We start from the raw sequence: 57671 nt of genomic DNA, 5'->3' as shown, positions 1-57671 counted from the left end.
CGTCGAGACCCTCTTCCGGCGGGTGGTCTACGTGGCCACCGGCAGCGGCATCGGCCCGGTGCTGCCGCACCTGCTGGCCGAGCAGGTGCCGGCCCGCCTCGTCTGGGTGGCCCGTCGGCACCGGGAGACCTTCGGCGACGCGCTGGTCGACGAGATCCTCGCCCACCAGCCCGACGCGCTGCTGTGGGACACCGCCCGCGACGGCAAGCCCGACATGCTGCGGCTGGCCTGGCAGGCGTACCGCCAGTTCGATGCCGAGGCGGTCATCTGCATCTCGAACCGCCCGCTGACCTGGCAGGTGGTGCGGGGCATGGAGGAACGCGGCGTCCCCGCGTACGGCGCGATCTGGGACTCCTGACCGCCCGGCCGCCCGGGGCATCGGGTCCCCGGGCGGTCGGCTGCGGGTCTTCCGTCGTTCGGCCTCCCCGGCCCACGGTTTCCCCTACCGTCAGGCTTGTGCCCCGGAGAGGAGATGCCATGGCCGGCGTGCCGGAACCCGCAACGGGCGACACCTTCGATCCCGTCGCCGCCCTCAGCCAACTGGTGGCGATCCGGTCGGTCAGCGACGGCAAGAACGAGGCCGCGGTCACGGCGATGCGGCAACAGGTCGTGCAGCTCTTCCGGGCGGCCGGGGTCGAGGCCGCCGAGCTGCCGATCGGCGACGGCACCAGCCCGATCGTGTACGCGGCCACCCCGACACGCCCGGAGCTGAAGACGGTCCTGCTCTACGCCCACTACGACGTGGTCCCGGCCGACGGGCCGTGGACGGTCGACGGGACCACGATGGACCCGTTCACCCCGACGATGATCGACGGTCGGTTGTACGGTCGCGGCGCCGCCGACGACAAGTCCGGCATCGTGCTGCACCTCGGCACCGTCTGCGAGTTCGCCGGACGGCTCCCGGTCAACCTGATCCTGCTCGTCGAGGGCGCGGAGGAGATCGGCGGCGGCACGCTCGACGAGTACGTGCGGAACAACCCGGACCGGTTCCGGGCCGACGTGGTGGTCGTGGCCGACACCGGCAACCTCGCCGTGGACGAGCCGGCCATCACGACCACCCTGCGCGGCATGGTGATCGTGGACGTGCAGGTGTCCACCCTGGCCGAGCAGTGTCACAGCGGCATGTACGGCGGAGCCGCACCTGATCCGTTCCTGGCGTTGGTCAAGCTGCTCGGCAGCATCGTCGACGACGCCGGCGACGTCACGGTGCCCGGGCTGACCGCCTACCGGGGCGGCTGGCAGGAGCCCGACGAGGCGCGGTTCCGGGCCGACGCGAAGGTGCTCGACGGGGTGCGGCTGACGGGCACCGGCGCGCTGGCCGACCGGCTCTTCGGCCGCCCTTCGGTGACCGTGACCGGGCTGACCGGGCTGCCCCCGGCCGAGCAGGGGGTGAACCAGCTCCAGCCGTCGGTCACGGCCCGGCTCAGCGTACGGATCGCGCCCGACCAAAGCCCGGCCGACGCGGTCGCCGCGTTGCGCGCGCACCTGGACCGAGCGCGGCCCTGGGGCGCGCACGTCACGGTGACCGAGCACACCGTGGGGCCGGGGTTCGCGGCGCACCCGGAAACGCCGGAGTTCCAGGCGGCCGAACAGGCGCTCGCCGGGGCCTACGGCCGCACGACCGCGCGCACCGGCCAGGGCGGGAGCATTCCGCTGGTGGCGACGCTCCAGCAGATCAACAAGGGCGCCACGGTCATCCTCTGGGGCTGCGAGGAGCCGGTGTGTCGGATCCACGGCGAGGGCGAGAGCGTCGCCGTGAGCGAAGTGACCAGGATGACCCGGGCCCAGACGCAGTTGCTCCGCGCCCTCGCGGGAGCGTGAGCCGCCACGGAGCCCGGGCGGGACGAAACGGGGACCTGATGACCGAGAACCGAACGAGCCGGCCCGTGGGGCGCACGACCGAGCCGGAGCCGTGTGCGGGGTTGTTCACCCTGACCCCGGACGGAGTGCCGGAGGACCGTCGGCGCGAGGCGTTGGCCTGCTTCGAGGAACACACCCGCGCCCAGCAGGCGACCTTCCTCGGCTACCAGGCCAACGAGCACCTCGACTACACCGGCGACCTGGCGTGGCTGCTCGACTTCCACGTCAACAACGTCGGCGACCCGTTCGTCAGGGGAAACTTCCGGCTCAACAGCAAGCTGGTCGAGCGGGAGGTGCTGGACTACTACGCCCGGCTGTGGCACGCCAAGGTGCCGCACGACCCCGCGGACGCGGAATCCTACTGGGGATACGTGCTCACCATGGGCTCCACCGAGGGCAACATCATGGCCCTGTGGAACGCCCGCGACTACCTGGCCGGCCGGGCGCTCATGGTCGATCCCGCCGCCGACGACGGTGGGGTGCCGCGGCTGACCTGGGTGCAGGCCAAGGCGCCGCCGGACAACCCGAACGCCTACGACCCGATCATCTTCTACTCGGAGGACACCCACTACTCGTTCACCAAGGCCGCGCGGGTGCTCAACTTCAAGACCTTCTACGAGGTCGGCAGCCGCGACTACCCCGACGACTGCCCGCTGAGCCCCGGCGGGCCGTGGCCGACCGAGGTGCCCTCCGTCGGCGGCGTGCTGGGCAACGGCGACATCGACGTCGACAAGCTGGCGGTGCTGGTGGAGTTCTTCGCCGCGAAGGGCCACCCCATCATGGTCAGCCTCAACTACGGTTCGACGTTCAAGTGCGCGTACGACGACGTGGAGCGGGTGACGGAGCGGCTGCTGCCGATCTTCCTGCGGTACGGGCTGGTGGACCGGCAGGTGGAGTACGACAGGGAGAAGAGGCGCTACGACGTCCGGCACGGCTTCTGGATCCACGTCGACGGCGCGCTGGGCGCCGCGTACATGCCCTTCCTGGCCGACGCCGGCCTGCCGGAGCGGGTGCCGCCGTTCGACTTCCGCCTGCCGTACGTCTTCTCCCTGGTCATGAGCGGGCACAAGTGGGTCGGCGCGCCCTGGCCCTGCGGGGTCTTCATGACCAAGGTCAAGTATCAGCTGCGCCCGCCCGACGATCCCGAGTACATCGGCGCCCAGGACTCCACCTTCGCCGGGTCCCGCAACGGCTTCTCCCCCCTGATCCTGTGGAGCTACCTGGCCCGGCACTCGTACGGGGAGCAGACGAGGCTGGCGCTCGAGGCGCAGCAGCTCGCCGGCCAGGTCAGGGACGGACTGGCCGCGGTGGGCAGGAAGATCGGTCTCGACCTGTGGGTGGATCGCAGCCCGCTGGCCCTCACCGTCCGGTTCCGCAGGCCGGCCCAGAAGTACGTCGACAAGTACTCGCTGTCCCTGGAGACCCTGCCGGTCGGCCCGCAGCAGAACCGGGAGCTCGCGCACGTCTACCTGATGCCCGGGATCGACCGGGGCCTCATCGCCCAGTTCCTCGACGACCTGACGCAGCAGGACGCCTACCCGCGTCAGGTGACCGAGCTGACCGAGTGGGCCCCGGGGCCGGTGGCGGCCGGGGCGGCGAGCCCCGACGGGCAGGTGACGCGGCTGGCCGAGGTGCCGGCCACCGGTCGCGGCTTCCGCTGACGGGCCCTCAGAGGGCGCCGATCTGGTAGCCGAGGCCGTGCACGGTGCGGACCACCCCGTCGCCGAGCTTGCGCCGCAGGTAGTGCACGTACGTGTCGACCACCGCCTCGGTGCGGTCGGCGCCGAAGACCCGCCCCCGCAGCTGGCTGCGGCTGTGCACCATCCGGGGCTGGGTGGCGAGCAGCCGGATCAGCTCGAACTCCCGCCGGCTGAGCGTCACCTCCCGCCCGTCGGGCAGCCGCACCCCGCGTTGGGCCAGGTCGAGCTGCCCGGCCCCGATGGGGATCAGCTCCGCGCCGTCGAAGCGGCGGCGGGTCAGCGCCCGGACCCGGGCCATCAGCTCCGCCACCTCGAAGGGCTTCGGCAGGTAGTCGTCGGCCCCGGCGTCCAGGCCCCGGATCCGCTCGGTGGGGTCGGCCAGGGCGCTGAGCATGAGCACCCGGGCGGCGACGGCGCAGCGGCGCAGCCGGATGAGCAGGTCGACGCCGTCGATGGCGGGCAGCCGCCGGTCGAGCATGATCACCTGGTACCGGCCGCGCAGGGCCAGGTGCAGGCCCCGCTGCCCGTCCCGGGCCAGGTCGATGCGGTAGCCGTCCCCGCTGAACAGCTCGACCAGCATGTCGGCGAGCTCCGCGTCGTCCTCGACGAGGAGCAGCGGTCCGTGCGCCGGGGCCGGCGGGTCGTCCATTTGTTTATGGTCCCACCGAACGCTGAGAAGGTTGACCCGCGGAATTCTCCGCTGGTCGGGACCCGGTCAGGACCCGGTCAGCTCGCGCTCCTGGCCTGCCCGGTCGCGGCCGACGCGCCAGCAGAAGGGCCACCGGGACCCGGTGGCGTCGCCGTCCGGGGGTGTCGCGCCGGGCCGCGTCCCGTCACGCACCGGCAGCCGTACGGTGAAGGCGGCCCCGGCCCCCGGCCGGCCGGCGGCGCTGATCGTGCCGCCGTGCGCGGTGACCACCTCGCGGATCAGGGCCAGCCCGAGCCCGACCCGGCGGTCGCCGGAGCCGGGGCCCCGGTGGAACCGGTCGAAGATCCGGTCGGCGTGCCGGGGGTCGAAGCCCCGGCCGGAGTCGGTGACCACCAGCTCGACGTGGCCCGGGGCCGCCGGACGCAGCCGCACCTCGACGCGGCCACCGGCCGGGGTGTGGTTCAGGGCGTTGGCCAGCAGTTCCGCCACCACCCGGCGCAGCGCTGGCCCGACGCCGTGCACCGGCACCGGGGCGTCCGCGCCGGCCACGGCGAGCGTCACCCCGTGCTCGGCGGCGCGCGGCGCGTCGGCCTCGATCGCCTCGGTGACGAGCGCGGCGAGGTCGACCGTCGCGGGCGGCCGGGCCACCGACGTCGTGTCGGCCAGCCGGGCCGACAGCAGCAGCTCGTCGACGATCTCCCCCAGCCGGCGGGTGGTGTCCAGCAGCCGGTCCAGGTCCGCCTGGTCCGCGTCGTGGCCGGAGCGCTCCGCGCGCCGCGCCAGCAACTGCGCCGCCGTGTGCACCCGGGTGATCGGGGCGCGCAGCTCGTGGCTGGCGTCGGCGACGAAGCGGCGCTGCCGGTCGAGCGCCTCGGCCAGCGGCAGCACCGCCGCGCGGCGCAACCGCAGGTCGGTCACGGTCGCCGCGACCAGCACCGCCGCCGCCGCGAGCGACAACCCCCAGAGCAGGTAGCGGCGCTCGGCGAGCTGGAAGCGGGCGTCGAAGACCACCTGGACGACCTTGTTGCCGCGCATCTGCGTCCGTACGTGGTAGACGGTGCCGTTGCGGGCCACCTGGCTGACCTGCGGCCGACCGGTGCGGGCCACGGCGTGGATCGCCTCGTGCCGCGGGAAACCGGCCGGGGGCGCGCCCGCGTGCCCCGTGTCGCTCGCGCCGCCGAAGATCCAGGTGCAGCCGGACGGGTCGGCTGGGCGGCCGTGCAGCACCGCCCAGTCGAGCTCGTGGCGGATCTTCGCCTGCTGGACGTGCAGCAGGGCGGCGTACGCGACGCCCCCGAACAGGGCCAGCAGGGCGACGACCAGCAGGCCGACGGTCAGCCCGGTGCGGGGTCGGGCCCGTGCACCGGCGTGACTACCGACCCGCATCCCTCGAAGATGACACATCACCCATCCGAGCGGAAGGGATCACCGAGCGTCCTCCCGGATGGCGGGCCCGCCCGCCGCCCAGCGGCGGGCCAGCTCGGCGCAGACCAGCAGCTGGAGCTGGTGGAACAACATCAGCGGCAGCAGCACCAGGCCGACGGTCTGCGGGCTGAACAGCACCGCCGCCATCGGCAGCCCCGTCGCCATGCTCTTCTTCGACCCGCAGAAGATCGCGGTGATCCGGTCGGGCCGGGTGAAGCCGAGCAGCCGCGCCGCCCCGGCCGTGGCGAGCAGGACCACCAGCAGCAGCGCCGCCAGCACCCCGAGCAGCGCCAGCAGCCGGCCCGGCGAGGTGCGCTGCCAGACCCCGGCGACCACCCCGGCGCTGAACGCGGTGTAGACGACCAGCAGGATCGACCCCCGGTCGACGAGGGTGAGCACCCGCTTGTGCCGGCCCATCCAGCCGCCGAGCCAGGGCCGCAGGGCCTGCCCGGCGGCGAACGGCAGCAGCAGCTGGGCCACGATCTCCAGGACCGACCCCGCCGAGAAGCTCACCGCGCCGGTGCCGGCCAGCACCACGCCGGCCAGCACGGGGGTGAGCAGCACGCCGGCCACGTTGGAGAAGGAGGCGCTGAAGATGGCGGCGGGCACGTTGCCGCCGGCCATCGAGGTGAACGCGATCGACGACTGCACGGTGGACGGCACCACGCACAGGAACAGCAGCCCCTGGTAGAGCTCCGGCGTCAGCACGGCGGGCTGCAGCACCCGGGCGGCCAGCCCGAGCAGCGGGAACAGCACGAACGTGCTGGACAGCACCAGCACGTGCAGGCGCCAGTGCCGGGCCCCGGCCCACGCCTCGCCGGGCGAGATGCGGGCGCCGTAGAGGAAGAACAGCAGCCCGATGGCGAGGGTGGTGGCCACGGACGCGCCGTCGGCGAACCGGCCCCGGGCCGGCAGCACGGTGGCGACCACCAGGGTCGCCAGCAGCGCCAGGATGTACGGGTCGAGCGGGATCCGGGACAGCCAGCGGCGCACGATCGACCCTTCCCCGACAGTCACCACAATTCGAGACAGCGTCTCGCCTTGCGATGCTGCTACGGGCGTCGGTGCGGAGTCAAGGACTGCGGCGACGGTCACACCACCCGTCGCGGCCGACACCCCCTGCGGCCCGGCCCGGGATGCGCAGCCATGCCAGGATGTGGCCGTGTCGTATCCTCCTCACCCGTCGTACCCGCCCGGGCCCGGCGCGGTCGCGCCGCTGACCGCCTACCCGCAACCGATCCCGCCGCCCCCGGGCCACGCCGTGCTGGTCGTCTCGGTCAACCGGGGGCCCTACCTCGTCCCCGCCCCGGCCACCAGCAAGTTCAAGATCGACGGCCGGACGGTGCCGATCCCCGGCGAGGGCACCTGGCACGTGGCCGTCCCGGCGGGGCCACACGACGTGCGGTACACCGACTTCATCGGAATCCCCGTCATCACCACCGCGCTCGTCGCGCAGCCCGGGGCCGCGCACCACCTGTCGTTCCGCTTCGGCGGCTGGCGCAACCGCGTCCACGACGGGCACGGCACCGATGTCACGCGCTTCGGCATGTGGTCCAACTACAGCATCCTGCTCGTCACGCTGGCCGTGGTCGGCGTGCTGTGCTGCGGCGGCTTCGGGCTCGTCGCCGCCCTGTCCGGCACCTCCTGACCGGCACGTCCCGGCCGGTTCCCGCCCGCACGGCCAGGGGCCGCCCTCCGCTGCGGCGGACGGGCGGCCCCCGGCCGACGGCACGGTCAGGGCAGCGACACCGGGAACCGTTCCCACACCCGGTGCGCGGCCAGCAGCCGCTGCACGGCCGCGAGGGCGTCATCGCCGGAGTCACCCGCGACCACGCCCGGGGTGCCGGCCACCCCCGCCAGCTCCAGCACGGCGACGCCCGCACCCCACGCGCCGACCGCCTTCGCGTGCCGCCAGCACTCCTGCACCAGCAGCAGCACGCGCGGGTCGACGGCCGCCGGACCCGGCGCGCCCGCCTTCTCGTCGCGCGCCGGCAGCGCGTCCGGCGCGGGCACGGGCGCCCCGGCCAGCAGCAGCGCGTCGAACTCGACCGACCGGCCGGTGGCGAAGGTCCGCTGCACCGGCAGCCCGCCCACGGTCCCGCCGTGCGGGGCGATCAGCAGCGGCACCATGCCGGCCGCGAAGACGGCCCGCTGCACCTGGCCGACCCCGTCGAGGCCGGCGTCGGGGTCGGGGTCGACGACGATCCCGACCGTGCGGCCGTCCGCCGGCCACTCGCGGCCGACCTGCGACAGCGCGGGGCTGGGCGCGACGTCGGCCAGCGGCACGGTCGGCTCCGGGGCGGGCAGGCCCAGCCCGGCGGCCACCTGCGCGCACAGCACCGGGTCGATGTTCGCCAGGCAGGCGAGCTGACGTTCCCGGATCGCCTGGTGGTAGCACTTGCCCAGCTCGAACGTGTAGGCGCGGACGATGTGCTCCCGCTCCACCGGCGCCATGCTCAGCCAGAACAGGCGGGCCTGGCTGAAGTGGTCGTCGAACGAGGCCGGGTTCGCGCGCACCTTCGGCGCCTGCGCCACCGTCACCGGCACGTCGACGAACGCGCCCTCGGCGTCGCCGGCCGGGAACGGGTTGCCGCCGTCGAGGGAGTTCGGCCGGTACGGCGCGACGCCCGCGTGCACCGCCTGCTGGTGGAAGCCGTCGCGGAGCATGTCGTTGACCGGGGCGTGCGGGCGGTTGACCGGGATCTGGGAGAAGTTCGGCCCGCCGAGCCGGGTGAGCTGCGTGTCGACGTACGAGAAGAGCCGGCCCTGCAAGAGCGGGTCGTTGGTGACGTCGATGCCCGGCGGCAGGTGGCCGACGTGGAAGGCGACCTGCTCGGTCTCGGCGAAGAAGTTCGTCGGCGTCCGGTTGAGCGTGAGCCGCCCGATCGGCTGCACCGGCGCGAGTTCCTCCGGCACGATCTTCGTCGGGTCCAGCAGGTCGATCCCGGCGAACGTCTCCTCCGGCGTGTCGGGCAGGACCTGCACGCCCAGCTCCCACTCGGGGTACGCCCCCGCCTCGATCGCGTCGTAGAGGTCCCGACGGTGGAAGTCCGGGTCCACGCCGCCGAGCAGCTGCGCCTCCTCCCAGGTCAGGGAGTGCACGCCCAGCTGCGGCTTCCAGTGGAACTTGACCAGCACGGTCTCCCCGGCGGCGTTGACCAGCCGGAAGGTGTGCACGCCGAAGCCCTCCATCATCCGGTACGAGCGCGGGATCCCCCGGTCGGACATGTTCCACATCGTGTGGTGCTGCGCCTCCGTGTGCAGGGAGACGAAGTCCCAGAACGTGTCGTGCGCGCTCTGCGCCTGCGGGATCTCCCGGTCGGGGTGCGGCTTGCCGGCGTGGATGATGTCGGGGAACTTGATCGCATCCTGGATGAAGAAGACCGGCATGTTGTTGGCGACGAGGTCGAAGGTGCCCTCGTCGGTGTAGAACTTCGTCGCGAAGCCCCGGGTGTCGCGGACCGTGTCGGCCGAGCCGCGCGAGCCGAGCACGGTGGAGAACCGCACGAAGACCTCGGTCTCGCGGCCCTTGGCGAGGAAGCCCGCCCGCGTGATCGGTTCGGCGGTGCCGTAGCCGACGAAGACGCCGTGCGCCCCCGTCCCCCGGGCGTGCACGACGCGCTCGGGGATGCGCTCGTGGTCGAAGTGCGTGATCTTCTCGCGGAAGTGGTGGTCCTGCAGCAGGATCGGGCCGCGCGGCCCGGCCTTGAGCGAATGGTCCGTGTCGCGCAGCCGCGCCCCCTGCGAGGTGGTGAGGTAGGCGCCCTGCTGGCCGTTCGCGGTCGTCGGCGCGCCGGTCGGCGCACCGGTCGGGCTGCGGGTCTCGGGAGCGCCCTGCTCCCCCTTCGGTGGCAGCGGGCCGTGCGGCGTCGTCGGCTCCGCGACGGGGGGCGGGACGCTGCCGGGCGCGCCGGGGGCGTCGGGGGTCAGGACGTCGGCTACCTTCCCCGCAGCGGCCTCGACCACATCCTTGACCGCCTTGGCGGGCTTGCGAGCACTCATCTGGACGGGTACCTCCGGGAAGCGGCGATGAACGGGCATCCGGGTCGTACCCTGCTGGGTTCGAGCAAAACGGACCAGACGGGTGTCGGGTCGTCGGACGTCGCCGGTCAGCCGGGCCAGCGCCCGGCCAGCACCGCGGCCCCGTCGCCGTCGAGCTCGGGCAGGGCCACCCGTCGGCCGGTCAGCGTCAGCAGCAGCGCCTCACCGGTGCCCCGGACCACCGGCCCCTCGCCCGCCGCCCAGTCCAGGTCGGTGGCCTCGAACCGCAGCCCGGCGACCCGGCGGCGGTCGACGAAGCCGACGGCCCGGCCGCCGGTCAGGAAGTCCAGCGACGTACGCAGCCGCAGCGGGTCCAGGTCGGCGGGCAGGCCCAGCGGGCGGCGGATGTCCTGCCCGTGCACCTGCACGTCGGTGAGCTGGCCGAAGAACCCGACCACGGGCGGCCGGAACGGATGCTCGGCGTGGGTCCGCAGCGCCGCGGCCAGCTCGCCGGCCGGCCGGCGGGCCACCTGGCTGGCCAGGCGCGCGTTCGCCGCGTGCAGGTTGAAACCGGAGCGCAGCACGAGCGGCAGGACCCGCCACGGGCTGACCACCAGCGGCGAGACCAGGTGGCCGGCGACCTCCCGCACGGTCCAGGCCCCGCACAGGCTGGGCGTGTCCAGCTGGGCGGGGGTCAGCGAGTCGAGCAGGTCGGCGATGCGGCGGCGTTCGGCGGCGATCATCGCCAGCAGGTCGGAGGACACGGCGACATTCTGCCTCCTGCGCGCCGCCCCGGCACCGGCCGTGCGGCCCGCCGCCGGGCGGCGGCACCGCTGTCCAGGGTCGCCGTCGACCGGCCCACCCCTCAGCCGGACGCCGGCCGCCCCAGCACGGCGCCCAGCTCGGCGCGGCTGGAGATGCCGAGCTTGCGGTAGGCCCGGGCGAGGTTGGCCTCGACGGTCTTCGGGCTGATGAACAGCGTGTCGGCGATGACCCGGTTGGTGCGCCCCTGCGCGGCCAGCCGGGCCACCCGCTCCTCGGTGGCGGTGAGCGTGGTCGGTGCGGCCGTCCGCCGGCCGATCCGGTCCAGCTCGCCGCGCGTCGCGGCGGCGAACGCGGCGGCGCCGAGCGCGTCGAACTCGGCCTCGGCCGCCTCCAGGGCCGCGCGGGCCTCCCGGCGACGCCGGGCCCGCCGCAGCGCGCGACCCGCGACCAGCAGGCAGCGGGCGCGGTCCAGCGGCAGCACGTCCGCCGGTACGGCCGACCGCGCGGCACCGAGCGCGGCGAGCGCCGGCGACGTGTCGACGCCGGCGGCGCCGGCGACCAGCACCCGGCTGCGGGCCAGCCCGAGCGTGGTCCACGGCCGGGGCAGTCGCCCGTGCCGTTCGGCGAGACGGGCGAGGGCCCGGCCCGCCGTGTCGAGGTCACCGCAGCCGACGCACGCCTCGATCCAGTCCGGTTCGAAGCGCAGGGCGACCGGCTCGACGATCCCGGAGCCGGACAGCGCCCCCGCCAGCTCGCCGTACGCGGCGGCGGCCTCGCCGGCCCGGCCGGCGGACAACGCCACGAACCCGGCCAGTTGCAGGTGGATGCGCCGGCTCCAGTCGTCGTCGACCTCCCGGGCCCGGCGCAGGCCCTCCTCCGCGACCCCGGCGGCCTCGGCCAGCCGCCCCCGGTACGCGGCCAGCGTCCCCGCCAGCCAGGTCTCGCCGACCAGCGCGCTGCCGAGCTGCTCACCCAGCTGCCGGGCGGCGGCGATGTGCGCCTCGGCCGCGGCGAACCGGCCGGCCAGCAGCTCCGCCTCGCCGAGGTGGGTCAGCAGCTCGTGCTGCCACGGCTCGTCGCCCCGCGCCGCCGCCCGGGCGCGCATGTCGTGCAGCCGTTCGCGCGCCCGGTCGTGGTCGTCGACGGCCTTCCACCAGATCGCCGGGATCGTGCCGGCCAGCCACGACGGCTCGCCGGCCTCCAGTGCCAGCGCCCGGTCGAGCAGCCCGGTGCGGGCGGGCAGCCCCGCACGCACCTCGTGGAAGAACAGCAGCAGCAGCGACGCGGTCAGCAGGGGCCGGTCCTCGTCGGCGCCGAGCCGGGCGATGGCGGCCTCGGCGTGCCGCCGGGCGGCCCCGGGCCCGTCGTGGAACAGGGTGAGGTGGGCGTGGATCCGCCCCGCGAGGGGGCCGCCGTCGGCGGCGGCCAGCGCGCGCTCGCCCGTGGACACGGCGGTGGCGAGATCGTCGGCGAACCACGCGACCAACGCGCGCAGCAGCAGCGCCTCCGCCCGCGCCTGCCCGGTGAGCTGCCCGGTCACGGCGTCGGCCGCCGCGCCCGCCGCCGCGTGGTCGCCGCTGTCGATCCGGCAGCGCACCGCGGCCAGGCGACGCCGGTCCCGGTCGCCGGCCTGGGCGGCGGGCGTGAGCTGCGCGGCCCGCTCGAACAGGTCCGCGGCGACGGCGGGGGCACCCCGGGTGCGCTGACGTTCGGCGGCGGCGGCCAGCTCGGCGGCGACCGTCCCGTCGGGCTCGACGACGCACCGGGCGAGCTGGCGGGCGCGTTCGTCGGGATCCGGCACCGCGTCGGCCAGCGTCCGGTGCAGCCGCCGGCGCACCCCGGGCGGGATGCCGCCACGGACGGCGGCGGCGTAGCTCGGGTGGACGAAGCCGACCCGGTCCGGGGCGACACGGAGCAGGCCGGCCTCCTCCGCCGCGTCCCAGGCGTCCGCCGGCACCCCGGCCGCGGCGAGGTCCGGCAGGGTGGGCACGGTCAGCAGCGCGGCCAACCGCACCGCGTCCCGGGTGGGGGCGGGCAGCGCCCGCAGCGCGTCGGCGAGCAGCTGGCGCAGCGACGACGGCACCGGCAGGTCCTCGTCGGGCCCCGGTGGGCGGGGCAGGCGCAGCGCCGCCCGGGCCATCTCGATGGCCAGCAGCGGGTTGCCCCCGGCGTCTCGGACGATGCGGGCGAACAGCGGTCGGCTGAGCGCGCCGTCCAGCCGGGTCCGGACGATGTGGTGCAGGGAGCCGGCGTCCAGCGGGGGCAGGGCGACGCGGGTCACCGGCGCGCCGCCGGGCCGGTCGTCGTCGAGGCCGAGGGGCGCGGCGGCGGGCCCGGTGCCGTCCGTGCGCCGGGCGACCAGCACGGCGGGCCGGGGCGCGAGCCGGCGCAGCGCGAACCGCAACGCCCGCTCGCTCGGCGGGTCGAGCCAGGGCGCGTCGTCGACGGCGAGCAGCACCGGGGCCCCCGCGCCGAACGCGCCCTCGATCAGGGCGCGGGTCGCCGCGCCGACCGCCCGTTCGTCGATCACCTCGTCGCCGGGCGCGGCCAGCAGCACCATCTCGGCGGCGGCGCGCTGCGGCGGAGGCAGGGCCGGCACCGCAGCGGCCAGCGGCCGGAGCAGGTCGGCCAGCGCGGCGAACGGCAGCGCCGCCTCGGCCTCGGCCGGGGCGCAGGTCAGCGTCGACCACCCGGCCCGCTCGGCCCGGCCGACCAGGGCCCGCCAGAGGGCGGTCTTGCCGATGCCGCTGCGGCCTTCCACGAGCACCGGCGCTCCCGCGACCAGCGCCCGCCATGCCCGGTCGGCGGCCGCGTCGCGCCCCACCAGGGAGGTCTCCATGGCGGGATGATGGCACGGGTCCGCCACCGGGGGGCCAGGCGGCGGTCAGCGCGGCGGCGTCCGCAGACCGCGACGCCCGGCGCGACCTCCCCGGCGCGGGCGCGACCGTCCTCAGAGCCGGGTGGCGACGGTACGGGCGAGCGACTCCAACGGCCCGCGGTTGGCCTCGGGGTCGTTGAGCCGCACCAGCCGGACGGCCACCCACCTGCCGGAGGCGTTGACGAAGAACGAGTCGGCGGTCGCGTACGCCTCGTCGCCCACGCCGGGCAGCGCCCGCGTCTCGTGCCCGAGCGCCCGCTCGACGTCGAGGTAGTTCTTCGCGCCGTCGCCGACGAAGACCTCGACCTGCGCGGTCGGCCCGTCGGCGGGCGCGGTGTAGGTGCAGGTGTCCCCGACCGACTTGCCGTCGCCCAGCCCGAGGCCGGCCAGCTTCTCGGCCTCGGCCTTGCGGACCAGGGCGCAGGGGTCGGGCAGGGCCACCGCCTCGTCCCCCGGCTCCGGCGACTGCCCGTCGGTCGGGTCGGTCGGGTCGCCGGGTTCCGGAGCGGCCGGGTCGGCCGACCCGTCGGGCTGCGACGCCACCGGGGCGGGCCGGTCGGCGGCGTCGCCCGGGTCGGCGGAGAGCGGGCCGGCCAGCTGGCCGCAGGCCGCGGGGGCCAGCAGGGCGAGCAACAGGACGGGTGCCAGGCGGCGGAACCGCGTGGTGACCCGGGCCGGGTGGAGCGGGCGGGCCGGGGTGTGCGTACGACGGGGCATGCGCCTGACGCTAGGGCCGCGCGCCCGCGCGGTAATCGGGTGTTTCCCTACGCTGCGGCGGGACCGGGATTGTGTCGATCATCGTTCTGCGCTCTGCTGGGTGAAAGCGCGTGCCCCGTGGGCGGCGCGGCCCGTCCGACGGACGGGCGTCCGGGCACGGACCAGGGTCCGCTCCGGCATCCGGCGGGCACCGGATGCCGGCACCTCCGCGGGCCCCACGTACAGCCAGGGAGCAACATGCTGCACAGACAGCGCCGAAAGTCCCTTCTCGTCGTCACAGCGGCGGCGGCCACGCTCGCCGCCGCGGGGGTCGTGGCCACGGCGGGCGCCGCGCAGGCCGCCGCCGGCTGCCGCGTCAGCTACGCGGTCGGCTCGCAGTGGCCGGGCGGCTTCTCCACCACGGTCACCCTCACCAACGTCGGCGACCCCCTCACCTCGTGGCGGCTCACCTGGTCGTTCGGCGCCGGCCAGACGGTCACCCAGGCGTGGAACGCCACCGTGACGCAGAGCGGCAGCGCGGTGACCGCCACGAACGTGAGCTTCAACGGCAACCTCGCCACCAACGCGTCGACCGCGTTCGGCTTCAACGGCACGTGGAACAACAGCAGCAACCCGACGCCGACCAGTTTCGCGGTCAACGGCGTCACCTGCACCGGCGGGACCAGCCCCACCACGCCGGGCAACCCGACCACGCCGCCACCGACCACGCCGCCGCCCACCACGCCGCCGCCGACCGGATCCTGGCCGACACCGACCGGGCAGGTCGGCGTCGACGGCACGATCCCGGTGTCCGGGGTGTTCGACGGCGGCATGCGCCGGTACTGCTGCATCGGCGACGGCAGCCAGGAGGAGAGCCAGGACCCGATGTTCCAGCTCGCCGCGGGGGCCACCCTGCAGAACGTCATCATCGGCGGGCCCGCCGGTGACGGCGTGCACTGCGCCGGGTCCTGCACGCTGCGCAACGTGTGGTGGGAGGACGTGGGCGAGGACGCCGCCACGTTCCGCGGCAGCGGGTCGCCCGTCTTCCTGGTCGACGGCGGTGGCGCGCGCAGCGCCAGCGACAAGGTCTTCCAGCACAACGGGGCGGGCACGCTGACCGTCCAGAACTTCCAGGCGACCAACTTCGGGACGTTCTACCGCTCCTGCGGCAACTGCTCCACCCAGTACAAGCGCGCCGTCGTCATCCGCAACAGCACGCTGACCCGCCCCGGCAACACGGTGGCCGGGATCAACGTCAACTACGGCGACACCGCCCGGTTCTCGGGCATCACGATCGTCAACGACTCGAGCCGGTCGATGGTGATCTGCCGCAAGTACAACGGCAACAACACCGGCAGCGAGCCCACCCAGGTCGGCACCGGGGCCGACGGCACCAACTGCCTCTACTCCTCGTCCGACCTGACCTACCGGTAACCCCCGCGCCGGCGTCGCGGGCCCGCAGCGTCGCGGGTCCGCGACGCGGACGCCGGGCCGCGCGTGGGCTACCGGGCCGCCATGCGGCGGGTCAACTCGGCCGCCCGGTACGCGGCGACCTCGCGCGCCTTGGCCGCCACGAACCGCCGCAGCGGCACCGGGGCCTCGGCGGTCACCCCTTCCCGCACCCGGGTGCCGCCCGCCTCGGCGGCCAAGTCCACCACCGCGCGCAGCGACACCCAGCCGGGGCTGCGCACCTCGCTGACCAGTTGCTCGCCCGGCCGCGTCGCCACCATCCGTACCCGGATCGGGTTGTCCCACCGCACCGGGCCGACCAGCCGGAACCGCTCGACGGCGACGTAGCGGGCGACGGCCCGGCCCTGCGCGTCGTGGCCCGTGCGCACGTCGCGGACCGCCACGATCAGCGGCGACAGCCCGACGTAGCTGAACGGGTCGGACAGGTGGTGGTAGACCTCGTCCGGCGGCGCCGCGACGACGCAGGTCGTCTCGAACGCGACCGGTGGTCTGCGGGCCTCGGGCACGCCGACATCCTGCCACGCCGAAGCGGCGCGACCGTCGGGAAGGGACATTGCCGCAGACATCGACGCACATTATTATGTCAATGCCGTTCCGTGAGCGGATGGACGGGGAGGGCGGAGATGAGCGGGAGACCCTCCCTGGCCATCGGCATCGCCTCCTCGGCGTCGCACCGCCGCCGCCTCGCTGAGCTGTTCGGCGGGTCCGAGGCCGTCCTGATCGTCTCCAGCGTGGACCAGGCGCGGCGGTTCCTCGGCGTGGCCGGCGAGCCCGCCGCCCCGCCCGCCGAGTCGGCGGCCCACCGGGTCGTGGTCACCGCCGCGCCGGCCGCGACCGCGCTGAGCATCGACTCCGACCGGCGGGTGCTGCGCTGGCGCAACCGCGAGATCGGGCTGACCCCGCTGGAGCACGACCTGCTGCGCTGCCTGGTGGGCACGCCCGGGCACACCTGGACCCACCGGCGGCTGCACCGCGAGGTCTGGGGCACCGAGCGCCTGGGCCGCGGCTCCGACCTGCACTCGGTGGTGCGGCGGGTGCGGCGCAAGCTGGCCCGGCTGGGCGTGCCGGCGACCATCGACGCGGTCCGGGGGGTCGGCTTCCGGCTGGCGCTGCCCTGAGCCCCTCCCCCGTCCGCCGGCACGGGCCCTCGAACACGCCGGGCTCCGAGCCGCCGGCCCGCCGCAGGACGCCCGCGGCCCGCCCGGTCGGGTGACCGGGCGGGCCGGGGCTGTCCCGTCAGCCGTCGACGGTCAGCAGCGGATCGGCGCCAACGCGAAGTTCTCCACGGTGGGCGTGCTGGTGTTGATCTTCGTCTGGCGGGTCTGCGGCTTCCAGCCGTCCTTGGCGACGATCAACGTCAGCGGGTTGTTCCGCTTGTCCAGCCAGTAGGCGTACCGGCCCTGGTCGTCGGTGGCGAACGTCCACGACATCGCCCAGGAGTCGACCTGGACCACCGCACCGGAGATCGGCGCGCCGACGCCCTGGCAGCTCGTCCCGGTCACCGTGCCCAGCAGCTTGCCCCAGGTCTTCGGCGGCTGCGCGGTCATCGTGACCGACACCGGCGCGACGGTGTACGGGGTGTTCTCGGTGATCACCACCGACGCCGTGTACGTGCCCGGCTGGTCCACGGTGGCCGCGATCCCGACGGTGACCGTGACCTTCTCGCCCGGCGCCAGCGTGGCCGCCGTCTTGTCGATCGTCAGCCAGCTGACGTCTGCGGCGGCCTCGGCGCACTCGCCGAAGCCGGGCAGCGCCTCGCTGTCCGCCGTCGCCGTGAAGCCGCCCGAGGAGCCGCCGACCTTGTAGAAGCCGCACGCCGCGCCGCCCCGGTACCGGGCGGTGTTGGCGTTCGGCAGGGCCGACCACGAGTTGCCCGCCGGGTCGTAGGCGAAGCCGGCGTTGGTGATCGCCCCGCCCTGCGAGCCGCCGACGACCAGCAGCTTGCCGTTGGCCACGGCGAACGAGCTGGCCCAGTTGTCGGCCGGCGCGTCGGCGATCGCGGTCCAGGCGTTGGTGCCCGGGTCGAAGGCGTAGCCGGCCTTCTGCGCGACGGAGCCGTCGTTGCCGCCGGTGCAGTAGACGACGCCGCCGATGCCGCCGCAGGACAGGAACGCCACCGCCTTCGGGTAGTCGGGCAGCGTCTCCCAGGTGTCGCCGGCCGGGTCGTACCGGAGCACGTCGTTCGACATCGGCGTGCAGTTCGCCGTCGTGCAGCCGCCGACCGCGTACAGCTTGCCGTCGGCGACGGCCTGGCCGGCGGCGGACCGGGGCGCCGGGTTGTTCGCCTTCTTCGTCCACGCGTTGGCCGCCGGGTCGTACGACCAGGTGGCCGCGTCGGGGCCGGACGCGCCCCAACCGCCGGTCACGATGATCTTCCCGTCGACGACGCCGGCCGTGACGGCGTTACGCGCGCCGGGCAGGTCGGCGATCGCGGTCCAGGTCTGGGCGATGGGGTCGTAGACGTAGTTCTTCGCCGACGACGCCGTGCCGTTGCCGCCGGCGATCGAATACACCTTGCCGTCCAGGCTGACCACCCGGTTGTCCATGATGGTGGCCGGGAAGTCGGTGACGTCCGTCCACGGCGCGGCCTGCGGGCCGGCCGGGGCGGGGGCCGCCGAAGCCGCCTTGCCGGACGCCCGCGCGGCCAGCGACGTGGCGGCGGTGATCCGCTGCTCCGGGGCCCCCTCGGCGGCCAGGATCTGCCGCTGGGTCACCCGGGAGCCGTCGGCCCGCAGCAGCTCGAAGCCGCCGTCGCGCTCGCCGAAGCGGACGTCGACGGGGGCCCCGCCGGTGTTGGTCACCGTGAAGGTCTTGGCGACGGTGCCGGTGGGCATCCGCACGGTGCCGCTGACCTCCGCCGGCTGCACGGACAGCCGGCCCGCCGCGAGCTTGAAGGTCGCGGTGGTGGCCCAGTCGGCCTCGACCGTGACCTGCTTGCCCTGGCTGACGTAGCCGCCGGCCTTGGCGGTGAACCGGTGCGCGCCGGTCAGCGACGAGAACAGCCAGTAGAAGCCGTCGGGCAGCTCGGTGTCGTCGGGGGTGGCCACGGTGGTGGTCGTCTGCGCCGGCCGGTCGTCGCTGGTGACGGTCGCGCCGTTGACGTACCCGTTGTCGTTGGCGTCGCGGACGTGGCCGAGCACCAGGCCGCCGTCGGTCGGCGCGCAGGTGACCTCGCTGCCGATCAGCACGTTGTCGACCTGCCACCACCACTCCCAGGTGGCGTCGTAGTAGTGGAACCGCACCTGGACCCCGGACCTGCCCGCCGCCTGCGGGATCGCGATCTCGGTGACCTTGGGCCCGCGTACGTCGGCCGCCTGGCGCAGCACGTTGGTCCAGGTCTCGCCACCGTCGACGCTGAGGTCGACGTCGGCGCGCTCGGAGCTGACCCAGTTGAGGTCCTGGTTGAACCGGATCACCGGCGCGGCGACGTCGGTGAGGTCGACGACCGGGCTGACCAGCGAGGTGTCCTGCTTCCCGCCGCTGCCGTAGTCGTCGCTGTCGACGATCGCGAAGCCGCCGGTGCCGCCGGTGAGGTTGCCCCGGTTCCCCGTGTCGGTGAACCGCCACCCCTGGCCGGTGCCGGCGTTGTCCACGACCGACCAGCCGGCCGGGGCGCGGTCGCCGTCGAAGGTCTCGTACACGCCGTCGGAGCCGTACCCGTAGCCGGGCGCGGTGGTGCAGGCGGCCGGGTCCACGGTGACGGCGACGTTCTGGGTCTTGTTGCCGGAGCCGACCACGACCTCGCGGGTCACGGTCTGGTAGCCCGGGTACTGCGGCTCCACCTTCAGCGTGTACGTGGCCGAGGCGGGCAGGGTGAGGCTGTAGCGGCCGTTGCCGGGCGCGGTGTAGTCGGACACCGGCAGGCCCTCGACGCTGACCTTCGCGTACAACGGCCAGCCGTGGCCGGAGCCGTCGGTGACCGCGCCGCTGACGGTGACCGACGGCACCGCCGTCAGGGCGACGTCGAGCGTCGTGGTGGCGGCGGCGCGGACCGTGGCGGGCAGGGTCCGGGCGGCGTAGCCGAACGCGGTCACGGCGACCTGGTAGTCGCCGGCGGGCAGCAGGGACGAGTACCTGCCGTCGGCGCCGGTGGTGAGCTGCCGGGACGCCGGGCCGGTGAGGGCGACCGTGGCGCCGGGGACCGGGTCGCCGGTGGCCGCGTCGGTGACCGTGCCGGCGAGGGTGCCGGTCTCCCCGATCGGGGCGGCGTCGAGCAGCGCGAGGGCGTCGAGGCGGCCCTCGCCGAAGACGTTGTTGTCGTCGGCGGTGCCGCCGCACTGGGCGTCGGCGGTGTCGATCGCCGAGTCGTCCAGCAGGGCGCGGGTGGCCGCGACGTCGCCGACCAGCGCGGGCGCCGCCGACCACAGCAGCGCCACCGCGCCCGCGAGGTGCGGGGAGGCCATGGAGGTGCCGCTGAGGCTGCCGTAGCCGCCGCCGGGGATGCTGGAGCGGACGTTGACGCCGGGCGCGGCGATGTCGGGCTTGACGGCACCGCCCTGGCCGGCGCCCCGGGCGGAGAAGCTGGCGATGGCGTTGTTGACGTCGTACGCGCCGGTGGAGTAGTTGCTGGACCGGCTGCCCGGCGAGCCGCTGGTCTGGCAGGACGGGCCGCTGTTGCCGTTGGACCAGGCGCCGAAGATGCCCGACGCGGCCCAGGCCAGCGTCACGTCCTCCATGAACGGGTCGTTGGAGGGCAGCCGGGTGCCCCACGAGTTGTTGATGACGTGGGGCCGCTTGCTGGCGTCGGGGTTCTCGCCGTCGAGGTCGGTGGGTTCGAGCATCCACTGGCCGGAGGCGATCAGCGCGGCGTCGGTCGGGCAGCAGCCGTTGGCCGCGATCCACCGGACGCCGGGCGCGACGCCGATCTGGTTGGCGCCGTCGGCGCCGGCCATCGTGCCCATCGTGTGGGTGCCGTGGCCGTCGCCGTCGCAGGGGGCGGCGGCGCAGTCGCCGGCCGCGTCGAACCAGTTGTAGTTGTGGTCGAAGGTGCCGTCGCCGTTGTTGCCCCGGTACGCCCGCACCAGCGCCGGGTGGTCGAACTGCACGCCGGAGTCGATGCTCGCCACCGTGATGCCGGCGCCGGTGACGCCGTAGCGGGACCAGACGTCGTCGGCGTTGATGTTGGCGATGCCCCACTCCAGGGCGTTGGCCGTCTTCTCGTCGGTGCCCTTCGTGACCTCGGGCAGCTCGTAGGCGACGGGCGCGTAGACGCCGTCGACCTCGGCGTGCGCGGCGAGGCTCTGCACCATCGTCAGGGAGCCGCTGCTGACCTTGATGGCGTTGGTCGCCCAGAAGGTCTGGTACTTCGCGCCCGCGCCGTCGAGCTCGGCGCGGACCTTGGCCTGGCTGTCGGCGGCGGTGCGGCGCAGCGCGTCCGCCACGGCGGCGCCCCGCTTGGTCCAGTCGGTGATCGCGGCGGCCTTGCCCAGGTCCGCCCGGGCACCGAAGTGGATCCAGAAGTCGCTCTCGGTCTTGGTCTGGAGCTGCTTGACCAGCTCGGGCCGGATCTTGTCCGCGGGCGTGCCGCCCGGCGCGGCCTGCGCCCCGGAACCGGTCGCGACCAGGGCCGTCGCGGCGAGGACGAGCGCCGCACCGGCGCTCACCAGGCGCCCGGCCGGGCCCCTGGGGTGTGGACGTCTCAGCATCGGTGCTGCCTCCTGCAGAACGACCCGCGGTTGGTCGGGCCGTGACAGGGGTACAACGACCGTGCCTCCCCTCTGGACGCACCGGTACGCGCGGTTCCCCAGGCCCTCCAGGCGCCGTGCGGGTCACGCCGGCAGCCTGTGGGCAAACTATGATCGACAAAGATGAAGGATCAAGCACGCGACGTGAGCAACTCGTCGCTAGGAGCAGCCCGCCCGACGGTGGTGGCCGCCCGTCGCTGTCACCGCGCTGACAGACTCGGGCAGCAGCCGCCGATCGCGCCCGGGTGGGCTCGGTGAGCGGCGGCGACGGCAGCGTGCCGCCCGGTCCCCTCGACGAGGCGGGGCCGCCGATCCCGCTGGTGATCGCGGTGACGCCGTCGCCGGCCGAGCGGATCCGGCTCGCCGAACGCCTCGACGGCATCGCGCCCCTGCTGCTGGTGGCCGACCTCGACGAGTTGCGCCGGCTCATCGCGGTGCCCCAGGGGCCGCCCGCAGCGGGGCGGCCGACCCCCGAGGCGGGCCCGGACGACCTGCTGCGGATCGACCCGGCCCGGTCCACGGCCCGCTACGGCGAACGCGAGGTCTTCCTCACCCGGCTCGAACGCGACCTGCTGGCCCGCCTGACCAGCGAACCGGTCCGGGTCTGGAGCTACGCCGAGCTGCACCGGACGGTCTGGCACGACGAGGGGCGGCAGCACCCGGCCGGCGTGCAGTCCCTGGTGAAGCGGCTGCGCCGCAAGCTCGACCAGCTCGGCACCGGCGTCACCGTCGTGGCGGTGCGGGGGGTCGGGTTCCGGCTGACCGACCACCGGCGGCCCCGGGTCGACGGCGGGTGAGGCCCCGGCCGTGGCGTTGCAGGATGGGGGCATGGCAGGGCTTGTCGGGCGGGACGACCAGATCAGCCTGCTCGGGGATCTGCTCACCCACGCCATCGACGGGCGGGGCGGCGCGCTGGTGTTGCGCGGCGAGGCGGGGATCGGCAAGTCGGCCCTGCTGGAGCACGTGGTCCGCGCCGGGCGCGGGCGCGGGGTGCGCGTACTGGGCGTGACCGGCGTGCAGGCCGAGGGGCAGATCCCGTACGCGGGGCTCGACCACCTGCTCCGCCCGCTGCGTGCCGCCGCGCTGACGGCGGACTCGCCGTACCGGCGGGCCGTCGAGGTGCTGCATCTGCTCGGCGAACCGGAGCAGCCCACGCTGCTCGCGGTCGAGGACGCGCACTGGCTGGACGCCGCCACCTGGGAGACCCTGACGTTCCTCTGCCGGCGGGTCGGGTCGGACCCGGTCGCCGTGGTCATGGCGGTACGCGACGGCGAGGACGTCGACCGGCGGCTCACCAGGGCGGGGCTGCCCGAGCTGCGGCTGGAGCCCCTGCACCCGGCGGACGCCGGGACGCTGCTGGACCGGACCGCGCCCCGGTTGGCCCGGCGGCTGCGGGACCGGGTGCTGGACGAGGCCGCCGGAAACCCGCTGGGCATCGTGGAGCTCGGCACCTCGGTCGCCCGGCTCGGCGACGGCGCGCTGTCGCCGGCGGCGCTGCCGCTGAGCGCGCGGGTGGAGCGGACCTTCGGCGGGCTGGTCGCCGACCTGCCGCCGCAGACCCGGACCCTGCTGCTGATCGCGGCGCTGAACGACGGGACCGGCCTGGGCGAGATCCTGGCGGCCGCCGCGGTCCTGGCCGGCGTCGACGTGCCCACCGAGGCGATCCAGCCGGCGGTGACCGCCCGTCTGGTCGCCGTCGACGAGCGGTACGAGCTGCGGTTCCGGCACCCGTTGCTGCGCTCGGCGCTGCGTCAGCAGGCCGCGCCCGCGGACCGTCGCCGCGTGCACGCGGCGCTGGCCGAGGTGCTGTCCGCCAGCCCGCAGCGCCGGCTCTGGCACCGGGCGTCGGCCGCACCGGGCCCGGACGAGGCGCTGGCCCGGGAACTCACCGAGGTGGCGATCGCCGCCGCGCCGCGTCAGGCGCCGCTCGCGCTGGCCGCGCTCACCCGGGCCGTCCAGCTCAGCGGGGACCCTGCCGCGCGCGGCCACCGGCAGGTGTCGAGCTGCCTCGTGGCGCACGAGCAGGGCGACCCGCACACCGTGCGGCGGCTGCTCGGCGAGATCGACGAGCACGCGCTGCGGCGGGCCGACCACGCGCGGCTGACCTGGCTGCGCGAGACGTACCTGCCGGTGGCCTGGTCCGGGCCGGAACGGCTGCTGGCCTACGCCGACCTGATCGACGCGATGCGCCGCGACGGCGACCCCGAGCGCGCCCTCCAGGCGATGAACGACCTGGCGCTGCGCGTCTACTACTCCAACGTGCCGGCGCCCGTCCGCGACCGGTTCACCGAGGTCACGCTCGCGCTCGGGTCCGTCGACGACGACCCGCGCGTGACCGCGATCATGCTGCTGGTCGCACCGGTCGAGCACGGCGCCGCCGCGCTGCGGCGGCTGGAGCGGCTGGTGCACCGGATGGACCTGCCACCGGCCCTGCGCAGCGACCTGTCGATCGCCGCCTGGGCCGTCGGCGCGTTCGACCTGGCCGGGACGTTCGCGCTGTCCGCCGCGGCCGAGCTGCGCGCGCAGGGCCGGATCGGTGTCCTCTCCCAGGCGCTCAACGCGGCCGCGTCGGCGTACGCGGCGCTGGGCGACACCCGGGCCGCCGTGCCGCTGGCCGCCGAGTGCATCAGCCTGGCGGAGGAGACCGGGCTGCCGATGTGGGCGTTGGGCGGCAGCCTCACCATGGGCCTGGCCGAGGCGCTGCGGGGCGACGTCACCGCCGCCCGCCGCCGGGCCGAAGCCGCCGAGCAGGTGCTCTCCGCCGGCCGGCGGCTGCCGATGCTGGCCCTCGTGCAGCGCATCCGGGGCGTCGCCGCGCTCGCCGAGGGCCACCCGGACGACGCGTTCCGGCAGCTCATGCGGATCTTCGACCCGGCGGACAGCGCCTACTTCCCGGGCCACCGGTTGCTCGTGCTCGGGCACCTGGCCGAGGCGGCCCTGCTCGGCGGCTTCCAGGACGAGCTGCGCCCGGTGGTCCACGACCTGGAGCCGGTCGCCGTGCGGACCGGGTCGCCGTCGCTGCGGGTCGGCCTCGGCTACGCCCGCGCGGTGCTCGGCGGGGACTACCGGGCCGCGCTGGCCGAGGACCTGACCGGCTGGCCGTTCGACCGGGCCCGCCTCCAGCTCGCGCACGGCACGGCGCTGCGGCGGGCGCACCGGGTCACGGAGAGCCGGCCGCCGCTGCGGGCCGCCGTGGCCACCTTCGACGCGCTCGGCGTCACCCCCTGGGCCGACCGGGCCCGGTCGGAGCTGCGGGCCACGGGCGAGACCCGGCGGCGGCCGACGGACGCGCTGACCACCCTCACCCCGCAGGAGCAGCAGATCGCCCGACTGGCCGCGGAGGGGCTGAGCAACCGGGAGATCGGCGCGCACCTGTTCCTGTCCCCGCGGACGGTCAGCACCCACCTGTACCGGATCTACCCGAAGGTGCACGTCAAGTCGCGGGCGGAGCTGGCCCGCGTCATTACGTCATCCGACGTACGCTGAGCATCCACGTCGCTACCTATCGTCATGCCATGCCTGTTTCGCACAGTGTCGATCCGCGCCGCCCGGCGACGCACCTGCGGATCCTCGGCCCGCTACGGGTCCGGCGCGGCGACGCCGAGGTGGATGCCGGGCCGCCGCAGCAACGCTGCCTGCTGGCGCTCCTGCTCGCCCGCGCCGGTCACCCGGTCGGCACGCCCGAGCTGGTCGACCTGCTCTGGGGCCCGGGCGCGCCGCCGAGCGCGGTCAACACCATCCACAAGTACGTCGGTGGCCTCCGCCGCCTGCTCGAACCGGGCCTGCCGCCGCGCGCCCCGGGCGCGTACCTGACCCGGCACGGCCACGGGTACCGCTTCGCGGCCGGGCCGGAGGCACTCGACCTCGTGCTGTTCCGGCGCACCGTCGCCGAGGCGAAGGCGTACGCGCGGGGCGGCGAGCCCGCCGCGGCACTCGACCGGTACGCCGCGGCGCTGCGGCTCGGCCACGGTCCCGCCGGCGACGGTCTGGCCGGCACCCCGGCGGCCCGGGCCACGTTCGCGCGCCTCGACGGCGAGTTCACCGACGCCGCCCTCGACGCCGCCGGGTTCGCGGTCCGGCTGCGCCGCCCGTCGCTGGTGCTGGCGCCGCTGCGCCGCGCGGCCGAGCGGGACCCGCTCGACGAACGCGTCCAGGCGTGCCTGGTGACGACGCTCGCCGCCGCCGGCCGTCAGGCCGAGGCCCTGGCGGCGTACCGCTCGGTCCGCGAGCGGCTCGCCGACGAGCTGGGCATCGACCCGGGAGCGGACCTGCGGGAGGCGCACCGGCGGGTGCTGACCCAGGCCGGGCCGCCACCTCGGCGGACCAGCAGGGCCGTAGCCAGGCGGCGGCGCTGGCTACGGCCCTCCCGCCGGTCGGCGGAGCCGGTGGATCAGGCCGCCGAGTTCACGCTGAACGTGATGCCGGAGAACGAGCGCGCGGAGTCGAAGACCTTCGACAGCGGCGAGTAGTACGACCGCGTGGTGCAGTTGCCGACCTTGTTGGTGCCGCCGTGCAGGATGCCGTAGGCCATGTGGTCGACCTCGCTGAAGAGCGGGCCGCCGCTGTCCCCGTCCTGCGTGCAGATGTCCGTGATCATCCCGCCGTCCTTCGTGAGGACCGTGCCGCACCTGGTGTTGTTGGACGTCTGACCGGTGTGGCAGGCCACCCAGCCGACCCCGATCTGGGAGTAGCTGTACATTCCGTAGATCGGGAACTGCGCGCTCACCCGCGAGTTGAACACCGTGTTGCGTGGGTTCACCACCCAGTACGTGACGTACTCGAAGCCGTTCATCACCACGTACGGCATGATGATTCCGTCGTTGGGGTAGATCTCGCTGACATAGGTCGGATTGTTGTAGCGGCCGACCCACAGGCCCGCGTGCCGGGAGTAGTAGCCGTCCCCGGCTTTGCTGCAGTGCCCCGCCGTGACCGTGTACTGCCAGCCGTCCGAGCCGTGCACGTTGAAGCCGTTGGTGCAGGTCCGCTTCGGATTCTTGTTGAAGTCGAGGAAGTCCAGCGTCAGTCCGCCGCGCATCGGCGCCTCGCAGTTGCGGATCGCGCAGGCCTGTGGGACGGGGGTCGGCGAGTCGACCACCGTGACGCCCAGGTCGGCGGCCAGCGCGAGCCGGCCGGCCGAGCCGCGTACGGTGTCCGCCGCCCGGTGGTGCAGTTCGACCCGGTTGCGCTGCGGGTTGATCACCGGCTCCTGCTCGGGGGTGAGCCCCAGCCGGGCAACGGCGTCTCTCGCCCTGGCCTCAAGGTCCCGGAGGGAGTGCCGCACTTCGACGACGCGGATGTGCTGCCGGTCCGGGACCGCTTGCAGCGCGGGGGCCAGTTTCCCGGCGGCGGTGCTGGCGACGAAGAGCACGCCGCCGTTCTCCTGGTCGATCCAGGAACCCGCGAAGGTGTCGCCGTGGTCCCGGGCCAGCACGTCCTGCAACGCGCCCGCGGTCCGCTGCAACTCCAGCCGGCGCACCGCCTCCCGCACGCTGACGCCGTAGGTCCTGGTGAGATAGTCGACCGAGCCGGCGACGTCCGCCGGTTGCACCGGCGCCGACGGGGCCAGCCGGATGACGGGGGCGGCCGCCGCCGGCCCGGCAACCGTGAGAGATCCGGCGGCGACGATCAGGCTGACCGCCGCGGCCAGCCTCCAGTTCGTTCCTCTTCGCACCTGAGTCGCGTCCCTTCGCCACGTGACGCCCTTCGCGTCTGTGCCGTAGACGCTGCCAGCCGGCTGTGGAAGCGATCTGGACGGTGAGTGGAAGGCGGGCGCGGCCGGCTACGACCGCCCGGCGGCGCAGTTGTTGCTCTTGCGGGTGACCGTGTATTCGACGTCGTCGTGGGTGATCCCCGACGGCTCGCCGTCGAACCAGGTCTCGACCTTCTCCCAGCCCCGGCGCTGCTCGTAGTGCAGATGGGGTGCGCCGGAGTTGCCGGTGCTGCCGACCCGCCCGATCTGCTCGCCCTGGGCGACCCGCTGACCCTCGCGGACCAGCGGCGGTTCGAGCAGGTGCAGGTACTGCGTCTCCCACCGGCCGCCGTGGTCGATCTTCACCCAGTACCCGCCGCCCCGGCCGCGCGGGCCGTCCGGGTTGTCGGGGGTGCGGCCACCCAGCGACCCGTTGATCCCCGCCACGGTCACCGTGCCGGCGTACGAGGCGAGCACCGGCCGCCCCCACGCCTCGCCCCGCTTGGGGAACAGGTCGACGTCGTAGTCGTCGTGCCCGGGATAGGTGCCGAGCTGCCATGTCTCGCCGCAGGCGACGGGGAGCTGGAACAGCGGGCGCGGGCCCGGTGGCCGCAGGAACTGCCAGGCGACCCCGGCGACGGCGACGAGGGCGGCGACCGCCCCGAGCGCCAGGACGACGAGGGCGGCCCGGCGGCGCGGGCGGCGTGAAGTGGGGCGGCCGGTCGTCATCGTGCCGAGCATGGCAGACCCCGGCAACGCCCCGGGTGCCGGGTGGCCGGGCCGAGGGGGCGGCCCGGGGTGCCGGCGGGCGGCCCGCTCGGGGCGGCACCGCCACGACATCGATCCCCGTCTTGTCCGTGTTAACGGTAACAAGTATCCTGCCTCTCAGGAGCGAAGGGCACGCTCCGCCGCCGCCACCGAGATCGCCGATCCGGGGCGGCAGAGCCAGAGCAACAGCCGGGAGCTGAGCACGTCCGGCGTCCGCGTGGACGTCAGGGCCCGCTCCGACCCGTGATGTCGCAGCCCCTACCAGGGCCGACCGCGCCGCCGCACCCCCGGGCGGGTGCCGGTCGACCACCCACGCACTCACCCACCCCGGGCGGACACCTGTGCCAGGTGCGCTGCCCACGCCTCGGGAGGTATCTGTGAAGACCCTGACCGGCACGAGACTCAGGCGCGGTGTCGCCTTGGTCGCGACCCTGCTCTGCGTCGGGACGCTGTTCGCCGCCCCGGCCCACGCGGACAACCCGATCGTGCAGACGATCTATACGGCGGATCCTGCGCCGTTGGTGCACAACGGTCGGGTGTATCTGTACACCGGGCATGACGAGGACGGGTCGACGTACTTCACGATGAAGGACTGGCGGGTGTTCTCGTCGGCCGACATGGTGAACTGGACTGATCATGGTTCGCCGATGAGTCTGGCGACGTTCGCGTGGGCGGAGTCGGATGCGTGGGCGGGTCACGTGGCGGCGCGTAACGGGAAGTTCTACTGGTATGTGCCGGTGAAGCAGCGTGGTGGCGGGATGGTGATCGGTGTCGGGGTGGCCGACAGTCCGACCGGTCCGTTCCGCGACGCGATCGGTCGTCCGTTGCTGGGTAATGGTGAGATCGATCCGAACGTGATGATCGACGACGACGGGCAGGCGTACCTGTACTGGGGTAACCCGAACCTGTGGTACGTGAAGCTGAACCAGGACATGATCTCCTACTCGGGGAGCCCGACGAAGATCCCGTTGACCACGGCGGGGTTCGGCACCCGTACGGGTAACGCGTCCCGGCCGACTCTGTATGAGGAGGGGCCGTGGGTGTACAAGCGCAACGGTGTCTACTACAACGTGTTCGCGGCGGAGTGTTGTGGTGAGTTCATCGCGTATTCGACGGCGCCGGGTCCGACGGGGCCGTGGACGTACCGGGGGACGGTGATGCCGCGGCAGGGCAGCAGTTTCACCAACCACCCTGGTGTCATCGATTTCAATGGTGGGTCGTATTTCTTCTACCACAATGGTGCGTTGCCGGGTGGTGGTGGTTTCACCAGGTCGGTGGCGGTGGAGAAGTTCTCCTACAACAGTGACGGCACGATCCCGAGCATGAACATGACCACGACGGGGGCCCCGCAGGTGGGCACGCTGAACCCGTACGTGCGGCAGGAGGCCGAGACCATCGCCTGGTCCGTCGGCGTCGAGACGGAGCCGGCCAGCGAGGGCGGCATGAACGCCAGCTTCCTCAGCAACGGTGACTACATCAAGGTCAAGGGAGTGGCGTTCGGGGCGGGCGCGTCGTCGTTCAGCGCGCGGGTGGCCTCGGCCGGCAGTGGCGGCACGATCGAGGTGCGGCTGGGCGGCCCCACGGGCACCCGGGTCGGCGCGTGCACGGTGCCCGTCACCGGCGGCTGGCAGACCTGGCAGACGGTGTCCTGCCCGGTGACCGGCGCGACCGGCACCCAGGACCTCTACCTCCGCTTCACCGGCGGCAGCGGCAACCTGTTCAACCTCAACTGGTGGCAGTTCGGCACCGGCAGCAACCCGACGCCGACGCCCACCACCCCGGCCCCCACCACGCCCGCTCCCACCACCCCGCCGCCCACCACGCCGCCGGCCGGGCAGTCGTGCGGCGTCACGTACACCCAGGTCGGGTCCTGGTCCGGCGGCTACGAGGGCAGGCTCACCATCACCAACACCGGGGGCGCCGCCATCAGCGGCTGGCGGGTGACGTTCTCGCTGCCCAGCGGGCAGTCCCTGTCCCAGGGCTGGAACGCGACCTTCGGCCAGCAGGGCAGCCAGGTCACCGTGACCAACGCCGCCTACAACGGACAGTTGACCACCGGCGGCTCGACCACTGCCGGCTTCATCGCCTCCAGCACCGGCACCCCGCAGGCGCCCACCAGCCTCACCTGCACGTCCTCCTGACCCCCGGCCACACCTCCACCACCACCGACAGAGGAGTCAACAGATGACCCGACACAGATCCTGGTTCGCGCCCGTCGCGGGCGCCGCGCTACTCGCGCTGGCCCTGGTCGGCTCGACGCTCAGCGGCGGCCTCGGCGCCACGGCGTCGGCCGCCGAGATCGGCGCCGCCGCGGCGACCGCCGGGTGCGGCAAGGCCCCGACGCTGCGCAGCGGCACCCAGACGATCACCAGCAACGGCAAGAACCGCAGCTTCATCCTGCGCATCCCGGACAACTACAACAACAACAACCCGTACCGCCTGATCTTCGGGTTCCACTGGGTGGGCGGCACCGCCGTCGACGTGGACACCGGCCAGACCGTGCAGCGCGACGTCTGGTCCTACTACGGGCTCAAGCAGCTGGCGAACAACAGCGCCATCTTCGTCGCCCCGCAGGGCATCAACAACGGCTGGGGCAACGCCGGCGGCGAGGACGTCACCTTCGTCGACGACATCATCCGCCGGATCGAGGCCGACCTGTGCGTCGACACGGCGCAGCGCTTCTCGGTGGGCTTCAGCTACGGCGGCGCCATGACGTACGCCCTCGCGTGCGCCCGGCCGAACGTCTTCCGGGCGGTGGCGGTCTACTCCGCCGGGGCGATCAGCGGGTGCAGCGGCGGCACGTCGCCGATCGCGTACCTCGGGGTGCACGGCATCCGGGACGGGGTGTTCCCCATCTCCACCGGGCGGTCGCTGCGCGACCGGTTCGTCCGCAACAACGGCTGCACCGCCCAGAACCCGGCCGAGCCCACCCAGGGCAGCCTGCGGCACATCACCACGAACTACTCGGGGTGCCAGGCCGGCTACCCGGTCACCTGGATCGCGTTCGACGAGGGGCACATCGCCGCCCCGCAGGACGGCGCGACCGGTGACAGCGGCTCGCGCACCTGGCTGCCGGGCGAGACCTGGCGGTTCTTCACCCAGTTCGGCGGCACCACGCCGACCCCGAACCCGACCACGCCGACCCCCGGGCCGACCACCCCCGGGCCGACCACCCCGCCGCCGGGCAACGCGGCCTGCCGCGTCACCGCGACCGTCAACGCCTGGAGCAACGGCCTGACCGAGGACCTCACCGTCACCAACACCGGCAGCAGCACCATCAACGGCTGGTCCCTGGCCTTCACGCTGCCCGGCGGCCAGAGCATCACCGGCGGTTGGAACGCCACCTACTCCCCCACCTCCGGGCAGGTGACCGCCAGGAACGTCTCCTACAACGGCACCATCGCCCCCAACGCCTCGGTGAGCATCGGCTTCCAGGCCAACCACACCGGCAACACCGCCAAGCCCAGTTCCTTCACCCTCAACGGCGCGACCTGCACGATCGCCTGACCGTCGGCGACGGTGACCGGGGGTGGGCCGACCAGGCCCGCCCCCGGTCAGCGCGTACGGGACGGGGGCGCGGTGCTGTCGCGGACGACGAGTTCGGTGGCGAGCTCGATCCGCGGGCTCTCGATCTTCTCGCCCCGGGCGAGCCGCAGCACGGTACGCGCCGCCAGCATGCCCATCTCCACGAGCGGCTGCCGGACGGTGGTCAGCGGCGGGGAGCACCACCGCACCTCGGGCAGGTCGTCGAAGCCGACCACGCTGACGTCGTCGGGCACCCGCAGGCCGCGCTTGCGGACCGCCTCGTAGACGCCGAGCGCCATCTGGTCGCTGGAGGCGAAGATCGCGGTCGGCGGGTCGGGCAGGGCCAGCAGCTGGGTGCCGGCGGCGTAGCCCGACTCGTGGTAGAAGTTGCCCGGCCGGATGAGGGCGTCGTCGACGGCGACGCCGGCGGCGTCGAGCGCCGCCCGGTAGCCGTCCAGCCGGGCCCGGCTGCACATCAGCTGCGGCGGCCCGGCGATGAAGCCGACCCGACGGTGCCCCAGGCCGAGCAGGTACTGGTTGGCCTCCAGGCTGCCCGCCCAGTTGGTGGCGCCGATGGTGGGCGCCTCCTGCGGGGCCACGCCGGCCGGGTCGACGATGACCACCGGCAGGTTGAGCCGGCGCAGCTCGGCCTGCAACGGCGGCGCCACCATCGAGGTCACGAAGATGACCCCCTCCGTGGACCGGCCACGCATGTTGTCGAGCCACTGCTTGGCCGAGGAGGTGCGCTGGTGGATGGCCGAGACGACGGTGCCCGCGCCGCTGCTGTGCGCGACGTCCTCCACCCCCCGGATGATCTCCACGGCCCAGGGGCTGTCCAGGTCGTTGAAGACCAGGTCGATCAGGGCCGAGCTGGTACGCCTGCTCGGCAGCCGGCGACGGTAGCCGTGCCGGGTCAGCAGCTCCTCGACGCGTTCCCGGGTCTGGGGGGCGACGTCGGAGCGGCCGTTGATGACCCGGGAGACCGTGGGCACGGAAACGCCGGCCAGACGCGCGATCATCGCGATGGTGACGTTTCGGCTGCTGTCGGAACCCACGGTCCGCCCTTTCGTCTCACCTGGTGCCTACGGTCGCAGAAGGCTATCGCAGCGGTCGCCGGTCACCCCTTGACACTGCCCGAGAGACCGCTGATGAGCTGGCGTTCGGCCACGGCGTAGAAGCCGAGCGCCGGCACCATGGACAGCACCACGTAGGCGAGCACCCTTGCGGTGTCGTCGGAGTACTGCCCCTGGAACGCCTGGACCCCGACGGGCAGGGTCCACCAGCTCTGGTCGGTGAACACGACCAGCGGGAGCATGAAGTTGTTCCAGCTGGTCACGAGGGCCAGCACGGAGACGGTGGCCAGCGCGGGGCGGGCCATCGGCAGCAGGATCCGCCAGAAGAACCCGAACGGGCTGCACCCGTCGAGGATCGCCGCCTCCTCGACCTCGCCGGGGATGGTGCGGAAGAACTGCCGCAGGATGATGACGGTGATCGGCAGGCCGAACGCGGCCTGGGGCAGGATCACCCCGAGCGGGTTGTCCAGCAGGCCCAGGCCACGCAGCAGCACGAACAGCGGCAGGATGGCCACCGCGAACGGGAACATCAGCCCCACGCCGAAGAGGGTGAACAGCAGCTCCCGCCCCCGGAACGCGAAGCGCGCGAAGACGAACGCGGCCATCGCCGCCGCGGCGACCATGATGAACGTGCCGGTCACCGCGATGAGGACGCTGTTGCCCAACTGCCGCCAGAACACCTCGGAGGCGAGGATGTCGGTGTAGTTGCTCGGCGCCCACGGGTCGGGCAGGCCGAGGGGATTGGTGGACAGCTGCCCGTTGTCCTTGAACCCGCCGAGCACCCCGAACAGGACCGGCACGACGATGACCGCGCCGACGGCGATGCAGACGAGGTGCAACACGAGGCGGCGGGCCCGCAGGGCGGGGTTCGCCGTGCTGGTCATCGGTTGTCTCCCTGGTTGGTGATCGCGCCCTCGGTGTCGCGGCGCAGCACGACGCGCTGGTAGACGAGGGCGAACACGAAGCTCAGCAGGAACATGACGATGCTGATCGCGCTGGCGTAGCCGACCTCGAAGCGGCGGAAGCCGTACTGGAACATCGTCACGGCCATGGTCTCGGAGGCGTGGATGGGGCCGCCGCCGGTGAGTACCCAGACCATGTCGAACAGCTGGATGGTGCCGATGACCGACAGGAAGACGCTGATCCGGATCGTCGGCCCGAGCAGGGGCAGGGTGACGTGCCGGAAGGCCTGCCAGGGGCCGGCGCCGTCGGTGGTGGCCGCCTCGTTCAGCTCCTTGGGGATGCCCTGCCGGGCGGCCAGGAAGAGCATCATGTAGAGCCCGAAGTACTTCCAGGACACGATCATGAAGACGGCGTACAGCACGGTGTCCGGGTCGGCGAAGATCGTGCCGGCGTCGGAGCCCAGCCACCGCGCGATCGAGTCGCCCAGCCCCCGGTTCGGCGAGAACACCAGGTTGAACAGGACGGCGGTGGTGACCTCGGAGAGCACGTACGGGGCGAAGAAGATCAGCCGGTAGATGCTGCGGCCCCGCAGGGGCTGGTTGAGCAGCATGGCCAGGCCCAGCGCGGCGGGCAGCTGGACGGTCAGCGACAGCACGATCAGCACGAGGGCGTGCCACAGGTCGCCGCGGAACGTCGGGTCGCCGAAGGCGCGCGTGTAGTTGTCCAGCCCGACGAAGTTCTCCGGCAGGCCGAAGCCGTTCCACTTGTAGAGGCTGGCGTAGCTGGCCACCACGATGGGGGCGATGACCAGCAGCAGGAACAGCGCCAGGGCCGGGGTCAGGAAGGCGGCGAGGACGCGGCGGCGGCCCGGCCGGGGCCGGGCGCCGCGCCGTCGCGCGGTGCCCGGCCCCGGCGGGTCGGTCGCCGGGCCGCCGCGCCTGGTGTCCGGCACGGTCGATGGCCTGGTCATACGTGTTCCACTCGATTCTCTCAGCGGGCCACGGGGCGGGCCACGGCTACTGGCTCTTCGCGACCGCGGTGATGTCCTTGAGGATCTGCGCGGACGTCTTGTTGCCGGCGATCAGTTCGGCGACGCTGTCGTTGACCTGCTGGCCGACGGCGGGCGGGTACGCCTGGTCGAGGTAGAGCTGGAAGCCGGTCGCGCTGGCCAGGGCCTGCGCGACGGTCTTGTTGTTGGGGTCGGAGATCGCGTCGGTCGCCTCCTTGACCGTCGGCAGCACCGCGCCGGTCTTGGCGGACTTGCGCTGGCTGTCGACGCTGAGCAGGGCCTTGAGGAAGTCGAGGGTCGCCGCGGGGGCGTCCTTGCCGACGGCGAAGCCGTTGCCGCCGCCGAACACCTCCGTGGCGGAGCCCTTGCCGCCGTCGACGGCCGGGAACGGGAAGAAGCCGAGCTTGTCGCCGATGCCCTTCTTGCTGGTGGAGCTGGACGCCTGCACGGACGGGGCCCACTGCCCCATCAGCTCCAGGGCGGCGCCGCCGTTGCCCATGGTGGCGGCCTGGCCGTCCGGGGAGCCGTACTCGGCGCCGAGGAAGCCCTTCTGGAACGGCTGCAGGTCGACCAGTTCCTTGAGCCGGTCGCCGGCGGCCACGAAGTCGGGGGTGTCGAAGTTCTTGTCCTTGGCGGCCTGCTGGAGGGCGCCGAGCCCACCGATGCGCATGGACAGGTAGGCCCAGTAGAAGTGGGCGGGCCACTTCTCCTTGCCGGCCAGCGCGATCGGGACGATGCCGGCGGCCTTGAGCTTGCGGACCGTGTCGAGCAGCGCGGCCCAGGTGGTCGGCGGCTCGGTGATCTGGGCCTTGGCGAAGAGGTCCTTGTTGTACCAGAACCCGACCATGCCGATGTCGAACGGCACGCCGTAGATCTTGCCGTCGATGGTGTAGGGCTCCAGGGACAGGGGCAGCAGGCTCCCGATCCACGGCTGCACGTCGTCGGTGATGTCCTTGACCAGGCCGGCCTCCGCCTGCTGCCGGAGCACCCCGCCGCCCCACGACTGGAAGAGGTCGGGCGGGGACCCGGCCTGGGTGGCGGTGGTCAGCTTCGCCTTGAACGCCTCGTTCTCCAGCGGCTGAATCTCGATCTTGACGTTCGAGTGCGCGGTCTTGTACTCCTCGGCCGCCGCCGCCCACACCGGCAGCATCGGCTCGGTGTTCTGGATGTGCCACCAGTCGATGGTCTGCGGGGCGTTCGGGTCGCCGGATTCGTCGTCGCCGCTACAGCCGCTGAGCAGGTAGGCGCCGGCGCCGGCGCCGACGAGGCCGAGCAGCGTTCTGCGGGAGAGGTGCGCTGACATGGTCCATCCCTTCGGGGACTCACGAGGTGCTCGGATGCTGATCGAGCCGGCAGGACTCGACGTTATCTTCGGAAGTTCCAATGCTTCGCCGGTATTACCGATCGATGGCGGGCACGCTACGACGAAGCGTATGTCCGGGTCAAGGGGTCTGTCCTAAGGCGACGTCAACGGCTACCGTGGTCGGCACCTACCGATAATCCGGGCCGAGCGTCCGGAAGTTCCGAAAGCCGCACCAGAGGAGCCGACGTGTCGACCGAGACCGCTGACGTGGCGACCGCTGCCCGGTCGATCCGCAACCCCGTCCTTCCCGGGTTCCACCCGGACCCGTCGATCCTGCGGGTCGGCGACGACTACTACCTGGCCACCTCCACGTTCGAGTGGTACCCGGGCGTCCGCGTGCACCACTCCCGCGACCTCGTGCACTGGCGCCCGCTCGGCGGGATCGTCACCGAACGCCGCCTGCTCGACCTGCGCGGCTGCGGCGACTCCAACGGGGTGTGGGCACCGGACCTGACCTGGCACGACGGGCAGTTCTTCCTCGTCTACAGCGACGTGGCCAGCTTCGCCAGCGGCTACTGGGACCCGCAGAACTTCCTCATCACCGCGCCCGACATCGCCGGCCCCTGGTCGGATCCGGTGCAGCTGCACGGGCGCGGCTTCGACGCGTCGCTGTTCCACGACGACGACGGCAGCACCTGGATGCTGAGCATGCGCGCGGACTGGCGACCCGGGCGCGACCGCTTCGCCGGCATCGAGATCCAGCGCTACGACCGCGCCCGGCGCCGCCTCGTGGGCCGCCCCCAACTGCTGTTCACCGGCACGTCGGTCGGGCTCACCGAGGGCCCGCACATCTACCGTCACGACGGCTGGTACTGGCTGGTCACCGCCGAGGGGGGCACCAGCTGGGAACACCAGGTCACGGTGGCCCGCTCCCGCGAGCTGCTCGGGCCGTACGAGGTGGACCCGGCGGGACCGCTGCTGACCTCGGTGGGCCGGCCCGACCTGTCGCTGCAGAAGGCCGGGCACGGCAGCCTGGTGCACACCCAGCACGGCGACTGGTACCTGGCGCACCTCGTCGGCCGCCCCTACACCCCGCTGGGCAACTGCGTGCTGGGGCGGGAGACCGCCATCCAGCGGGTCGACTGGCCCGCCGGTGGCTGGCCGAGCGTCCCCGGCGGCGTGCCGGCGGACGAGGTCGCGGGGCCCGGCCTGCCCCTGCACCCGTGGCCCGACGAGCCCGTCACCGACCACTTCGACGCCGGCGAGCTGGGCGCGTCCTGGTCGACGCTGCGCCGGCCCGCCACCGACGACTGGGTCGACCTGCGCATCCGCCCCTCCCACCTGCGTGTCCACGGGGGACAGTCGCCGGTGGGCAAGCAGGCGCCCAGCCTGGTCGCGCGGCGCGTCGGCGCCACGCACTGCTCCCTGGAGACCGTCGTCGAGTTCGACCCGGTCGACCACTACCAGCTCGCCGGGGTGACCGCCTACTACAACACCCTCAACTGGCACCACCTCTACCTCACCCGGGCCGACGACGGCCGACGGGTGCTGGAGCTGCTCAGCTCCGACAGCGGGCGGCGCACCGCGTACCCCGAACTCACCGTCGACGCGCCCGGCACCGGCCCGGTGGGCCTGCGGGCCGAGTTCGACGGGCCCGTGGTGCGCTTCTGGTACGACCTCGGCGCCGGGTGGCGGCGGATCCCGGTGGAGCTGGACGCGACGATCCTGTCGGACGAGCACGCCGCGCTGATCATCGACGGCGAGCCGGCGGCGTGGGGCTTCACCGGGGCCCTGCTCGGGCTGTGGGTGCAGGACCTCGGCGGCGACGGCGCCCACGCGGACTTCGACCTGGCCACCTACCGGGAACACTGACGGTCCGATGCGACCTGTCCCCGCGCCCCGCCCCGGGGTGAGCGCCGACATCGTCGACACCACCCGGGGTGGGGGGCGGGTGCTCGGCCTCACCTTCGACGACGGGCCGAACCCCGCCGACACGCCGCGCCTGCTCGACGTGCTGCGCCGGCACGGCATCACGGCAGTGTTCTGCCTGTGGGGCGAGCACGTCGACGCCCACCCCGACGTGGTACGCCGGATCGTGGCCGACGGGCACACCCTGGGCAACCACAGCATGCGCCACGAGGACATGAGCTCCTGGTCCGCCGAGCGGATCGAGGCGGACCTGCGGGAGGCCGACGCGGCCATCCGCCGTGCCGTGCCGGGGGCGCGGATCCCGTACTTCCGCGCCCCCTACGGCGCCTGGGGCCGGACGCCCGCCGTGGCCGCCGCCATGGGCATGCGGCCGCTGGGCTGGCGGTTGGCCCTCGGCGACTGGGACCCGCCGGGCACCGACGAGCTGGTCCGCCGCCTGCGCGACGGGATCACCCCGGGGGCCGTGGTACTGCTGCACGACGGGGGCGGCGACCGCAGCCAGACCGTCGACACGGTCGAACGCGTCGTGCCCGTCCTGGCGGCGGAGGGCTGGCGGTTCGCCCTGCCGCGGCGGCCGGACTGGCCGTGACGCGGGCCCGACCCGTGGGCCCCGGAACCCGGCGACTCAGAACCCGGCGAGGACGATCTTGCCGATCGTCGCACCGCTCTCGACCGCGGCGTGCGCCCGCCGCAGGTTGGCCGCGTCGATGCCGTCGATCCGCGTGGTCATCGTGGTCCGCAGCACCCCCTGGTCCACCAGCTCGGCGACCCGCCGCAGGATGTGGTGCTGCGCGAGGCTGGCCGGATCGTACAGGGGCCGGGTGAACATCAGCTCCCAGTGCCAGGAGATGCTCTTGGCCTTGAGCGGCAGCAGGTCCAGGCCCGGCGGCTCGTCGATGGCGACCACGGCCCCGAACGGGCGCACGATCCGGGCGAAGGTCTCGACCATCCCGGCGGAGAACGGGCTGAAGACGTGGTCGACGCCGCCGGGCAGCGCCTCGACGAGGTCCTCGTGGTAGTCGACGACCCGGTGCGCGCCCTGGTCGAGGACGAACCGCCGGGACTCGGGGCGCGACGCCGTCCCGACGACCTCGACGTCGGTCAGGTGCCGGGCGAGCTGGACGAGGATGGAGCCCACCCCGCCGGCCGCGCCCAGGACCAGCAGGGTGCCGGTGCTGGTGGCGGTCAGCCGGAGCCGGTCGAACAGGGACTCCCACGCGGTGAGCGCCGTCAGCGGCAGGGCCGCGGCCTCGGCGAAGTCCAGCGACGCCGGCTTCGGCCCGACGATGCGCTCGTCGACCAGGTGCAGCTCGGAGTTCGTGCCGGGGCGGACCATCGAGCCCGCGTACCAGACCTCGTCGCCGGGGGCGAAGAGGGTGACGGCCGGGCCGACGCGCTCCACCACGCCGGCGGCGTCGTACCCGAGGATCTTCGGCTCGTCGCCCGGCGCGCTGCCGGCGCGGACCTTGACGTCGGCCGGGTTGACGGAGACGGCCTCGACCCGGACGAGAAGGTCGTGGTCCCCGAGGGTCGGGACGGGGAGGGTCAGGTCGAGCAGTGAGGACGGATCGGAGCTGGGCAGGTTCCTGCGGTACCCGACCGCACGCATCAGTTCAGCCATGCCCGGGACGCTATTTCGCCGGCCCTAGTTACCGTCAACGGTCATTGGTATCCGAAGGGAACTACGATGGCCGGGTGCTCACCACCGCATGCGGCCGGGCCCACGACGTTTACGACGCGTCCTGCCCGTGCCGCCACATCCTGGACCTGCTGGCCAACAAGTGGAGCGCGCTGGCGTTGGGGGCGCTGGAGGACGGGCCCCGGCGCTTCGGCGAACTCCGCGCCCGCCTCGACGGGATCAGCCCGAAGGTGCTCACCGCCACACTGCGCCGCCTGGAAGAACACGGCCTCGTCGACCGCACGGTGTATCCGGCGGTGCCGCTGCACGTGGAATACTCCCTGACCGCCCTCGGGTGGGACGCGTGCGAGCCGTTGGCCCGGCTGCGCCGCTGGGTGGTGGAGAACATCGAGCGTTTCCCGGCCGGGGCGGGCGCGCCGGCCGGTCAGTAGTCCCGGTCGGAGACGACGTGCATCGCGGCCTCCTCGGCGGAGGCCGCCGCGCCGTCGACGCCGATGTCGGTGGCGTACAGGTCGAGGCTGTCGGAGTCGTCGCCGCCGTAGGCCGAGACCAGCCGCCCGGCCCGCCCGTCGCCCACCTCGTCGTCGATCAGCTCGCCGTCGGTGTCGCTCGCGTCGCCGAGGCCGTCGCCGGCCCAGTCGTCGCCCTCCGGCAGCTCGCGCCGGAGCCGGCCGGCGAGGCTCTCCCCCTGCTCCTGTTCGCGGGCCGTGGTGCCCCAGTCGTCGACCGCCCACGGCCGCTCCGCGGGCGACCAGCCCTCGTCGAGGACGTCGGCCACCCCCCGGTCGTCCAGGCTGTCCTCCGGCTGCAGCACCCCGGACTCGTCCGGGCCGTCGTAGTCACTCATGGCTTCCTCCCACCGCCGTGCCTGCTCCCGCGGGGCGGGGCCGGGGCCCGGTGCACCGTGGGTCCCCTGGACGGTACAACCCCCCGGCGCACACCACGGGGCCGGTGCGGAGCTCGCCCCCTCCGCACCGGCCCCACCGGCTCGGCCGGCCGGCGCGTCCGCGCCCGCCTGTGGCCGGTGCCCTGCCGGTGGTGATCCCGGTGCCGGTCGTGGGTCCGACCGGCACCGGAGCGTCGACCCCGCCGACGTACGCCGTCAGCAGGTGGAGTTGGTCTGGGTGATCAGGCCCAGCCGCCAGGGCAGGCTGTTGTATTCGCCACCGGCGTTCGGGTCCAGCCCCTGGTAGAGGAAGCGCAGGTTGCAGGGGCTGATCGGCAGGGTCTGGTCGTTGCCGCTGCGGATCAGCTCACCGTGGCTGATGTCCCGCGACCAGGCCGTGCCGCTGAAGGTCACGTTGTTGTGGCGGGCGAACGGGTTGTTCTCCTCGGCGGCCAGGGCCTGCCACGGCCCGGCGATGCTGGTGGAGGTCCAGGAGCGGAACCAGCGCCGCCCGTCGCCGCCGATCGCCTCGATCAGCAGCAGGTACCGGTCGCCGACCCGGTAGACGTTGGACGCCTCGAACAGCCGGTTCTTGTTCGCGTCCTGCATCGCGATCACCGGCTGGCTCATCCCGTTGGGGAAGTTCGCCACGCTCGTCTGCGAGCGGTAGAGGTGGCCGTTGTCGTCGGAGGAGAACAGGTGACAGTTGGCGCTGTCGCAGATGACCCACATGTCGACCCAGTAGCCGTCGCCGATGTTGTCACGGATGATCTGCGGCATACCGCTGTAGAAGTGCTTCGGCGCGGTCCACCCGTTCGGGTTGCTGATGTCCGGGTTCGTCGAGTACGACGCGTTGCCGGTCTGGTAGACCAGGTACCACAGCCGCTGCGGCGCGAAGTAGAACACCTGCGGGGCCGCCCGGTAGCCGGTCCCGATGGGCGACTGGTCGAGGTAGTGGAACGTCGCCGAGCCCGCCTGCGACCAGTCGGTGAAGTTGAAGTAGACCAGGTTGTAGCCCGCCGTCTGCGCCGTGCTGGCGAACACGTGGTACTTGCCGTCGTGGTAGACCACGGACGGGTCCTTGATCCCCGCGATGCCCCGCCCGTCGTTCTTCGGGCCGACCAGCGCGCCGCTGGAGGACCACGTGAAGCTGGTCGGCAGCGTCTGCGTGGGCGGCGTCGTCGGCGGCGGGGTGGTGGGCGGGGGCGTGCTCGTCGGGGGCGGGGTGGTCGTGGGCGGGGGCGTGGTCGGGTTCGTGACGCCGCCCGTGCAGGCGGTGCCGTTGAGGGTGAAGCTCGTCGGGGCGGGGTTGCTGCCGGCCCAGGAACCGTTGAAGCCGAACGACACGCTGGCGTTGGTGCCGATGGTCGCGTTGTAGCCGACGTTGCGGGCCACCACCTGGGCGCCGCTCTGCGTCACCGTCGCGTTCCACGCCTGGGTCACCTGCTGCCCCGCCCCGTACGACCAGGTCAGCGACCAGCCGTTGACCGGGTCACCGAGGTTCGTCACCGTCACGTTCGCGCCGAAGCCGCCCGTCCACTGCGACGACACGGCGTAGCTGACCGAACAGCCGGCGGCCGCCGCCCGCGCGGGCAGCACGGCGGCGGTACCGGAGGCGGCGAGCCCGGCGGCGGCCAGGACCAGCCCGGCTCGGACCCTCGCAGACATTCGCACTGGCATTCCCAATCTGTGATGGTGTGGCAGACGAGGACACGAGTCGACGGTCGCGCCCGGGCACCCCGGGACAGGGGCGGGCGGCGCGCGGTGCACATCGGCTGGGGGGGTGCCCGGCGGCCCTTGCCGGGGCACAGGGGCGGACGGACCGCCAGTGGCTCCCGCGCGGACGGCGTCGGGTGGAGCGTGCCCTTCGCTCCCGTAGCGGAGGGTATCTTGTGACCGCTCACACTCACAAGGCATCGACGTGTGGCGATCCTGCCGGGAGGGCCGCCGGCGACACACGGGCGGCGCGCAGCGCCACTTTTCGATCCCGTCCCGCCATCCGGTCACACGGCAACTAAATAAGCCGCCCGGGGCTCGCGACCGCCGCCGGACAGCCAGCGAAAACTCGCTAAACCGGCGCTAACCATCGGAGTCACCACTCGTCGGACTGTCGGGACCCAAGGTGTGAGATACGGCCGAGTCCGGCCAACCACCACTCTTGCGATGATTGTTAAACCTATGAATACTTCGACGCCTCCGATCGGGTGGGCCTCACCAGCCGATCGGCTGCCCGGGGCAGCCCGAAAGGCTGCCCGTGCTCAGCTCCAGGAGGTACCACATGCGACTCTCCGGGTCCCCGCTGCGCCGCGCCACCGCCGCATCGGTAGCCGGCGCGCTGGTCGTCGGCGCGCTGACCGGCGCTCCCGCCCAGGCCGCACCCGCGACGCCCGCCTCCCCAGACCAGGTCACCGCGCTCGCCGCCGCACTCGGCGACCGCTCCGCCGGGGCGTACGCCCGCCCCGACGGCACCATGGTCGTCACCGTGACCGACGACGCCGCCGCCCGGAAGGTCCGCGCGGCCGGCGCGACCCCGAAGCTCGTCACCCGCGGCGCCGACGACCTCGCCCGCGCCACCGCCGCCCTCGACAGCTCCGCGCGGATCCCCGGCACCGCGTGGTGGACCGACCCGGCCACCAACCAGGTCGTCGTCTCCGTCGACAGCACCGTCACCGGCGCGCAGCTCCAGCGCGTCGAGGCCGTCGCCGGCCGCCTCGGCGGCAGCGTCCGCATCGAGCGGGAAGCCGGGACACTCAGCATCCGGGCCGCTGGCGGCGAGGCGATCTGGGCCGAGGGCGGCGGGCGCTGCTCGCTCGGCTTCAACGTCCGCAGCGGCGACACCTACTACTTCCTCACCGCCGGACACTGCACCGACATCGCCGCCAACTGGTACGCCGACTCCGGGCAGAGCAGCCTGCTCGGCTCCGGCGGCACGGGCAGCTTCCCCGGCGACGACTACGGCATCGTCGCGCACAGCGACGCGGCGGCCGCCGACGGCAGCGTCTCCCGCTACGACGGCACCACCCAGGACATCACCGCGGCCGCCGACGCCTTCGTCGGGCAGAGCGTGCAACGCTCCGGCAGCACCACCGGCCTGCACGACGGCACGGTCGAGGCGGTCGACGCCACGGTGAACTACGTCGAGGGCTCCGTCACCGGGCTGATCCGCACCACCGTCTGCGCCGAGCCGGGCGACAGCGGCGGCGCGCTGTTCAGCGGGAGCACCGCCCTGGGCCTCACCTCGGGCGGCAACGGCAACTGCTCCTCCGGCGGCACCACCTACTTCCAGCCGGTGACCGAGGCGCTGAGCGTCTACGGGGTCGAGATCGTCTGAGCGACGGGCGGGGCGGGACGCCGGCTGCGCGGCGGCCCGCCCCGCCCGTCCCCGCACCTTTCGTCGCCGTCACACGACCGGTGCCGGCCCGCGTGATTCCCCGGGCAACGGGCGCGCCGGCATCGACGGGGGCCCGGCAGCCGGGGCGGCTTTCCGGCATTGCCGCCCCGCGATGCGCGACATGCCCGACCACCGTGTCGAGGACCTGGGGATACGACGCGACAAGTCGAATCGCCCACCGCGAGAGCACGGGTCTCCCGCGTCGACCGCGCGGGAGGGCACCATGCCGAGAACAGCGTCGGCGGCCCCTGCCACGGGCGCAATCCGCAGGCCGCGGGACAGCAGTTCCCGTACCATCCGGACGGCCCGCCATGGGATGCGGATCGCCTTGCGCCGCAACAGGATCCGGCACCGGCGGGGCGACGACGGCCACCCGGCCGACAGCCGGCTCGAATTCACCGGCGTGCGCCCTTTCCGTTGAATGAGGCGGATTTCGGCGTATTGAGCGGAACGAACAATCCGCCCTCCGGGCGACCTCTATCAGTGAAGGCACCGAATCAACCTGGCCCGAACGGCGGAAATTGTCCACCGCTGATCCGGGTGTAACCTTGTTGCAATATGAGTGTGGTCAAGTCGATCACATGACGATACCCGTTCCGGGAAAAGCGATTCGGAGTGCGGGCCGGGCACTCCTTTGGACGTCCGGGCTGATTGCACTGGCCCTTCCTCTGACAGCGGCACCTGTCGACGCTCAGGGCCCGGCCGCCACCACCATCGTGATGCCCGAGTGCGCGTGGGCGTCGAAATACGGGGTTACGGGGCTGAATGCCTACTGGCCCGACAGCGCCGCCACCTACTGGTCGACCGTCTACCCCGTGACGGAGGACCTGGAGATCACCATCTCCGGGGTCTACCCGGACGCCCGCTACGCGTCCTTCACCGTCTACGACGACAAGCCCACCTGGTTCAGTCGTAACGGCGCCAGCTCCAGCCTGCCCGACTACCTCATCGCCCCGGACCCGGGCAGCGCCAACCCGTGGCAGGGCGTGCGGAGGCCGGGCGGCCGGTTCACCCTCACGCTCAGCCCGGACGTGGCCCCCGGGCAGCCCAACCGGTTGCCGCTGTCCCGGGAGGACGCCCTCCCCGGGGCGAAGGCCTCCGTGATCTACCGGGTCTACCTGCCCACCGGCGGCGACTCGACGGTGGTGCTGCCGACGGTGACCCTGACCCAGGGAGGCGTGTCGAAGACGCTGCCCACCTGCCCGCCCGCCCCGCCGCCGACCCCGACCCCGACCCCGACCCCGCCACCGCCCTCTCCGCCGACCAGCCCGTCGCCCACGCCCCCGGCCACCACGCCCCCGGCCACCACGCCGCCCGCCACCACGCCCGCCGCGCCGGCCGCCGTCCCGGCGGAGGACGTGGCGGCGACCTCCGACTCGACCGACCGGGCGGTCGGCGACGACCCCGAGGGCCCCGGCGAGGCGGATCGCCCCAGCCCTCCCCCGATCACCGGCGACAAGCTCTTCACCCGCACCTCCGAGGTGGAGAACCTCGCGCCGAACCCGGACAACGCCTACCTCGGCGCCTGGCTCCTCCCACCGGGGCCGGACCACGTCGTGGTGATCCGGGGCCGGGCAGCGCAGGCGGTCTCCGGGAGCCGTCCGGTCTCCTGGCCCCGCCGGCGCGCCGAGGTCCGCTACTGGTCGATGTGCACCAACCTCGGCGGCCAGTACAAGCCCGTCGTGATCAACCGGTTCGCCGACGGGTCGACGAGCTACGGCTGCCGCTACAACGACGAGACCCGGCTCGACCGGCACGGGAACTACGCCTTCGTCCTCGGCACGGAGGGGCAGCGGGCGGCCATCGAGGACGTCAGGAACACCACCTTCGTGCCCTTCTCCGTCTCGTACCCGACGGTCCCGCACATGGTCCTGCTCCGGCACCTGCTTCCGGTGGCGGACTTCCCGTACGCCGTGCAGAACGTGCCGATGAACAGCTCGGCGGAGACCGCCGCGGCGATCATGGGGGAGTACTACCCGCTGGTGACCGTCTGCTCGTTGGCCACGCTCACCACCGAGGGGCCCCACGGCTGCTCCGCCTGAGCGGCGCGGCGCACCCTCCGCGAGCGGGGCGATGATCGGGCTACGGCCCGACCGCCCGCCGCCCGGCCCGCTGGTCCCGCGGGCCGGGCGGACGGCCGGAACCTGCCACGGCAGGTCGACACGTCGCCGGTTCAGGCGTTCACCCCTCGGCCACATTCGGCGCGCGAGGCGGTGACAGTGCGACGCCCGACAGCCGCATGCGCCTGAGGCGAGCCGGGTCGAGCGTGCCCGCCGTGACGACCTGCCTGCCGGTCAGCGCACCGACCGCGCCACGGGCACGGCCGCCGCGCCGACGGCGTACGGGTTCAGCACGTCGGTCGGCTCGTCGGAGAAGTCGACCTCCGTGCCCACCCCGAGCTGCGCGGCCCACTCGACGAAGAGGTCCAGGGCGACGTGGTCCTCGAGTGCGATGCCGGTCGAGTCGAAGATCGTCTGGCCGTGCCGGGCGTCCGCCACGATGCCCGGGTCGGCGCAGATCTCGCTGAGCGAGGGGCCGAGGCGTCGCGGATCGAGGACCTGGCTCTCGCCCTCCCGTGTCGCCTGCTCCGGGTGGTCGGGACAGACGAGTGCCCGGTCCACCAACGTCCGGGGCAGCTCGACCTTGCCGACGATGTCGGAGCCGACCGCATTGACGTGCAGGTGCTCCCGCAGTGCGGCATCCGGGAAGACGGGCCCCGCGCCGATGCCCACCGACGTCGCCGTCACCAGGATGTCGGCGGACCTCGCCACCTCGTCGGGGCTGGCCGCCGTCACCGCCAGCCCGGTGAAGCCGGCCCTGCGGCCGAAGGACGCCAGGTGGGCGGGGTCGACATCCCAGGCCAGCACCGTGTCGATCGGGAAGACGAGGCTCAGGGCGTGCAGTTGGGTGACCGCCTGGGCGCCACAGCCGATCAGCCCGACCGTCCGGCTGTCGGGGTGGGCCAGCGCCCGGCTGGCCAGCGCCGACGCGGCACCGGTGCGCAGGGCGGTGAGCGCCGCGCCGTCGGCCACCACCGTCGTACGCCCGGTCCGGTCGTCGAAGCGCGCCACGCAGGCGGTGATCGTCGGCAGGCCGTGGTCGTCGCCGTTCGACGGGGTGTACGAGACGACCTTGATGGTGGTGCTGTCGTTCCGCTCCCGGTGCGGCATCCACTCGATCACCCCCGGGGCGGGTCCCTCCCGCTCGAACGCTCCCCGGGCGGGCGACAACTCGGCCACACCCTTGTGCACCTCGACGAATTTGTCGCCGAGGCGCGAGATCAGCTCCGTCAGCAATGCGTCGACGCCGACCTCGTCCATTATTCGACCAATGTGCCGCTGGGTCAGAATGAGCATCTCGCTGGAACCCTTGTCTGTAGAGCCATGGCTTCGCCGTCGGGAACGCGTTCTGTGCGGAGACGCCAAAAGGCCGGATCGGGCCGGAACGCCACAACCCAACAGGTCAATCGAAGCCAATCACCAACCATCGGCACGCGACAACACCGAATAGTAGTTGACCCCACACCGGACGGCAACGGCCGACGCTCCCGTCACGGCCAGGGCACCCCGTTTCACCTCGATTCACATCGTTTTCTCATCCAAGATTCACCTCATTCTCACTGCAAATCAAAAGCACACCGGCGCGAATCACCACACATCGACGCAGGCCACTTCAGCTCTCACCGGGCGGCGCCGGGGTGCCCCGCCGGCAACCCCCGCCGACAGCCCTCGCGGCGGCGGCACGGAGCCACCGGAAGGCCGCCGCCGGACAGGAAGGGACGAGACGCCACCCGGATCGACGAGCGCCGTTGCCATAACACTTAACTTTCTTTATAGTGCGATGACGTAGATCACCTTCCCAGTCCCCGGAGGCACCCGTGCGACCTCGCGGCAGAACACTCCTGGCCGCCGGCCTCGCCGCGGCCCTCGCGCTGGCCCCGCTCGCCCTGACCGGCACCGCCGGTGCGGCGGCGGCGCCGACCGCGAGCTTCACCAAGGTGAACGACTGGGGCTCCGGGTGGGAGGGCAGCTACCGGATCACTAACTCCGGCAGCACCACCATCAGCTCCTGGCGGCTGGAGTTCGACCTGCCCGCCGGCACCACCGTCGGCTCGTACTGGGACGCGCTGCTGACCAGCAGCGGCCAGCACCACACCTTCACCAACCGGTCCTGGAACGGCACGGTCGCCCCGGGCGCCTCGGTGACCTTCGGCTTCGTCGCCAGCGGCACCGGCGCCCCGACCGGCTGCACCCTCAACGGCCAGCCCTGCACCGGCGGCACCACCCCGACCACCGCCCCGCCGCCGACCACCACGCCACCGGCCACCGTCCCGCCCACCACCGCGCCGCCCACGACGACGCCACCGCCGACCGGCCTCTCGCCGGTCGCCGCCAACGGCCAGCTCCGCGTCTGCGGCCGCCAGCTCTGCAACCGCGACGGCCGGGCGATCCAGTTGCGCGGCATGAGCACGCACGGCATCCAGTGGTACGCGAACTGCGCCACCCCGGCCTCACTGGACGTGCTCGCCCGCGAGTGGAACGCCGACGTGCTGCGCATCTCGATGTACGTCCAGGAGGACGGGTACGAGACCGACCCACGCCGCTTCACCGACCTGGTGCACACCTACATCGAGCTGGCCACCGCCCGGGGCATGTACGCCATCGTCGACTGGCACATGCTCAGCCCCGGCGACCCGAACGTCAACCTGACCCGGGCACGCACCTTCTTCGCCGAGATCGCCGACCGGCACAAGGACAAGGTCAACGTGCTCTACGAGATCGCCAACGAGCCCAACGGCGTGCCGTGGAGCGCCATCAAGAGCTACGCCGAGCAGGTCGTCCCGGTCATCCGCAGCCGCGACCCGGAGGCCGTGGTGCTGGTCGGCACCCCCGACTGGTCGTCCCTCGGCGTCTCCGGCAGCGGCGGCGGGGTGGACACGATCGTGGCAAACCCGGTCGCCGGCGGCAACCTCATGTACGTCTTCCACTTCTACGCCGCCTCGCACGGCGACGCGTACTACGACACCTTCGCCCGCGCCGCCGACCGGTTGCCGCTGTTCGTCACCGAGTTCGGCACCCAGGACTACTCCGGCGACGGCCCGAACGACTTCGCCATGGCCCAGCGCTACCTCGACCTGATGGCCAGCAAGAAGATCAGCTGGACGAACTGGAACTTCTCCGACGACTTCCGCTCCGGCGCGGTCTTCACCACCGGCACCTGCGGCAGCGGCCAGTTCGGCGGCACGGCCCGCCTCAAGCCGGCCGGCACCTGGATCCGCGACCGCATCCGCACCCCCGACACCTTCTGACACCCCACCCACCCCACCCAGCCCCGGTGATCAAGGGGCTGGGGTGGGGCGGGGCGGAGGCAATCGGGGTGGTTACTGCTAGTGATGCTTCTTACTTTGGATGGGGCGGTGGGGGTGGTGGGGGGTGCGTGTCTGGTGGGGCTGACGGGGGTGGCGGTTTGCGTCTCCTGCGGGACTTCTGGGCGGTTGTGAACAGGAAAAACTGACCGATCGGACAGGGGGTGGTCGCAGATTTCGGTCGCCGGTCGGCTGTTCGTGGGAGCGCCTTCGGGGCGGTGGGCTCGGCACTCTTGAGTCGTTCCCGTTCACCGTGCGTAAGGGCCCCGACCATGTCGCAGCTCCTGCCCGCCGCCGACCGGCCCCTCCCGCCGGCCGTCGCCCCGGTCACCCCGCCCATCCCGGCCGCCCCGTCGTCGCCGACCGTCGACCCGGCCGTCGCCGTCGCCGCTCCCGTCGCCCCCGGGGCCCGTACCGCCGTGGTCGGCCTCGGCTACGTCGGCCTGCCGACCAGCCTGGCCCTGGTCGGCAGCGGCGCGCGGGTGATCGGCGTCGACATCGACCCGGCCCGGCTCGACGACATCCGCGCCGACCGCGCCGACCTGCTCGACGTCGACCGCGAGCGGCTCCGCGACACGTTGCGGGCGACCGACCCGGCCCTGCGGCTCACCACGTCGATCGCCGAGATCGCCGACGCCGACACGGTGCTGATCTGCGTGCCCACGCCGGTGGACCGCCACCTCGACCCGGACCTCACGGCGCTGCGGGCCGCCTGCGCCGCGGTGGTCGCCCACGCCCGCGCCGGCCAGACCATCGTGCTCACCTCGACCAGCTACGTCGGCACCACCCGCGACCTGCTGGTCGAGCCGCTGGCCGCCCGGGGCCTGCGGGTCGGCCAGGAGGTGTGGGTGGCGTTCGCCCCGGAACGGGTCGACCCCGGCAACGACGGGCACCGCCAGGAGCTGACCCCCCGGGTCGTCGGCGGGGTCACCCCGGACTGCACCGCGCGGGCCGCCGCGGCGCTGTCCCGGATCGCCCCCCGGGTGCACCGGCTCGGCTCGCCCGAGGCCGCCGAGATGACCAAGCTGCTGGAGAACACGTTCCGGGCCGTCAACATCGCCCTGGCCAACGAGTTCGCCGACGTCTGCCGGGACCTGCACCTGGACGTCACCGAGGTGATCGACGGGGCGGCCACCAAGCCGTACGGGTTCATGGCCTTCCAGCCCGGCCCGGGGGTGGGCGGGCACTGCATCCCCTGCGACCCGCACTACCTGCTGTGGCAGCTGCGCGGGCAGCGCCGCGAGGCGCCGCTGATCGAGACCGCGATGCGCGGCATCTCCGCCCGCCCCCGCCGCGTCGTCGAGCGGGTCCGGGACCTGCTCGCCGGGTCCGGTCGTACGCTGCTCGGGGCCCGCGTCCTGCTGGTCGGGGTGACCTACAAGCCCGGCGTCGCGGACGTCCGCGAGTCGCCGGCGCTGGAGATCATCGGCGAGCTGGTCCGGGCCGGCGCGGACGTCGGCTTCGTCGACGACCTCGTCGCGTCGGTGCGCACCCCCGACGGCGCGACCCTGCACCGGCTGACCGACCACACCGAGCGGGAGTGGGACCTGGTGGTCGTGCACACCGCCCAGTCCGACCTGGACGACGCGTGGCTGCGCGGCCAGCCGATGGTGCTCGACGCCACCTACCGGATGACCGGGCTGCCGCGCCGCGAGGTCGTCTGACATGCCGGTGCCCCACGAGGTCCGGGGCGCGTCGGTCGAGGCGCCGGTGCTCCACCCGGTGCGGCGCGGCGTGCGTCGGCTGCTCGCCGCGCTCTGCCTGCTCCCGCTGATCGCCCTGCTGGCCCGGCAGCTGCCCCAGTTGCCGTACGCGCCGCTGGCGGCGTACTACGGCTTCGCCGTGCTCACCGCCACCGTCGCCGTGTTCTACCTGGCCTACGCCCGCTACGAGGACCCCAGCGAGGCCCCGCCGCGCCCCCGGCACGCGGCCACGTTCCCGTCGCTGCCCCCGGCCCCCCGGGTCAGCCTGCTGGTGGCCGTCAAGGACGAGGTCGACGGGATCGAGGCGTGCGTACGGTCGATGACCGGCAGCGACCACCGGCCGTTGCAGGTGATCGTGGTCGACGACGGCTCCACCGACGGCACCGCCGAGGTGCTGGACCGGCTCGCCGCCGAACTCCCCGTCACCGTGCTGCACCTGCCCCGCAACGTCGGCAAGAAGCGGGCCCTGGTGCACGGCGCCCGGCACGCCACCGGCGACGTGCTCGCCTTCACCGACTCCGACTGCGTCCTCGCCCCGGACGCGCTGCGCCGCTGCGTCGAGGCCCTGCTGCGCCAGCCCGACCTGGGCGCGGTCAGCGGGCACGCCCGCGCGCTCAACCCCGACGAGTCGCTGCTCACCCGGGTGCAGGACGTCTGGTACGAGGGCCAGTTCCGGGTGGCCAAGGCCGCCGAGGCGTCGTTCGGGGCGGTGACCTGCGTCTCCGGCCCGCTGGCGGTGTTCCGGCGGGAGGCCGTGATCAACTACCTGCCGGCCTGGGCGGCGGACCGGTTCCTCGGCGGCGAGTTCCGCTTCGCCACCGACCGGCAGCTCACCGGCTACGTCCTCGGGCAGCGCTGGATCGGCGTACGCCTCAAGCGGCGCTTCGCCGACTCGCCGTTCGTCCGCGACGAGGACCACCCGCCCCGGGCCTGGCGGGTCGGGTACGTCCGCTCCGCGCGGGTGTGGACGACGGTGCCGGCGCGACCGCGCCCGTTCCTGCGCCAGCAGACCCGCTGGAAGAAGAGCTACGTGCGCAACCTCTTCTTCACCGGCACGTTCATGTGGCGGCGCGGGCCCGGCCCGGCGGCGCTCTACTACGGGCACGCGCTGTGGGTCGCGGTCGCCCCGGTGATGGCCTTCGCCCACCTGGTGTGGGCCCCGCTGCGCGGCTGGTGGGCGGTGCCGCTGCTCTACCTGTGCGGGGTGCTGCTCAAGGGCACCTTCTGGGGGCTGGCCTACCGGCTGGACAACCCGGGCGACCCGCGCTGGGCGTACCGGCCGCTGATGAGCGTGCTCTCCGCCACGGTGCTGTCCTGGCTGCTGCCCTACTCGGTGGGCACGATCCGGCGCGGCGTCTGGTCGCGGAGCGCGGTGTGAACGCGGGCCGGCGGCTGCTCGCCAGGCTGGCCCGGGTGGCGCTCACCCTCGCCGGGGCCGTGGCGCTGGTGGCGCTCTACGTCGTGGTGTTCACCCGTGGGGAGGTGCTGCGGTGACGCGCTGGTGGCCGCGCCCGCTGGGGGCGCTGCTCTCGCTGGTCACCCTGCTGGTGGTGGCGACGCCGTTCGGGGTCTCCTGGTATCTGGCCGACCTGCGGCGGCACGTCGGCGCGCAGCGGGACACCGCCGTGACCCGGATCGACCCGGCCGACCTGCGCCGGTTCACGGAGCTGGCCGGTCGGCTGCCGCAGCGGGCCGCGCCGGTGGTGGTGGCCTACCACGACATCCGGCCGCACGGCGACGACCCGGCCGCGACCGAGCCGGGCGGCCGGGAGCACTACGTGGTCAGCCCGGAGGAGTTCGACGCGCAGCTCACCGCCCTGCAGGCGGCCGGCTACCGGTCGATCTCCTCGGCGCAGTACGTCGACTACCTGCGCGGCGGCGCGGTGCCGGAGCGCTCGGTCTACCTGACGTTCGACGACGGCACCCGGGGCCTGTGGGCGTACGCCGACCGGATCCTCGCCCGGCACGACATGGTGGCCGCCTCCTACCTGATCACCGGGCAGGTGGGCGAGCACCGGCCGTACTACCTGAGCTGGGCGGAGATCGCCCGGATGGCGCGCTCGGGCCGGTGGGACTTCCAGGCGCACACCCACGACCTGCACACCCGGGTGCAGACCGGGCCGGGCACGCAGGGCTCGCCGCTGACCCACCGGCGGTGGGATCCGGCCGCGGAGGCGCAGGAGAGCCTGGCCGCCTACCGGCAGCGGCTCACCGCCGACCTCGACGCGATGTTCGCCGCGTTCACCGCCCACGACCTGCCCCGGCCGCAGCTGTTCGCGTACCCGTTCTCCGAGGTCGGCGACGCCGTGACCGACCCGGCGGCGGCCGAGTTCAGCCGCGAGCTGGTCGCCGGGCGGTTCGCCGGCGCGCTGACCAACAAGTCGCGGGGGCCCGAGCCGAGCAGCCGCCGGTCCGCGGCCGGCGGCCAGGTCGAGCGGGCCGAGGTGTACGCCACGACGAGCGCCGCCGAGCTGGTCAGCGCGGTGGTCGAGCGGACGGCCGTGCCCCCGCTGGTGAGCGCCCCGTTCACGAACCCCTGGGACTGGCGCGACCAGCAGGGCGAGCCGATGACGGACCTGTCGTCGCTGACCGCCGGCCGGTTCACCGCCGCCAGCCCGCGCCGCGCCTACGGCACGCTGCTCGCCTACGCCAGCGCGGACTGGACCGACTACACGGTCGACGCGGCGCTGCGCGGCCTGCGGGCCGACGGCGGCACCGTCACCCTGACGGTCCGGGTGGACAGCGACGACCCGGTCTCGGTGCGCGTCGGGCACGGCCGGGTGGCGCTGCTGCGCGGCGACCGGGTGGTCGCCGAGGCGGCCCTGGACCCGGCCGCCACCCACCGGGTGGCGGTGACGGTGCGCGACGGCGAGACCGTCGCCCGGGTCGACGGCGGCCCCGCCCTGCGGGTGGCGACGCCGGCCGGGCCGCGGTCCACCGGCGGGCTCGCCGTGGCGATCGACGACGACGCGGGTGTCGCCCATCCGTCGGTCGCCGCCCTCGACGTGCGGGCCGCGGACTGACGGCTGGCATCGTCCGTCGAGGTTGGCCGACGTCTCGGGCAGCTATTACTGCACGGGCGCGTTCCGGTCGGTCGTCATGACCCGGCGCAGAACGTCCGCCACCTCCTGGGGGTGCCGGTTGGTGAAGAAGTGCCCCCCGGGGAAGACGTGCACCCGCAGGCCCGAAGTCGTGTGCTGCTCCCAGGCCTGCACGTCGGGGGCATTGGTGAGGGGGTCGGCGGCCCCCATGAGGGCGATGACGGGACAACCGACGACCGAATCTGGTTCGGGACGGTAGCGGCTGTGCGCCAGGAGGTCGCTGCGGATGACCGGCAGGAACAGCTGGCGCAGCACCGGATGCTCCAGCAGGTCGGCGTCGACGCCTCCCAGCGATCTGACGAGTGCGGTCAGCGGCTCGTCGGGGGTCGCCGAACAGGCGTCGACGAGCAGGCCGGACAGCGTGAGGCGAGACGGAGCCGGATGCCCGGAGGCGACGAGGACGATCTGCCGCTGGTCGGGCACGCGCCGGACGACCTCGTAGGCCACCGCCGCGCCCAGGCTGTGCCCGAAGAAGATCATCGGACCGTCCCCACGTGCCCCGGCGACCGCGCCGGCCACCTGGTCGGCGAGGACGTGCACGTCGGTGAAGAGAGGCTCCCGCACCCGTTCCGCCCGCCCCGGGTACTCGACGCACGCCGTCCGGGCCGTGCCGGCCAGCTGCGCCGCGAGGTCCCGGTAGGAGCCGGCGGAGCCGCCCGAATGGGGGAAGAAGAGGACCGTCCAGGGCGTGCCGGGCGACACGGACGCGGGAAACCTCCGTATCCATGGTGTGGCTTCGCGCATGACCACCACTTCCTGCAGGGACGAGGACGTCAGACGGAATGGAGCAGGGTGAGCGTCTGCGTGAGCTCGTCGCGCAGCGCCTGCCCGGCCGCCTCGGCGTCTCCCGCCACGATGGCGCGCACCAGCACGGCGTGCCCCTCGTCGCCGTGGTTCGGGTCGTCGGAGCGCAGGCTGAGCAGCTCCACCAGGTCGAGCAGCCGTTGTTGCAGCACCGGCAGGAACTCGGTGAACAGGCCGGTGAGCACCGGATTGTGCGCCGCGGCGACCACTTTCTCGTGCAGGGCGATGTCGGCCGCGACGAACTCGGCGTTCCCGGCGTTCGCGGCATCGCGGCGGCTGGTCAGGGCCCCGTGCAGGGCAGCGATGTCGTCGTCGGTCCGGCGCTGCGCGGCCAGCTGCGCGGCGGCGACCTCGACGAGCATCCGGACCTCGTAGACGTCGGTGATGACCGCCTGGCGGAGCTGGGTGGACCAGTCATCCCTTGGCCTGGTCGCGATGACGAAGACACCGGATCCCTGCCGCGCCTGCACCAGCCCCGCGCCGGCGAGGGCCCGCAGGGCCTCACGGACGGTCGAACGCCCCACGCCGAGGGACTTGGCCAGGGCGGTCTCGCCGGGGAGCTTCGTTCCCACGGACCATTCACCGCCGGTGATCTGCTCGCGCAGGTGGTCGGTGGCCTGCTCGACCAGAGGGGACGGCCGCAAGGCACCTAGTGACATGTGAGATTCACCCTTCCACACCTATCCGGTTGTCTGAGGAGCTGAGTTGTGGTTACAGTACTCCCCATGCTGCCGCACGGGCTTCTCCTCGGCTGCCGCTGCGGGGCCTGACACGACCGGCACCCCGCAGCGGGGTCCCGGGCTGCGCCGGTCACCGAATGGCCGACCGAAAGAAGTTCCGCACCATGATTTCCCACTCTCAGGGGATGGTCTTCCCCACCCTGCACACTCCTACCGGCGCTGTCCCTGCGGATGCGCCGCGCTGGAATCCCCAGCGCCCGAGCGCGATGCCACATCACCGCTACCAGTCCGCGCACGAGCGGGTCGCCCTGCCACTCGCGGACAGGACCTGGCCCTCGCGGCGGATCGAGCGGGCCCCCCTGTGGGTGCCCGTCGACCTGCGCGACGGCAACCAGGCGCTGGCCGAGCCGATGGACACCGAGCGCAAGCGGCGGATGTTCGACCTCCTGGTCACCATGGGCTTCAAGGAGATCGAGGTAGGTTATCCCTCCGCCAGTCAGACCGACTTCGACTTCGTCCGCCACCTGGCCGACAGCGACGCCGTCCCCGAGGACGTCACCATCTCCGTGTTCACCGCGGCCCGCAAGGACCTGATCGACCGGACCATCGCCTCCGTCGACGGGCTCCCCCGCACTCTCGTGCACCTCTACACCGCGACCGCGCCCACGTGGCGGAACGTGGTTCTCGGCCGGTCCCGTGCCGAGGTCCACGAGTTGATCCGGGACGCCGCCACCTATGTGCTGCGCCGCGTCGAGGAGCGCCCGGACGCCGACATGCGATTCGAGTTCTCCCCGGAGGTCTTCAACCTCACGGAGCCGGACTTCGTCCTGGAGGTCTGCAACAGTCTGACCGAGCTGTGGGAGGCGAGTCCCGACCGGCCGGTGGTCCACAACCTGCCGGCGACGGTCGAGATCGCCACCCCCAACGTGTACGCGGACCAGATCGAGTACATGGACCGCCATCTGGCGCGCCGCGAGTCGGTGATCCTGTCGGTCCACCCGCACAACGACCGCGGCACCGGCGTCGCCTGCGCCGAACTCGCCGTCCTGGCGGGGGCGCAGCGGGTGGAGGGCTGCCTGTTCGGCAACGGTGAGCGCACCGGCAACGTCGACCTGGTGACCCTGGCGCTGAACCTGTACGCGCAGGGCGTGAACCCGATGATCGACTTCTCCGACATCGACGCGGTGCGCGAGGTGGTGGAGCACTGCAACCGGCTGCCGGTCCACCCCCGCCACCCCTACGGGGGCGACCTCGTGCACACGGCCTTCTCCGGCACCCACCAGGACGCCATCGCCAAGGGCATGACCCACCACGCCAAGCAGGCTGCCGAAATGGGCGTCCCCGCCGAACAGGCCCCGTGGGCGGTGCCATATCTGCCCATCGACCCGGGCGACATCGGCCGCACGTACGAGGAGGTCATCCGGATCAACTCCCAGTCCGGCAAGGGAGGCATCGCGCATCTCCTGCGCACCCACCACAGCCTGGACCTGCCCCAGGCCATGCGCCCGGACTTCTCCCACATCGTGCAGCAGGTCACCGACGCCACCGGTCAGGAGCTCACCCACAAGGAACTGTTCGAGCTCTTCCGCGCCACCTACCTCGCTCCGGCCCTGGACGGCCCGGTCACCCTGGTTTCCTGGAGCACCGCGGAAACCGTGCCCGGCGAGCACCAGTTCACCTGCACGCTGCAGATCGACGGGCAGGAGCGCTCCTGCCGGGGCACCGGCAACGGGCCGCTGTCCGCCCTCGCCGAAGCCCTCCGCGCCGTCGGCATCACGATCGACATCCTCGGCTACGCCGAGCACTCCATCTCCACGGGGCCGGGCAGCCCCGCCGTCGCCTACGCCGAGTGCCGCGTGGACGACGTCACCTGCTGGGGCGCCGGCTGGGACACCTCCGTCCTGACCGCATCGGTGCACGCGGTCATGGCCGCCGTCAACCGCTCCGGGCGGGCCTCCTCGTGAACGCGCCACCGGTGCTGCGCGTGACGGACGCGGCCGTCGTCCGCGACGGCAATCCGATCCTGTACGAGGCGTCGCTGACGGTGCGGGCCGGCGAGCACTGGGCGCTGCTCGGCCCCAACGGGGCGGGCAAGAGCACGCTGCTCAGCCTTCTCGGGGCCGTCGCGCACCCCACCCGTGGCACCGTCGAGGTGCTGGGCCACCGGCTGGGGCGGGTCGACATGCGCGAGTTGCGTTCCTACGTCGGCCACGTCAATCCGCGGCACGATCTGCGTTCGCCCCTCACGGTGCAGGACGTCGTGCTGACCGGGCTGACCAACACCGTCGAACGCATCCCCCGCTGGGAGCCGACACCCGAGCAGGTCGCGATGGCCGACCGGCTGATCGGCCTGCTCGGCCTCAGCGAGCGCCACGGGGCACGGTGGCCGACCCTGTCGCAGGGGGAACGGGGCCGTGCGCTCATCGCCCGCGCGCTGATGCCCAGCCCGCGCCTTCTGCTTCTCGACGAGCCCGCGACCGGTCTCGACGTCGCGGGCCGGGAACAGCTCATCGAGCGGCTCGACACGCTGCAACACACCTACCCGGAACTCGCGTCCGTCCTGGTCACCCACCATTTGGAGGAGCTTCCTCCGGGCACGACCCACGTGCTGTTGCTGCGTGAGGGGCGCTGCCTGGCGTCGGGTCCCGCCGACGAGGTCCTCACCAGCGACCAGGTCAGCAAGTGCTTCGACCATCCCATCCGGCTCACTCGCGCGGAAGGGCGTTGGAGCGTGCGGGCGTACCGCCCGGCCGGACCACGAGTCGGCTGAGGCGGTGGTCGCGGGGGGGGGGCGC

Annotated in this window: 43 protein-coding genes (1 of these 43 running past the window's edge); 22 read left to right on the top strand and 21 right to left on the bottom strand. The window is 73.4% G+C overall.

Going from position 1 to position 57671, the window contains the following annotated elements; translation table 11 throughout:
* From LPA42_RS10375 to LPA42_RS10365, 3 genes are all read left to right on the top strand, one after another.
* Positions 1-358 carry the 3' end of a hypothetical protein gene (locus tag LPA42_RS10375; protein WP_096761637.1) on the top strand. 908 nt of this gene lie to the left of the window's left edge, so only the last 358 of its 1266 coding nucleotides appear in the window; its start codon lies beyond the left edge, outside the window; it ends in the stop codon at positions 356-358.
* Between the two features lie 119 nt (positions 359-477).
* Positions 478-1821: a M20/M25/M40 family metallo-hydrolase gene (locus LPA42_RS10370; RefSeq protein ID WP_077937479.1), complete on the top strand. Its 1344-nt coding sequence runs from the start codon at positions 478-480 to the stop codon at positions 1819-1821.
* A gap of 38 nt (positions 1822-1859) precedes the next feature.
* Positions 1860-3521 (top strand): pyridoxal-dependent decarboxylase, encoded by a 1662-nt coding sequence (locus LPA42_RS10365; RefSeq protein WP_077937478.1) that lies wholly within the window; start codon positions 1860-1862, stop codon positions 3519-3521.
* 7 nt (positions 3522-3528) lie between these two features.
* Here the strand turns inward: LPA42_RS10365 and LPA42_RS10360 are convergent, their stop codons facing one another.
* From LPA42_RS10360 to LPA42_RS10350, 3 genes are all read right to left on the bottom strand, one after another.
* Entirely contained in the window at positions 3529-4209 is a 681-nt protein-coding gene (locus LPA42_RS10360; protein WP_096761636.1) for a response regulator transcription factor, read from the bottom strand.
* A 66-nt stretch (positions 4210-4275) separates the two neighbouring features.
* On the bottom strand, positions 4276-5595 hold the full coding sequence (locus LPA42_RS10355) for a cell wall metabolism sensor histidine kinase WalK (RefSeq protein WP_077937477.1): 1320 nt from the start codon (positions 5593-5595) through the stop codon (positions 4276-4278).
* Positions 5596-5634: 39 nt separating this feature from the next.
* Entirely contained in the window at positions 5635-6651 is a 1017-nt protein-coding gene (locus LPA42_RS10350; RefSeq protein ID WP_228986513.1) for a bile acid:sodium symporter family protein, read from the bottom strand.
* A 145-nt stretch (positions 6652-6796) separates the two neighbouring features.
* Between LPA42_RS10350 and LPA42_RS10345 the strand changes: the two genes are divergently transcribed.
* Positions 6797-7282 carry a hypothetical protein gene (locus tag LPA42_RS10345; protein WP_077937483.1) on the top strand — a complete coding sequence of 162 codons (486 nt, stop codon included), beginning with the start codon at positions 6797-6799 and terminating at the stop codon, positions 7280-7282.
* 86 nt (positions 7283-7368) lie between these two features.
* On the opposite strand, the gene LPA42_RS10340 is transcribed toward LPA42_RS10345, so the two are convergent.
* From LPA42_RS10340 to LPA42_RS10325, 4 genes are all read right to left on the bottom strand, one after another.
* Entirely contained in the window at positions 7369-9636 is a 2268-nt protein-coding gene (locus tag LPA42_RS10340) for a catalase (protein ID WP_077937476.1), read from the bottom strand.
* 107 nt (positions 9637-9743) lie between these two features.
* The gene (locus LPA42_RS10335; protein ID WP_198956537.1) at positions 9744-10379 is read right to left on the bottom strand and encodes a maleylpyruvate isomerase family mycothiol-dependent enzyme; all 636 of its coding nucleotides are present in this window, start codon (positions 10377-10379) and stop codon (positions 9744-9746) included.
* Between the two features lie 101 nt (positions 10380-10480).
* On the bottom strand, positions 10481-13219 hold the full coding sequence (locus LPA42_RS10330; RefSeq protein WP_077937475.1) for a LuxR family transcriptional regulator: 2739 nt from the start codon (positions 13217-13219) through the stop codon (positions 10481-10483).
* Positions 13220-13330: 111 nt separating this feature from the next.
* Positions 13331-13975: a hypothetical protein gene (locus tag LPA42_RS10325; protein WP_077937474.1), complete on the bottom strand. Its 645-nt coding sequence runs from the start codon at positions 13973-13975 to the stop codon at positions 13331-13333.
* Positions 13976-14212: 237 nt separating this feature from the next.
* Between LPA42_RS10325 and LPA42_RS10320 the strand changes: the two genes are divergently transcribed.
* Entirely contained in the window at positions 14213-15388 is a 1176-nt protein-coding gene (locus LPA42_RS10320) for a pectate lyase (RefSeq protein WP_077937473.1), read from the top strand.
* 68 nt (positions 15389-15456) lie between these two features.
* On the opposite strand, the gene LPA42_RS10315 is transcribed toward LPA42_RS10320, so the two are convergent.
* Positions 15457-15930 (bottom strand): SRPBCC family protein, encoded by a 474-nt coding sequence (locus LPA42_RS10315; RefSeq protein WP_228986512.1) that lies wholly within the window; start codon positions 15928-15930, stop codon positions 15457-15459.
* A gap of 117 nt (positions 15931-16047) precedes the next feature.
* Between LPA42_RS10315 and LPA42_RS10310 the strand changes: the two genes are divergently transcribed.
* Positions 16048-16542 (top strand): winged helix-turn-helix domain-containing protein, encoded by a 495-nt coding sequence (locus LPA42_RS10310; RefSeq protein ID WP_077937471.1) that lies wholly within the window; start codon positions 16048-16050, stop codon positions 16540-16542.
* 132 nt (positions 16543-16674) lie between these two features.
* Here the strand turns inward: LPA42_RS10310 and LPA42_RS10305 are convergent, their stop codons facing one another.
* Positions 16675-21027 (bottom strand): S8 family serine peptidase, encoded by a 4353-nt coding sequence (locus LPA42_RS10305; RefSeq protein ID WP_228986511.1) that lies wholly within the window; start codon positions 21025-21027, stop codon positions 16675-16677.
* A gap of 335 nt (positions 21028-21362) precedes the next feature.
* Between LPA42_RS10305 and LPA42_RS10300 the strand changes: the two genes are divergently transcribed.
* Genes LPA42_RS10300 through LPA42_RS10290 form a run of 3 tightly spaced genes read left to right on the top strand, consistent with a single transcriptional unit; the run spans position 21363 to position 25577 of the window.
* Positions 21363-21905, top strand: a complete 543-nt coding sequence (locus tag LPA42_RS10300) for a winged helix-turn-helix domain-containing protein (RefSeq protein WP_228986510.1) — start codon at positions 21363-21365, stop codon at positions 21903-21905.
* Positions 21906-21936: 31 nt separating this feature from the next.
* Positions 21937-24594 carry an AAA family ATPase gene (locus LPA42_RS10295; RefSeq protein WP_077937468.1) on the top strand — a complete coding sequence of 886 codons (2658 nt, stop codon included), beginning with the start codon at positions 21937-21939 and terminating at the stop codon, positions 24592-24594.
* 29 nt (positions 24595-24623) lie between these two features.
* Positions 24624-25577, top strand: a complete 954-nt coding sequence (locus LPA42_RS10290; protein WP_077937467.1) for an AfsR/SARP family transcriptional regulator — start codon at positions 24624-24626, stop codon at positions 25575-25577.
* On the opposite strand, the gene LPA42_RS10285 is transcribed toward LPA42_RS10290, so the two are convergent.
* Positions 25499-26779: a S1 family peptidase gene (locus LPA42_RS10285; RefSeq protein ID WP_077937466.1), complete on the bottom strand. Its 1281-nt coding sequence runs from the start codon at positions 26777-26779 to the stop codon at positions 25499-25501. The two genes, LPA42_RS10290 and LPA42_RS10285, sit on opposite strands and share 79 nt — an antisense overlap.
* 108 nt (positions 26780-26887) lie before the next feature.
* Complete coding sequence (locus tag LPA42_RS10280) at positions 26888-27526, bottom strand: M23 family metallopeptidase (RefSeq protein WP_077937481.1); 639 nt, start codon at positions 27524-27526, stop codon at positions 26888-26890.
* A gap of 458 nt (positions 27527-27984) precedes the next feature.
* Between LPA42_RS10280 and LPA42_RS10275 the strand changes: the two genes are divergently transcribed.
* Both LPA42_RS10275 and LPA42_RS10270 read left to right on the top strand, forming a co-directional pair.
* Positions 27985-29706, top strand: a complete 1722-nt coding sequence (locus tag LPA42_RS10275) for a family 43 glycosylhydrolase (RefSeq protein WP_228986509.1) — start codon at positions 27985-27987, stop codon at positions 29704-29706.
* 43 nt (positions 29707-29749) lie between these two features.
* On the top strand, positions 29750-31072 hold the full coding sequence (locus LPA42_RS10270) for a cellulose binding domain-containing protein (protein ID WP_077937902.1): 1323 nt from the start codon (positions 29750-29752) through the stop codon (positions 31070-31072).
* A gap of 47 nt (positions 31073-31119) precedes the next feature.
* On the opposite strand, the gene LPA42_RS10265 is transcribed toward LPA42_RS10270, so the two are convergent.
* From LPA42_RS10265 to LPA42_RS10250, 4 genes are all read right to left on the bottom strand, one after another.
* Positions 31120-32109: a LacI family DNA-binding transcriptional regulator gene (locus LPA42_RS10265; protein WP_228986508.1), complete on the bottom strand. Its 990-nt coding sequence runs from the start codon at positions 32107-32109 to the stop codon at positions 31120-31122.
* A 98-nt stretch (positions 32110-32207) separates the two neighbouring features.
* On the bottom strand, positions 32208-33047 hold the full coding sequence (locus LPA42_RS10260; protein ID WP_043963122.1) for a carbohydrate ABC transporter permease: 840 nt from the start codon (positions 33045-33047) through the stop codon (positions 32208-32210).
* Entirely contained in the window at positions 33044-34036 is a 993-nt protein-coding gene (locus tag LPA42_RS10255; protein ID WP_077937901.1) for a carbohydrate ABC transporter permease, read from the bottom strand. The genes LPA42_RS10260 and LPA42_RS10255 overlap by 4 nt, the downstream gene beginning before the upstream one ends.
* A 46-nt stretch (positions 34037-34082) precedes the next feature.
* Positions 34083-35378, bottom strand: a complete 1296-nt coding sequence (locus tag LPA42_RS10250) for an ABC transporter substrate-binding protein (protein WP_077937900.1) — start codon at positions 35376-35378, stop codon at positions 34083-34085.
* Between the two features lie 246 nt (positions 35379-35624).
* On the opposite strand from LPA42_RS10250, the gene LPA42_RS10245 reads away from it, so the two are divergent.
* On the top strand, positions 35625-37250 hold the full coding sequence (locus tag LPA42_RS10245; protein WP_077937899.1) for a glycoside hydrolase family 43 protein: 1626 nt from the start codon (positions 35625-35627) through the stop codon (positions 37248-37250).
* 7 nt (positions 37251-37257) lie between these two features.
* Positions 37258-37896, top strand: coding sequence for a polysaccharide deacetylase family protein (locus LPA42_RS10240; RefSeq protein ID WP_077937898.1), 639 nt, complete (start codon positions 37258-37260; stop codon positions 37894-37896).
* A gap of 36 nt (positions 37897-37932) precedes the next feature.
* On the opposite strand, the gene LPA42_RS10235 is transcribed toward LPA42_RS10240, so the two are convergent.
* A complete protein-coding gene (locus LPA42_RS10235) occupies positions 37933-38928 on the bottom strand; it encodes a zinc-binding alcohol dehydrogenase family protein (protein ID WP_228986507.1) in 996 nt (331 codons plus the stop codon).
* 74 nt (positions 38929-39002) lie between these two features.
* On the opposite strand from LPA42_RS10235, the gene LPA42_RS10230 reads away from it, so the two are divergent.
* Positions 39003-39377 (top strand): helix-turn-helix domain-containing protein, encoded by a 375-nt coding sequence (locus tag LPA42_RS10230; RefSeq protein WP_043963116.1) that lies wholly within the window; start codon positions 39003-39005, stop codon positions 39375-39377.
* Here LPA42_RS10230 and LPA42_RS10225 read toward each other — a convergent pair.
* Together LPA42_RS10225 and LPA42_RS10220 are read right to left on the bottom strand one after the other, a co-directional pair.
* On the bottom strand, positions 39371-39793 hold the full coding sequence (locus LPA42_RS10225) for a DUF5709 domain-containing protein (RefSeq protein WP_077937897.1): 423 nt from the start codon (positions 39791-39793) through the stop codon (positions 39371-39373). The genes LPA42_RS10230 and LPA42_RS10225 overlap by 7 nt on opposite strands.
* A gap of 255 nt (positions 39794-40048) precedes the next feature.
* A complete protein-coding gene (locus LPA42_RS10220; RefSeq protein ID WP_228986506.1) occupies positions 40049-41500 on the bottom strand; it encodes a non-reducing end alpha-L-arabinofuranosidase family hydrolase in 1452 nt (483 codons plus the stop codon).
* Positions 41501-42110: 610 nt separating this feature from the next.
* On the opposite strand from LPA42_RS10220, the gene LPA42_RS10215 reads away from it, so the two are divergent.
* Positions 42111-43163: a S1 family peptidase gene (locus LPA42_RS10215; RefSeq protein ID WP_077937465.1), complete on the top strand. Its 1053-nt coding sequence runs from the start codon at positions 42111-42113 to the stop codon at positions 43161-43163.
* 875 nt (positions 43164-44038) lie between these two features.
* The gene (locus tag LPA42_RS10210; RefSeq protein ID WP_228986534.1) at positions 44039-45265 is read left to right on the top strand and encodes a hypothetical protein; all 1227 of its coding nucleotides are present in this window, start codon (positions 44039-44041) and stop codon (positions 45263-45265) included.
* 252 nt (positions 45266-45517) lie between these two features.
* Here the strand turns inward: LPA42_RS10210 and LPA42_RS10205 are convergent, their stop codons facing one another.
* On the bottom strand, positions 45518-46579 hold the full coding sequence (locus tag LPA42_RS10205; RefSeq protein ID WP_228986505.1) for an ornithine cyclodeaminase family protein: 1062 nt from the start codon (positions 46577-46579) through the stop codon (positions 45518-45520).
* Positions 46580-47124: 545 nt separating this feature from the next.
* Here LPA42_RS10205 and LPA42_RS10200 point away from each other — a divergent pair.
* From LPA42_RS10200 to LPA42_RS10185, 4 genes are all read left to right on the top strand, one after another.
* Positions 47125-48531 (top strand): cellulase family glycosylhydrolase, encoded by a 1407-nt coding sequence (locus LPA42_RS10200; RefSeq protein ID WP_228986530.1) that lies wholly within the window; start codon positions 47125-47127, stop codon positions 48529-48531.
* A gap of 329 nt (positions 48532-48860) precedes the next feature.
* Positions 48861-50252 (top strand): nucleotide sugar dehydrogenase, encoded by a 1392-nt coding sequence (locus LPA42_RS10195; protein ID WP_228986504.1) that lies wholly within the window; start codon positions 48861-48863, stop codon positions 50250-50252.
* A gap of 1 nt (position 50253) precedes the next feature.
* The gene (locus LPA42_RS10190; RefSeq protein ID WP_077937455.1) at positions 50254-51669 is read left to right on the top strand and encodes a glycosyltransferase; all 1416 of its coding nucleotides are present in this window, start codon (positions 50254-50256) and stop codon (positions 51667-51669) included.
* Positions 51670-51781: 112 nt separating this feature from the next.
* Entirely contained in the window at positions 51782-53314 is a 1533-nt protein-coding gene (locus LPA42_RS10185; RefSeq protein WP_077937454.1) for a polysaccharide deacetylase family protein, read from the top strand.
* 45 nt (positions 53315-53359) lie between these two features.
* Here the strand turns inward: LPA42_RS10185 and LPA42_RS10180 are convergent, their stop codons facing one another.
* Together LPA42_RS10180 and LPA42_RS10175 are read right to left on the bottom strand one after the other, a co-directional pair.
* Positions 53360-54094, bottom strand: a complete 735-nt coding sequence (locus LPA42_RS10180) for a thioesterase II family protein (RefSeq protein ID WP_158229413.1) — start codon at positions 54092-54094, stop codon at positions 53360-53362.
* A 71-nt stretch (positions 54095-54165) separates the two neighbouring features.
* Positions 54166-54855 carry a FadR/GntR family transcriptional regulator gene (locus LPA42_RS10175; RefSeq protein ID WP_077937452.1) on the bottom strand — a complete coding sequence of 230 codons (690 nt, stop codon included), beginning with the start codon at positions 54853-54855 and terminating at the stop codon, positions 54166-54168.
* 287 nt (positions 54856-55142) lie between these two features.
* Here LPA42_RS10175 and leuA point away from each other — a divergent pair, with 287 nt between their 5' ends.
* Both leuA and LPA42_RS10165 read left to right on the top strand, forming a co-directional pair.
* A complete protein-coding gene (gene leuA / locus LPA42_RS10170) occupies positions 55143-56840 on the top strand; it encodes a 2-isopropylmalate synthase (protein ID WP_198956531.1) in 1698 nt (565 codons plus the stop codon).
* A 20-nt stretch (positions 56841-56860) separates the two neighbouring features.
* Positions 56861-57646 carry an ABC transporter ATP-binding protein gene (locus LPA42_RS10165; protein ID WP_228986503.1) on the top strand — a complete coding sequence of 262 codons (786 nt, stop codon included), beginning with the start codon at positions 56861-56863 and terminating at the stop codon, positions 57644-57646.
* The last annotated feature ends 25 nt before the right edge of the window (positions 57647-57671 follow it).

The sequence above is a fragment of the Micromonospora sp. DH13 genome (genome assembly GCF_020873825.1).
In the GTDB taxonomy this organism is placed as follows: Bacteria; Actinomycetota; Actinomycetes; order Mycobacteriales; family Micromonosporaceae; genus Micromonospora; species Micromonospora haikouensis.
This window is presented reverse-complemented; position numbering and strand designations above follow the sequence as displayed.

Coding starts and splice junctions, on each gene's coding strand:
- LPA42_RS10265 (WP_228986508.1), bottom strand. CDS start 32,109: ATGATCGCGCGTCTGGCCGGCGTTTCCGTGCCCACGGTCTCCCGGGTC.
- LPA42_RS10225 (WP_077937897.1), bottom strand. CDS start 39,793: ATGAGTGACTACGACGGCCCGGACGAGTCCGGGGTGCTGCAGCCGGAG.
- LPA42_RS10330 (WP_077937475.1), bottom strand. CDS start 13,219: ATGGAGACCTCCCTGGTGGGGCGCGACGCGGCCGCCGACCGGGCATGG.
- LPA42_RS10320 (WP_077937473.1), top strand. CDS start 14,213: ATGCTGCACAGACAGCGCCGAAAGTCCCTTCTCGTCGTCACAGCGGCG.
- LPA42_RS10365 (WP_077937478.1), top strand. CDS start 1,860: ATGACCGAGAACCGAACGAGCCGGCCCGTGGGGCGCACGACCGAGCCG.
- leuA (WP_198956531.1), top strand. CDS start 55,143: ATGCCACATCACCGCTACCAGTCCGCGCACGAGCGGGTCGCCCTGCCA.
- LPA42_RS10270 (WP_077937902.1), top strand. CDS start 29,750: ATGACCCGACACAGATCCTGGTTCGCGCCCGTCGCGGGCGCCGCGCTA.
- LPA42_RS10215 (WP_077937465.1), top strand. CDS start 42,111: ATGCGACTCTCCGGGTCCCCGCTGCGCCGCGCCACCGCCGCATCGGTA.
- LPA42_RS10360 (WP_096761636.1), bottom strand. CDS start 4,209: ATGGACGACCCGCCGGCCCCGGCGCACGGACCGCTGCTCCTCGTCGAG.
- LPA42_RS10235 (WP_228986507.1), bottom strand. CDS start 38,928: ATGGCTGAACTGATGCGTGCGGTCGGGTACCGCAGGAACCTGCCCAGC.
- LPA42_RS10370 (WP_077937479.1), top strand. CDS start 478: ATGGCCGGCGTGCCGGAACCCGCAACGGGCGACACCTTCGATCCCGTC.
- LPA42_RS10310 (WP_077937471.1), top strand. CDS start 16,048: ATGAGCGGGAGACCCTCCCTGGCCATCGGCATCGCCTCCTCGGCGTCG.
- LPA42_RS10255 (WP_077937901.1), bottom strand. CDS start 34,036: ATGACCAGGCCATCGACCGTGCCGGACACCAGGCGCGGCGGCCCGGCG.
- LPA42_RS10250 (WP_077937900.1), bottom strand. CDS start 35,378: ATGTCAGCGCACCTCTCCCGCAGAACGCTGCTCGGCCTCGTCGGCGCC.
- LPA42_RS10195 (WP_228986504.1), top strand. CDS start 48,861: ATGTCGCAGCTCCTGCCCGCCGCCGACCGGCCCCTCCCGCCGGCCGTC.
- LPA42_RS10190 (WP_077937455.1), top strand. CDS start 50,254: ATGCCGGTGCCCCACGAGGTCCGGGGCGCGTCGGTCGAGGCGCCGGTG.
- LPA42_RS10175 (WP_077937452.1), bottom strand. CDS start 54,855: ATGTCACTAGGTGCCTTGCGGCCGTCCCCTCTGGTCGAGCAGGCCACC.
- LPA42_RS10295 (WP_077937468.1), top strand. CDS start 21,937: ATGGCAGGGCTTGTCGGGCGGGACGACCAGATCAGCCTGCTCGGGGAT.
- LPA42_RS10260 (WP_043963122.1), bottom strand. CDS start 33,047: ATGACCAGCACGGCGAACCCCGCCCTGCGGGCCCGCCGCCTCGTGTTG.
- LPA42_RS10240 (WP_077937898.1), top strand. CDS start 37,258: ATGCGACCTGTCCCCGCGCCCCGCCCCGGGGTGAGCGCCGACATCGTC.
- LPA42_RS10340 (WP_077937476.1), bottom strand. CDS start 9,636: ATGAGTGCTCGCAAGCCCGCCAAGGCGGTCAAGGATGTGGTCGAGGCC.
- LPA42_RS10290 (WP_077937467.1), top strand. CDS start 24,624: ATGCCTGTTTCGCACAGTGTCGATCCGCGCCGCCCGGCGACGCACCTG.
- LPA42_RS10280 (WP_077937481.1), bottom strand. CDS start 27,526: ATGACGACCGGCCGCCCCACTTCACGCCGCCCGCGCCGCCGGGCCGCC.
- LPA42_RS10205 (WP_228986505.1), bottom strand. CDS start 46,579: ATGCTCATTCTGACCCAGCGGCACATTGGTCGAATAATGGACGAGGTC.
- LPA42_RS10220 (WP_228986506.1), bottom strand. CDS start 41,500: ATGTCTGCGAGGGTCCGAGCCGGGCTGGTCCTGGCCGCCGCCGGGCTC.
- LPA42_RS10355 (WP_077937477.1), bottom strand. CDS start 5,595: ATGCGGGTCGGTAGTCACGCCGGTGCACGGGCCCGACCCCGCACCGGG.
- LPA42_RS10325 (WP_077937474.1), bottom strand. CDS start 13,975: ATGCCCCGTCGTACGCACACCCCGGCCCGCCCGCTCCACCCGGCCCGG.